61 protein-coding genes, 3 tRNA genes and 1 pseudogene (1 of these 65 only partly in view) are annotated in these 53580 nt (G+C 67.0%); 30 read left to right on the top strand and 35 right to left on the bottom strand.

Features of this window, described 5'->3' with window-relative positions; all coding sequences use genetic code 11:
• Window positions 1-586 carry the 3' portion of an outer membrane protein assembly factor BamD gene (locus GPA22_RS12840; protein ID WP_169256461.1) on the top strand. Its footprint begins 212 nt before the window's first position, so 586 of the gene's 798 nt are visible here — the last part of the coding sequence; its start codon lies beyond the left edge, outside the window; the stop codon is at window positions 584-586.
• Between the two features lie 51 nt (window positions 587-637).
• On the opposite strand, the gene GPA22_RS12835 is transcribed toward GPA22_RS12840, so the two are convergent.
• The gene (locus tag GPA22_RS12835; RefSeq protein ID WP_169256460.1) at window positions 638-2083 is read right to left on the bottom strand and encodes a mannose-1-phosphate guanylyltransferase/mannose-6-phosphate isomerase; all 1446 of its coding nucleotides are present in this window, start codon (window positions 2081-2083) and stop codon (window positions 638-640) included.
• A 209-nt stretch (window positions 2084-2292) separates the two neighbouring features.
• A complete protein-coding gene (locus GPA22_RS12830; protein WP_246264311.1) occupies window positions 2293-3291 on the bottom strand; it encodes an AEC family transporter in 999 nt (332 codons plus the stop codon).
• An 88-nt stretch (window positions 3292-3379) separates the two neighbouring features.
• Between GPA22_RS12830 and GPA22_RS12825 the strand changes: the two genes are divergently transcribed.
• The 5 genes from GPA22_RS12825 to GPA22_RS12805 all read left to right on the top strand — a co-directional run bounded on the left by GPA22_RS12825 (window position 3380) and on the right by GPA22_RS12805 (window position 8503).
• Window positions 3380-4600: a lytic murein transglycosylase gene (locus GPA22_RS12825; protein ID WP_169256459.1), complete on the top strand. Its 1221-nt coding sequence runs from the start codon at window positions 3380-3382 to the stop codon at window positions 4598-4600.
• Window positions 4601-4625: 25 nt separating this feature from the next.
• Complete coding sequence (locus GPA22_RS12820) at window positions 4626-5462, top strand: SIR2 family NAD-dependent protein deacylase (RefSeq protein ID WP_169256458.1); 837 nt, start codon at window positions 4626-4628, stop codon at window positions 5460-5462.
• A gap of 318 nt (window positions 5463-5780) precedes the next feature.
• Window positions 5781-6497 (top strand): carbonic anhydrase, encoded by a 717-nt coding sequence (locus tag GPA22_RS12815; RefSeq protein WP_169256457.1) that lies wholly within the window; start codon window positions 5781-5783, stop codon window positions 6495-6497.
• Between the two features lie 39 nt (window positions 6498-6536).
• Window positions 6537-8105, top strand: coding sequence for a SulP family inorganic anion transporter (locus GPA22_RS12810; RefSeq protein WP_169256456.1), 1569 nt, complete (start codon window positions 6537-6539; stop codon window positions 8103-8105).
• Between the two features lie 191 nt (window positions 8106-8296).
• Window positions 8297-8503, top strand: coding sequence for a hypothetical protein (locus GPA22_RS12805; RefSeq protein ID WP_169256455.1), 207 nt, complete (start codon window positions 8297-8299; stop codon window positions 8501-8503).
• Window positions 8504-8630: 127 nt separating this feature from the next.
• Here GPA22_RS12805 and GPA22_RS12800 read toward each other — a convergent pair whose 3' ends face one another.
• The 8 genes from GPA22_RS12800 to GPA22_RS12765 form a co-directional block, all read right to left on the bottom strand.
• Window positions 8631-9416 (bottom strand): phosphate ABC transporter ATP-binding protein, encoded by a 786-nt coding sequence (locus GPA22_RS12800; RefSeq protein ID WP_169256454.1) that lies wholly within the window; start codon window positions 9414-9416, stop codon window positions 8631-8633.
• Window positions 9413-10267 (bottom strand): phosphate ABC transporter permease PstA, encoded by an 855-nt coding sequence (gene pstA, locus GPA22_RS12795; protein WP_169256453.1) that lies wholly within the window; start codon window positions 10265-10267, stop codon window positions 9413-9415. Before pstA ends, GPA22_RS12800 begins: the two co-directional genes overlap by 4 nt.
• Window positions 10257-11153: a PstC family ABC transporter permease gene (locus GPA22_RS12790; RefSeq protein WP_211169102.1), complete on the bottom strand. Its 897-nt coding sequence runs from the start codon at window positions 11151-11153 to the stop codon at window positions 10257-10259. Before GPA22_RS12790 ends, pstA begins: the two co-directional genes overlap by 11 nt.
• The gene (locus GPA22_RS12785; protein WP_169256452.1) at window positions 11113-11940 is read right to left on the bottom strand and encodes a phosphate ABC transporter substrate-binding protein; all 828 of its coding nucleotides are present in this window, start codon (window positions 11938-11940) and stop codon (window positions 11113-11115) included. The genes GPA22_RS12790 and GPA22_RS12785 overlap by 41 nt, the downstream gene beginning before the upstream one ends.
• Window positions 11941-11949: 9 nt before the next feature.
• On the bottom strand, window positions 11950-12993 hold the full coding sequence (locus tag GPA22_RS12780; RefSeq protein ID WP_169256451.1) for a methyltransferase domain-containing protein: 1044 nt from the start codon (window positions 12991-12993) through the stop codon (window positions 11950-11952).
• A gap of 49 nt (window positions 12994-13042) precedes the next feature.
• Window positions 13043-14041 carry an arsenosugar biosynthesis radical SAM (seleno)protein ArsS gene (gene arsS / locus GPA22_RS12775; protein ID WP_169256450.1) on the bottom strand — a complete coding sequence of 333 codons (999 nt, stop codon included), beginning with the start codon at window positions 14039-14041 and terminating at the stop codon, window positions 13043-13045.
• A gap of 130 nt (window positions 14042-14171) precedes the next feature.
• Window positions 14172-14999 carry a cysteine hydrolase family protein gene (locus GPA22_RS12770; RefSeq protein WP_169256449.1) on the bottom strand — a complete coding sequence of 276 codons (828 nt, stop codon included), beginning with the start codon at window positions 14997-14999 and terminating at the stop codon, window positions 14172-14174.
• A 39-nt stretch (window positions 15000-15038) separates the two neighbouring features.
• Entirely contained in the window at window positions 15039-15575 is a 537-nt protein-coding gene (locus tag GPA22_RS12765; protein ID WP_169256448.1) for a carboxymuconolactone decarboxylase family protein, read from the bottom strand.
• 115 nt (window positions 15576-15690) lie between these two features.
• Between GPA22_RS12765 and GPA22_RS12760 the strand changes: the two genes are divergently transcribed.
• Complete coding sequence (locus GPA22_RS12760) at window positions 15691-16512, top strand: AraC family transcriptional regulator (RefSeq protein WP_169256447.1); 822 nt, start codon at window positions 15691-15693, stop codon at window positions 16510-16512.
• Window positions 16513-16608: 96 nt separating this feature from the next.
• Here the strand turns inward: GPA22_RS12760 and GPA22_RS12755 are convergent, their stop codons facing one another.
• The 7 genes from GPA22_RS12755 to merT all read right to left on the bottom strand — a co-directional run bounded on the left by GPA22_RS12755 (window position 16609) and on the right by merT (window position 21796).
• Window positions 16609-17037 carry a CzcE family metal-binding protein gene (locus tag GPA22_RS12755; protein ID WP_169256446.1) on the bottom strand — a complete coding sequence of 143 codons (429 nt, stop codon included), beginning with the start codon at window positions 17035-17037 and terminating at the stop codon, window positions 16609-16611.
• A 167-nt stretch (window positions 17038-17204) separates the two neighbouring features.
• Complete coding sequence (locus GPA22_RS12750) at window positions 17205-18155, bottom strand: NHL repeat-containing protein (protein WP_343036031.1); 951 nt, start codon at window positions 18153-18155, stop codon at window positions 17205-17207.
• A 53-nt stretch (window positions 18156-18208) separates the two neighbouring features.
• The gene (locus GPA22_RS12745; protein WP_169256444.1) at window positions 18209-19102 is read right to left on the bottom strand and encodes a transporter; all 894 of its coding nucleotides are present in this window, start codon (window positions 19100-19102) and stop codon (window positions 18209-18211) included.
• Window positions 19099-19428, bottom strand: coding sequence for a heavy-metal-associated domain-containing protein (locus GPA22_RS12740; protein ID WP_343036030.1), 330 nt, complete (start codon window positions 19426-19428; stop codon window positions 19099-19101). Before GPA22_RS12740 ends, GPA22_RS12745 begins: the two co-directional genes overlap by 4 nt.
• Window positions 19429-19470: 42 nt before the next feature.
• Window positions 19471-21147: a mercury(II) reductase gene (gene merA / locus GPA22_RS12735; RefSeq protein ID WP_169256443.1), complete on the bottom strand. Its 1677-nt coding sequence runs from the start codon at window positions 21145-21147 to the stop codon at window positions 19471-19473.
• Window positions 21148-21157: 10 nt separating this feature from the next.
• Complete coding sequence (gene merP, locus GPA22_RS12730; RefSeq protein ID WP_169256442.1) at window positions 21158-21433, bottom strand: mercury resistance system periplasmic binding protein MerP; 276 nt, start codon at window positions 21431-21433, stop codon at window positions 21158-21160.
• Window positions 21434-21445: 12 nt separating this feature from the next.
• Window positions 21446-21796: a mercuric ion transporter MerT gene (gene merT / locus GPA22_RS12725; RefSeq protein ID WP_169256441.1), complete on the bottom strand. Its 351-nt coding sequence runs from the start codon at window positions 21794-21796 to the stop codon at window positions 21446-21448.
• A 70-nt stretch (window positions 21797-21866) separates the two neighbouring features.
• Between merT and merR the strand changes: the two genes are divergently transcribed.
• Window positions 21867-22286 (top strand): mercury resistance transcriptional regulator MerR, encoded by a 420-nt coding sequence (gene merR, locus GPA22_RS12720; RefSeq protein WP_169256440.1) that lies wholly within the window; start codon window positions 21867-21869, stop codon window positions 22284-22286.
• A gap of 52 nt (window positions 22287-22338) precedes the next feature.
• Here merR and GPA22_RS12715 read toward each other — a convergent pair whose 3' ends face one another.
• The 4 genes from GPA22_RS12715 to GPA22_RS12700 all read right to left on the bottom strand — a co-directional run bounded on the left by GPA22_RS12715 (window position 22339) and on the right by GPA22_RS12700 (window position 25394).
• Entirely contained in the window at window positions 22339-23202 is an 864-nt protein-coding gene (locus GPA22_RS12715; RefSeq protein WP_169256439.1) for a hypothetical protein, read from the bottom strand.
• A 191-nt stretch (window positions 23203-23393) separates the two neighbouring features.
• Window positions 23394-24026: a carboxymuconolactone decarboxylase family protein gene (locus GPA22_RS12710; RefSeq protein WP_169256438.1), complete on the bottom strand. Its 633-nt coding sequence runs from the start codon at window positions 24024-24026 to the stop codon at window positions 23394-23396.
• Between the two features lie 54 nt (window positions 24027-24080).
• Window positions 24081-24347 carry a mercury resistance system transport protein MerF gene (gene merF / locus GPA22_RS12705; protein ID WP_169256437.1) on the bottom strand — a complete coding sequence of 89 codons (267 nt, stop codon included), beginning with the start codon at window positions 24345-24347 and terminating at the stop codon, window positions 24081-24083.
• A 105-nt stretch (window positions 24348-24452) separates the two neighbouring features.
• Window positions 24453-25394, bottom strand: a complete 942-nt coding sequence (locus GPA22_RS12700) for a DUF3179 domain-containing protein (RefSeq protein ID WP_169256436.1) — start codon at window positions 25392-25394, stop codon at window positions 24453-24455.
• Between the two features lie 222 nt (window positions 25395-25616).
• Between GPA22_RS12700 and GPA22_RS12695 the strand changes: the two genes are divergently transcribed.
• The 14 genes from GPA22_RS12695 to GPA22_RS22950 all read left to right on the top strand — a co-directional run bounded on the left by GPA22_RS12695 (window position 25617) and on the right by GPA22_RS22950 (window position 35449).
• Window positions 25617-26279 carry a cytochrome c peroxidase gene (locus tag GPA22_RS12695; RefSeq protein ID WP_169256435.1) on the top strand — a complete coding sequence of 221 codons (663 nt, stop codon included), beginning with the start codon at window positions 25617-25619 and terminating at the stop codon, window positions 26277-26279.
• A complete protein-coding gene (locus GPA22_RS12690; protein WP_343036029.1) occupies window positions 26228-27070 on the top strand; it encodes a DUF6969 family protein in 843 nt (280 codons plus the stop codon). Before GPA22_RS12695 ends, GPA22_RS12690 begins: the two co-directional genes overlap by 52 nt.
• A 63-nt stretch (window positions 27071-27133) precedes the next feature.
• Window positions 27134-28075 (top strand): HD-GYP domain-containing protein, encoded by a 942-nt coding sequence (locus GPA22_RS12685; protein WP_169256434.1) that lies wholly within the window; start codon window positions 27134-27136, stop codon window positions 28073-28075.
• Window positions 28072-28311 (top strand): nitrate/nitrite transporter NrtS, encoded by a 240-nt coding sequence (gene nrtS / locus GPA22_RS12680; protein WP_169256433.1) that lies wholly within the window; start codon window positions 28072-28074, stop codon window positions 28309-28311. The genes GPA22_RS12685 and nrtS overlap by 4 nt, the downstream gene beginning before the upstream one ends.
• On the top strand, window positions 28308-28922 hold the full coding sequence (locus tag GPA22_RS12675; protein ID WP_169256432.1) for a sigma-70 family RNA polymerase sigma factor: 615 nt from the start codon (window positions 28308-28310) through the stop codon (window positions 28920-28922). The genes nrtS and GPA22_RS12675 overlap by 4 nt, the downstream gene beginning before the upstream one ends.
• Complete coding sequence (locus GPA22_RS12670) at window positions 28919-29110, top strand: anti-sigma factor family protein (RefSeq protein ID WP_169256431.1); 192 nt, start codon at window positions 28919-28921, stop codon at window positions 29108-29110. The genes GPA22_RS12675 and GPA22_RS12670 overlap by 4 nt, the downstream gene beginning before the upstream one ends.
• Before the next feature lie 29 nt (window positions 29111-29139).
• Window positions 29140-29934 (top strand): YiiX/YebB-like N1pC/P60 family cysteine hydrolase, encoded by a 795-nt coding sequence (locus GPA22_RS12665; protein ID WP_169256430.1) that lies wholly within the window; start codon window positions 29140-29142, stop codon window positions 29932-29934.
• 30 nt (window positions 29935-29964) lie between these two features.
• Window positions 29965-30552: a TetR/AcrR family transcriptional regulator gene (locus GPA22_RS12660; RefSeq protein ID WP_169256429.1), complete on the top strand. Its 588-nt coding sequence runs from the start codon at window positions 29965-29967 to the stop codon at window positions 30550-30552.
• A 55-nt stretch (window positions 30553-30607) separates the two neighbouring features.
• Complete coding sequence (locus GPA22_RS12655; RefSeq protein WP_169256428.1) at window positions 30608-31183, top strand: carboxymuconolactone decarboxylase family protein; 576 nt, start codon at window positions 30608-30610, stop codon at window positions 31181-31183.
• A gap of 91 nt (window positions 31184-31274) precedes the next feature.
• A complete protein-coding gene (locus GPA22_RS12650) occupies window positions 31275-31664 on the top strand; it encodes a carboxymuconolactone decarboxylase family protein (RefSeq protein ID WP_169256427.1) in 390 nt (129 codons plus the stop codon).
• A 58-nt stretch (window positions 31665-31722) separates the two neighbouring features.
• Window positions 31723-32442 (top strand): haloacid dehalogenase type II, encoded by a 720-nt coding sequence (locus tag GPA22_RS12645; RefSeq protein ID WP_169256426.1) that lies wholly within the window; start codon window positions 31723-31725, stop codon window positions 32440-32442.
• Window positions 32443-32564: 122 nt separating this feature from the next.
• Window positions 32565-33038, top strand: a complete 474-nt coding sequence (locus GPA22_RS12640; RefSeq protein WP_169256425.1) for a DUF302 domain-containing protein — start codon at window positions 32565-32567, stop codon at window positions 33036-33038.
• Between the two features lie 63 nt (window positions 33039-33101).
• Window positions 33102-35324 (top strand): FAD-dependent oxidoreductase, encoded by a 2223-nt coding sequence (locus GPA22_RS12635; protein WP_246264309.1) that lies wholly within the window; start codon window positions 33102-33104, stop codon window positions 35322-35324.
• Window positions 35321-35449 carry a hypothetical protein gene (locus GPA22_RS22950; RefSeq protein WP_281374127.1) on the top strand — a complete coding sequence of 43 codons (129 nt, stop codon included), beginning with the start codon at window positions 35321-35323 and terminating at the stop codon, window positions 35447-35449. The genes GPA22_RS12635 and GPA22_RS22950 overlap by 4 nt, the downstream gene beginning before the upstream one ends.
• 36 nt (window positions 35450-35485) lie before the next feature.
• Here the strand turns inward: GPA22_RS22950 and grxC are convergent, their stop codons facing one another.
• Window positions 35486-35743 (bottom strand): glutaredoxin 3, encoded by a 258-nt coding sequence (gene grxC / locus GPA22_RS12630; RefSeq protein ID WP_169256424.1) that lies wholly within the window; start codon window positions 35741-35743, stop codon window positions 35486-35488.
• A gap of 223 nt (window positions 35744-35966) precedes the next feature.
• Here grxC and GPA22_RS12625 point away from each other — a divergent pair, with 223 nt between their 5' ends.
• Both GPA22_RS12625 and GPA22_RS12620 read left to right on the top strand, forming a co-directional pair.
• Window positions 35967-36638 (top strand): TIGR04283 family arsenosugar biosynthesis glycosyltransferase, encoded by a 672-nt coding sequence (locus GPA22_RS12625; protein WP_169256423.1) that lies wholly within the window; start codon window positions 35967-35969, stop codon window positions 36636-36638.
• Window positions 36635-37351, top strand: coding sequence for a TIGR04282 family arsenosugar biosynthesis glycosyltransferase (locus tag GPA22_RS12620; protein WP_169256422.1), 717 nt, complete (start codon window positions 36635-36637; stop codon window positions 37349-37351). Before GPA22_RS12625 ends, GPA22_RS12620 begins: the two co-directional genes overlap by 4 nt.
• 40 nt (window positions 37352-37391) lie before the next feature.
• Here GPA22_RS12620 and GPA22_RS12615 read toward each other — a convergent pair.
• The 3 genes from GPA22_RS12615 to GPA22_RS12605 all read right to left on the bottom strand — a co-directional run bounded on the left by GPA22_RS12615 (window position 37392) and on the right by GPA22_RS12605 (window position 37796).
• Window positions 37392-37468: transfer RNA gene (locus tag GPA22_RS12615), tRNA-Arg, on the bottom strand.
• Window positions 37469-37590: 122 nt separating this feature from the next.
• Window positions 37591-37667: transfer RNA gene (locus tag GPA22_RS12610), tRNA-Arg, on the bottom strand.
• A 39-nt stretch (window positions 37668-37706) separates the two neighbouring features.
• A tRNA-Ser gene (locus tag GPA22_RS12605) sits at window positions 37707-37796 on the bottom strand.
• A 272-nt stretch (window positions 37797-38068) separates the two neighbouring features.
• On the opposite strand from GPA22_RS12605, the gene mltF reads away from it, so the two are divergent.
• Window positions 38069-39496 carry a membrane-bound lytic murein transglycosylase MltF gene (gene mltF, locus GPA22_RS12600; RefSeq protein WP_169256421.1) on the top strand — a complete coding sequence of 476 codons (1428 nt, stop codon included), beginning with the start codon at window positions 38069-38071 and terminating at the stop codon, window positions 39494-39496.
• Here the strand turns inward: mltF and serS are convergent.
• Window positions 39493-40776, bottom strand: coding sequence for a serine--tRNA ligase (gene serS / locus GPA22_RS12595; protein WP_169256420.1), 1284 nt, complete (start codon window positions 40774-40776; stop codon window positions 39493-39495). The genes mltF and serS overlap by 4 nt on opposite strands.
• Window positions 40777-41043: 267 nt before the next feature.
• On the opposite strand from serS, the gene GPA22_RS12590 reads away from it, so the two are divergent.
• Window positions 41044-41307, top strand: a complete 264-nt coding sequence (locus GPA22_RS12590; RefSeq protein WP_169256419.1) for a hypothetical protein — start codon at window positions 41044-41046, stop codon at window positions 41305-41307.
• Window positions 41308-41322: 15 nt separating this feature from the next.
• On the opposite strand, the gene GPA22_RS12585 is transcribed toward GPA22_RS12590, so the two are convergent.
• From GPA22_RS12585 to GPA22_RS12570, 4 genes are all read right to left on the bottom strand, one after another.
• On the bottom strand, window positions 41323-42666 hold the full coding sequence (locus GPA22_RS12585) for a replication-associated recombination protein A (RefSeq protein ID WP_169256418.1): 1344 nt from the start codon (window positions 42664-42666) through the stop codon (window positions 41323-41325).
• A 25-nt stretch (window positions 42667-42691) separates the two neighbouring features.
• Entirely contained in the window at window positions 42692-43333 is a 642-nt protein-coding gene (gene lolA, locus GPA22_RS12580; RefSeq protein ID WP_169256417.1) for an outer membrane lipoprotein periplasmic chaperone LolA, read from the bottom strand.
• Window positions 43330-45642 (bottom strand): DNA translocase FtsK, encoded by a 2313-nt coding sequence (locus GPA22_RS12575; RefSeq protein WP_169256416.1) that lies wholly within the window; start codon window positions 45640-45642, stop codon window positions 43330-43332. Before GPA22_RS12575 ends, lolA begins: the two co-directional genes overlap by 4 nt.
• 111 nt (window positions 45643-45753) lie before the next feature.
• Window positions 45754-46425, bottom strand: a complete 672-nt coding sequence (locus GPA22_RS12570) for a Crp/Fnr family transcriptional regulator (protein ID WP_169256415.1) — start codon at window positions 46423-46425, stop codon at window positions 45754-45756.
• Between the two features lie 228 nt (window positions 46426-46653).
• Here GPA22_RS12570 and trxB point away from each other — a divergent pair, with 228 nt between their 5' ends.
• Both trxB and GPA22_RS12560 read left to right on the top strand, forming a co-directional pair.
• Complete coding sequence (gene trxB, locus GPA22_RS12565; RefSeq protein WP_169256414.1) at window positions 46654-47607, top strand: thioredoxin-disulfide reductase; 954 nt, start codon at window positions 46654-46656, stop codon at window positions 47605-47607.
• 5 nt (window positions 47608-47612) lie between these two features.
• On the top strand, window positions 47613-48686 hold the full coding sequence (locus GPA22_RS12560) for a Smr/MutS family protein (RefSeq protein ID WP_246264308.1): 1074 nt from the start codon (window positions 47613-47615) through the stop codon (window positions 48684-48686).
• A gap of 12 nt (window positions 48687-48698) precedes the next feature.
• Here the strand turns inward: GPA22_RS12560 and GPA22_RS12555 are convergent, their stop codons facing one another.
• Window positions 48699-49037 carry a P-II family nitrogen regulator gene (locus GPA22_RS12555; protein WP_121429695.1) on the bottom strand — a complete coding sequence of 113 codons (339 nt, stop codon included), beginning with the start codon at window positions 49035-49037 and terminating at the stop codon, window positions 48699-48701.
• A gap of 47 nt (window positions 49038-49084) precedes the next feature.
• Entirely contained in the window at window positions 49085-50710 is a 1626-nt protein-coding gene (locus GPA22_RS12550) for an NAD+ synthase (RefSeq protein WP_169256413.1), read from the bottom strand.
• A gap of 165 nt (window positions 50711-50875) precedes the next feature.
• On the opposite strand from GPA22_RS12550, the gene GPA22_RS12545 reads away from it, so the two are divergent.
• Window positions 50876-51271 (top strand): MliC family protein, encoded by a 396-nt coding sequence (locus tag GPA22_RS12545; RefSeq protein WP_169256412.1) that lies wholly within the window; start codon window positions 50876-50878, stop codon window positions 51269-51271.
• 81 nt (window positions 51272-51352) lie between these two features.
• Here the strand turns inward: GPA22_RS12545 and ppa are convergent, their stop codons facing one another.
• Complete coding sequence (gene ppa, locus GPA22_RS12540) at window positions 51353-51883, bottom strand: inorganic diphosphatase (protein ID WP_169256411.1); 531 nt, start codon at window positions 51881-51883, stop codon at window positions 51353-51355.
• 165 nt (window positions 51884-52048) lie between these two features.
• Between ppa and GPA22_RS23030 the strand changes: the two genes are divergently transcribed.
• Window positions 52049-52915 (top strand): energy transducer TonB, encoded by an 867-nt coding sequence (locus tag GPA22_RS23030; protein WP_343036027.1) that lies wholly within the window; start codon window positions 52049-52051, stop codon window positions 52913-52915.
• A 16-nt stretch (window positions 52916-52931) separates the two neighbouring features.
• On the opposite strand, the gene GPA22_RS12530 is transcribed toward GPA22_RS23030, so the two are convergent.
• A complete protein-coding gene (locus tag GPA22_RS12530; protein WP_169256409.1) occupies window positions 52932-53141 on the bottom strand; it encodes a heavy-metal-associated domain-containing protein in 210 nt (69 codons plus the stop codon).
• A gap of 24 nt (window positions 53142-53165) precedes the next feature.
• Window positions 53166-53474, bottom strand: a pseudogene (locus GPA22_RS12525) (heavy metal translocating P-type ATPase); the annotation flags it as partial.
• Between the last annotated feature and the right edge of the window lie 106 nt (window positions 53475-53580).

The raw sequence follows: 53580 nt of genomic DNA, 5'->3' as shown, positions 1-53580 counted from the left end.
GCAGCAGGCGCAGATCGAGGTGGCCTACGCCCACTACAAGTCCTATGAGCCGGCGCTGGCGATCGCGGCGGCGGATCGCTTCATCAAGCTGCATCCGAACCATCCGAATACGGACTACATGTACTACCTGAAGGGCCTCGCGACCTTCAACGAGGACCTCGGCCTGCTCGCGGGGCTGTCGAACCAGGATCTCTCGGAGCGCGACCCGAAAGCGGCGCAGGAGTCCTTCGACACCTTCGGCCAGCTCGTGAGCCGCTTCCCGAACAGCAAGTATGCCGACGACTCGCGCCAGCGCATGCAGTACCTCGTGAATTCGCTCGCCCAGCACGAGGTGCATGTCGCACGCTATTACTACAAGCGCGGCGCCTACGTGGCGGCAATCAACCGTGCACAGGCAGTGGTCAAGACCTATCCGAATGCGCCGGCGAACGAAGAGGCGCTGTTCATGCTGGTCAAGAGCTACGACTCGCTGGGAATGAAGGATCTGCGCGACGATGCCGACCGCGTGATGCGCAAGAACTTCCCGAACAGCGTGTATTACGCGGGGGGCCCGAAGGACACCCGTCCGTGGTGGCAGCTCTGGTAATCCGGAACGATTGCGGACGGGTGCAAGGCCCGTCCGCCCGGTAACGCTCTCCTACTTGCGGCCGTAGGTATCCTCGAAGCGCACGATGTCGTCTTCGCCGAGATAGCCGCCTGACTGGACCTCGATCATCTCGAGCATCAGCTTTCCCGGATTCTCGAGACGGTGGGTCACCCCCAGGGGGATGTAGGTCGACTGGTTCTCGGTCAGCAGGAAGGTTTCATCGCCACGCGTGACCTTCGCCGTGCCGCGCACGACGATCCAGTGCTCGGCACGATGGTGATGCATCTGCAGGCTGAGCGCCGCACCCGGCTTGACTTCGATGTGCTTGACCTGGAAACGCTGGCCGTTGTCGATCGAATCGTAGCAGCCCCACGGCCGGTGGATCTTGCGATGGGCGTAGACCTGGCTGCGCTTGTCCGCCTTGAGACGCGAGACGATCTGCTTGACGTCCTGCGTGCGGTCCTTGTGGGCGACCAGCACGGCATCGGGCGTCTCGACGACGATGAGCCCGTCGACCCCGACACACGCAACCATGCGGCTGGTGGCATGGACCAGGCTGTTGGTCGTGCCTTCGAGCACGACATCGCCACGTGCGGCATTCCCGGCTTCGTCCTTGTCGGCGAGCGACCACAGCGCATCCCAGGCGCCGACGTCGGACCAGCCGACGGACATCGGCACGACGCGCGGGGCGATGCCCAGCCCGGGCGTGCCGGCAAGCTTCTCCATCACCGCATAGTCGATCGAGTCGGACGGGCAGGCTTCGAACGCGTCCCGCCCGATGCGGACGAAGTCGATGTCGCGCGCCGCCGCGCCGACGCTCGCGTCGCAGGCGGCCAGCATCGCGGGATTGAAATGGCCGATCGCCTTCAGCCACAGGCTGGCGCGCACCATGAACAGACCGCTGTTCCAGAGATAGGCACCGCTTGCGACATACTCCGCCGCCGTGCGCGCATCCGGTTTTTCGACGAAGGCTTCGACCTCGCGCACCCCCGGACTGCATTCGCTACCCGAGCGGATGTAGCCGTAGCCGGTTTCCGGCCGTTCCGGGACGATGCCGAAGGTGACCATCGCGCCCGCCCTCGCCGCCTCCAGCCCGGTCGCGACGGCACGGTGAAAGGCCTCGCGGTCGCGGACGACGTGGTCTGCGGGCATGACCAGAAGGACGCCGTCGCCATCCTCCCGCACCACCGAAAGGGCCGCCAGCGTCAGCGCGGGCGCGGTGTTGCGGCCGACCGGTTCGAGCAGGATGCGGGAAGTCGGACGGCCGATCGCACGCATCTGCTCGGCGGTGATGAAGCGGTACTCCTCGTTGCACACGACGATCGGCTCGGCGGCGACGGGAAGGCTCCCCGAAAAGCCGTCGAGCCGGGTCGCGGTCTGCTGGAGCATGGTGTCGTCGCCGATCAGCGCCAGCAGCTGCTTGGGATACTGCTCGCGCGAGAGCGGCCACAGCCGGGTGCCGGAACCGCCGGAGAGGATTACGGGGTGCAGGTTCATGCTGATCCATATCGAAGTTCGGGCGCGCAAACCGGGCGAAGACGGAGGACTTCCGCGCCGATTTCCGCAGGGAATGCCCGAAGGATACGTCAAAAGTGCCACTCTGCAGCCGGGGGGGCCGCGCCGGAAATGTGAGCGAATCCTGCAAGGCGCGCGTGAACGCCGGCGTGCCTGAACGGGAATCTGTCCCGCTCCGCGTCTCGTGACCGTCAGGTGCGCAACGCCAGCAGCAGGGCCGACAGGGTCACGGCGGACAGCATCGTGGAAAGAAAGACTGCCGAAGCGGAGGTCGCCAGGCCGGCCTGATAGCGCTGCGCAAACAGATAGGGCGTGACACCCGTCGGCAAGGCAGCGAGCGTCACGGCGACGGTTGCCCACAGATCGGGAACCTCGAACACGCGGGTCGCGAGCAGCCAGACGAGCGCGGGATGGACGATGGTCTTCAGCAGCACGAGCATCAGGGGCTCCCGCAGATTGCCGCCCGCCTGGTAGCGGGTGAGCGAGGCGCCGAGGGCGAACAGCGCGCACGGTGCGGCCGCGCTGCCGAGGCTCTTTGCAACGGCATCCACCGGCCCGGGAAGTGACACGCCCAGCGTGGCCAGCGTCAGGCCGATGCTCAGGCCCCAGATGATCGGCGTTGCGGCGATGCTGCGCACGAGGCCGAGCACGAGCCGGGCGGGCGACTGGTTGCCCCCGCGCGCGGTTTCGATCAGCGCTGTCGTCGGCGGCAGCATCACGAGACTATGGACCGCAATCAGCATGAACAGCGGCAGCGCTGCCGACGGGCCAAAGGCCGTCACGACCAGCGGAATGCCGAGCATCGCGGTATTGGAGAAGCTCGCCCCCAGCCCCAGCACCCCCTGCTCCGCGAGGTTGCGGGCGAACAGCAGCCTGCTGGCAAGCATCGACAGGCCGAACACCGAGAACGCGCCGATGAAATACGACAGCAGGTAACCCCACGGCAAGGCTTCCGGAAGGTCCGTCTGCGCGATCGCGCGGAACAGCATCAGCGGCAGGGCGAAGTTGAACACGAACACGGACAGGCCGCGGTTCGCCGCCTCGTCGAACAGGCCCAGGCGCGCCGCGACATAACCCAGCCCCAGGGTGCCGAACACCGGCAGGATGATTCCAAGCACGACTTCCATCGAACGGCTCACAGGGCGCGCAGCGGGCACGAGCTGCGCGGGATTGGCAAAACCAGTAAGCATGCCACAGGTGCCGACGCTTCCCGCCATTCGGCGAGACGGGCGCAAGGGGAGTACCATCGGCATATTCGCGCACCCAAGCCTGCCAGTGATGACCCTGAAGCCCCCCCTTGTCTGCAGCCTCCTCGCGACCACCCTGCTCTCCCTGCCCGCCGCCGCCGATGCTTCGTTCGACCGCTGCATCGGCGACCTGCGCACGGAGGCACAAACCCGTGGCATCAAGCCGGAAACGTTCGACACGTACGCCAGGAACCTCGAACCCGATAACTCGGTGCTCGGCCAGCTCGACTACCAGCCCGAGTTCCGCACGCCGATCTGGGATTACCTGGCGGGGCTGGTGGACGACGAACGCATCGCCGACGGGCATGCGATGATGCAGCAGTGGGCCACGACCCTGCAGGCCGTGGAAGCCGCCTACGGCATCGACCCGGCGACGATCGTGGCGGTGTGGGGCGTGGAGAGCAACTTCGGCCGCACCGTCGGCAAGCGCCCGCTGCTCACCTCGCTCGCGACGCTGTCCTGCCAGGGGCGGCGGCAGGGTTTCTTTCGCGGCGAATTCTTCGCCACGCTGCGGATCATCGAAAACGGCGACGTCGACGCGGCCCGCCTCACCGGCTCCTGGGCCGGCGCCTTCGGGCACACGCAGTTCATGCCCTCCACCTTCGCCCGCGTGGCGGTGGACTTCGACGGCGACGGACGGCGCGATCTCGTCGACAGCATTCCCGACGCCCTCGCCTCCACCGCGAACTTCCTCGCCAAGGCTGGCTGGATCGGCGGGCAACCCTGGGGTTACGAAGTAGCGCTGCCCGCCGGCTTCGATACTTCGCTTGCAGGCCGGCACAACAAGCGTTCGATCGCCGACTGGATGCGGCTCGGCATCCAGCGCATCGACAGAACCCCGCTCGAACCCTCCACCACCGCGGCGGCCATCCTGCTGCCCGCCGGCGAAGGCGGCCCGGCCTTCCTCGTGCTGCGGAACTTCGACGCGATCTACTCGTACAACACGGCCGAAAGCTACGCGCTCGCCATTGCCCATCTGTCGGATCGGCTCCGCGGCGCCGCGGCGTTTGTCAGACCCTGGCCGACCGATGACCCCGGGCTGTCCCGGGCCGAACGCCGCGAAGTGCAGACCCTGCTCACGCGCCTCGGGTACCCGGTCGGGGAAATCGACGGGGTCATCGGCAAGACCAGCCGCGAAGCGATCGAGGAGGTACAGCGGCAGAACGGGCTGGAACCGAGCGGCCGCGCCGGGCGCTACATGCTCGGCGTGCTGCGGCGCCTGGCCGGCACGAGTGCCGGCACGGGGAGCTGACCCTGCCCTTCGGCCACGTCGGCCCATGACTTCCGAAGTTTCCGCCACACTCGACCGGTGCGCTGCGGTGCTGGCACGCGCCGACGCCCTGCTGATCACTGCCGGCGCCGGCATGGGCGTGGACTCGGGCCTGCCCGACTTCCGCGGCGACGAAGGCTTCTGGACCGCGTACCCCGCGCTTTCGCGCAGCCGGACGTCCTTCACCGCCATCGCCAACCCCGCCGCATTCCGCGCCGACCCGGAGCGCGCCTGGGGGTTCTACGGCCACCGCCTGCGCCTCTACCGCGAAACGGTTCCCCATGAAGGCTTCGGCCTGTTGCGCGAGATCGCCGACGACATGCCCTGGGGCGCATTCGTCCTGACGAGCAATGTCGACGGCCAGTTCCAGAAGGCCGGATTCCCCGCGTCGCGCGTCGCCGAAATCCACGGTTCCATTCACCACCTGCAGTGCCTCGGCCCCTGTCGCGACGACATCTGGGAGGCGGCCGGGTTCGCGCCCCGGGTCGACGATGCCGAATGCCGCCTGACCTCGGAGCTGCCGCGCTGCCGCCACTGCGGAGGCATCGCGCGCCCCAACGTCCTGATGTTCGACGACTGGGACTGGATCGACTCGCGCAGCGCCGCACAGCAATGTGCGCTGGCCGAATGGCTCGGGCGCGTCGGGCGCCTCGCCGTCGTCGAAGTGGGTGCCGGCATCGACATCCCGACGATACGGCGTTTCGGCGAACGCGCCGACGGAACCCTGATCCGCATCAACCCTCGTGCGCCCGGGATTCCCGGCGGTACAGGCCTGTCCGTTCCGCTCGGCGGCCTGTCTGCCTTGCGTGAAATCCACGCGCGCTGGCGCGCACGGCGCGGCTGACTGCTGCCTCGCCCACGGCGCGGGCGTCTCCGCTTCGACGGCACAGGGCCGCTGGGAAATTTCCCCAACGGCATACGAAATCGGGGTGTCGTTTCGCAGCGACAAAATAATGTCTGCAATATCATCGCCTTATCTGCACATCGCCGATTCAGTCGCCAGCAGCCGACAGATTTCCACCGCGTCACGACACGACATTCGGCAGGCCAGACCCGGCGCTGCAGAAAAACCTTGATTTCAATAAGGATAATCCCCTCTGGCACGGAAGCTGCGAAAGGGACCTGCGGCACACGCCGTTCCCGTCTTCACAGGAGGTTCAACATGGTCGATTCCCTCGTAAAAGGCGTCGCACGGTTCCACCGCGGCTACTTCCGCAGAAACCGGGCGAAGTTCGCCGAACTCGTCGACAAGGGTCAGAATCCCGACACGCTGTTCATCACCTGCGCCGACTCCCGCATCATTCCCCACGCGGTCACCCAATCCGATCCCGGCGACCTGTTCGTGATGCGCAACGTCGGCAACATGGTCCCGCCGTATCGCCCGGGGCAGGAGTGCAACTCCACGGGCGCCAGCATCGAGTACGCGGTTTCCGTCCTCGGCGTGTCGGAGATCGTGGTCTGCGGCCACTCGCATTGCGGCGCCTGCGCCGCCCTGTACCAGGCCGGACATCACGACGAACTCGAACTCACCTATCGCTGGCTCGCACAGGGGCGCAGCGTGCGCGACCTCGTCCTCGCCCAGAGCGCTCGCGAACAGCAGCACCGGAAGCCGGCCGGGTTCGTCGGCAGCAACGAGCGTGATCACGTCATGCGCGCAACCGAAAAGGCGATGGTCGTCCAGCACCTTGCCAACCTCATGACCTACCCCGCCGTCGCGCGCCGCGTCGCCGAGGGCAATCTGAACATCCATGGCTGGTACTACGTCATCGAACACGGCGTGATCGAGGCCTATGACCCCGCGCAGCTCGCCTTCGCGCCGCTGGCCGCCCCCCAGCTTCCCCACCGACAACGCCCCATGGCACTGCTTGCCGCGTCCTGAGACGCGTCACGCCGCCCTGCATTGATCCAGGAGGTCAGCTTGAAAACATTGATATCGGGTTTCAGCCCCAACAACATCTTTTCCGGTTTTATCGTCGCGGTCGTCGCGCTTCCGCTGTGCATCGCCTTCGCCATCGCATCGGGCGCCAACCCGATGGCCGGTATCGTCTCCGGTGTCGTCGGCGGCCTCATCGCTGCCGTTTTCGGCAGCTCGCGCTTCCAGGTCTCGGGCCCCGCCGCAGCCTTCATCACCATCCTCTACGGCCTGATGGCGCAACACGGCCTGCCGGTACTGCTCGCCTCGACCTTCCTCGCCGGCCTCGTCGTCATCGCCATCGGCCTGCTGCGTCTGGGCAAGGCGATGGAGCTCATGCCCCACTCGGTCATCGTCGGCTTCACGACCGGCATCGGCGTCCTGATCCTGCTGGGTCAGATTCCCGCCGGACTGGGAATCGAAGCCAAGGGGCATGACATCATCGAAAAACTCGCCTTCACCGCCACGCATCTGCGCGAAGGCAACCTCTGGGAACTGGTCGTGATGATCGCGACGGTCACCGCAGCCGTGACGTGGGGCAAGACGCGCATGGCGCGCTGGCTTCCGGCACCGCTGATCGCCCTCCTCGCCGGCACGATGCTGTCCCTCGCGCTCGCCAGCACAGGCCACCCGGTGCGCACCATCGGCGCCCTGTACGAAATCTCGGTCGACAACGTGGGCATTTCCGCGGATTTCCTCGCGACCCTGACGACCCATCTCGACAAGATCCTGCCCGCAGCCTTCACCCTCGGCATCCTGATCGCCGTCGAGTCCCTGCTCTCCTCCAAGGCCCTGGACGCGATGACGAACACCCGGCACAACCCGGACCGCGAACTGTTCGGCCTCGGACTCGCCAACCTGGTCGTCCCCTTCGTGGGCGGACTGCCGACTTCCGGCGTCATCGTGCGCGGTAGCACCAACGTCATGAGCGGCGGAACGGAAAAGACGGCCGCCATCGTCCACGCCGTGTTCCTCGCCGCCTTCGTCGCACTGCTGTACGGATTCATCAGCATGCTGCCCATGGCCTCGCTCGCTGCCGTCCTCCTGCTCACCGCACGACGCCTCATCGAAGTGCATGAAATCCGCACCATCGCAAGAATCGACCGCCGCGAAGGCATGCTCACCGCCCTCACGGTCCTGCTGACCGTGACCATCGACCTGACCGTCTCGGTGCCCGTCGGCATTGCCCTGATGCTCATTCTCGCGCTGCGCGGCATGCTCGCGGACCACCGCCTCGACGTGCGCGACCTGCACGGTCACCCGGTACTCACCGTCAATAACGGCATCAGTTTCCTCACCAGTTCCGCCCTCAAGAACGAGATCCACGCCCACCTCGAGGACGGAAAGATCCGCACCCTGAACCTCTGCAACGTGTCGTACCTGGACGCGACCGGAGCGTTGATGCTCGCCGAACTGATCGATCAGCACCCGCACGTGCGTGTCTGGGTCGCCGAGCGCGGCAGCTTCGACAGGCTGCATCGTGCCGGCGTCGCCGAGCAGCGCATCGCCCTGGTGGGAAACCGCATCGTCAACCTTCCGGAGGTATTCCATCGCATCCAGGCGGCAGGCGCCTGAGCGAGCGCCCGACCTACCCGAATGCCGCCTGGACGGGGGACGCAAGTTGCGTCCCCCGTTTTTTTCTGCGCGCCGTGCAAAACTTCCTGCGACCGCGCGTGGCGGATGTCTAAGGTAATTGAACTGGGACCGGATCGATAACGAATGCGACCCGAAACCAGCGCGTAGCCGTTCGGGAAGAGGTGTCCATCATGTCAACCGCCAACTACTACTCCGGACGCGGTACCCCACCGGAGCTTTCCACCGAGGACCGTCGCACGCACGCGGCCGCCACACCCGGATCGCCGCATCGGAGAATCGACGACAGCTGGTTCAACAGGGTCCGTTGGCCCGCATTTCTCGCCTTCTGGATCGTAATGGGCTTCGTCGCATTCGCATACCTGTTCAGCAAGATGTGACGAGATGGGGGATGCCGCCCGCACACGCGGGAATCGAAGATCGACTGGCCAAAAGCGGGAAGGCCGGTCTTTCGACCGGCCTTCAGACTGCTGACGAACCCCCGATTTTCGGTGCGGCGAGAGTCGCCTAACCCGCCAGCCCTCGGCAGTAGGCCTGGGTGGCCGGGTGACCGGGGCTCATGAAGATATGCTCGGTTGCCCCGCTCTCGACCACGCAGCCGCAGCCGTTCTCGACCCAGCACACGGCGACCGCGTCGGCGAGCCGTCGCGCCTGCGCGAGGTTGTGCGTGACCATCAGCATCGTGTAGCGGCCCTTCAGGTCGCGGATCAGGCGTTCGACCGACGCCGTCGCGATCGGATCGAGGGCGCTGCACGGCTCGTCGAGCAGCAGCACCTCGGGGGCCAGGACGATAGCCCGCGCGACGCACAGCCGCTGCTGCTGGCCACCCGAAAGCGTCAGCGCCGACTGGTCGAGGCGTCCGGCCACCTCGCCCCACAGGCCGACATCGCGCAGCGCGCGCTCGACCATGCGTTCGCGCACGTCGCGGCGGCCGATGCCGTGCTCGCGCAACGGAAAATGCAGGTTGTCGGCGATCGACAGGGGAAAGGGGTTGGGTTGCTGGAACACCATGCCGACCCGCCGCCGCAAGCGTGGCAGCGACATCCCCTGCCCCATCACGGAGGCGCCGTCGATGCGGATGTCGCCGCTGACGCGGCATCCTGGAACCATGTCGGTCATGCGGTTGATGGCGGCGAGCAGGCTGCTCTTGCCGCAGCCGCTGGGTCCCACCAGCGCCATCAGCTCGCCCGGCGCGACGCTGAGGCTCGCATGCCGGACGGCCGGGCGCTTGCCGTAGGATACCGACACGTCATCGAGTTCGAGTGCGGGCGCGGTCTTGCGGTCATCGATCATGCTGAAGCTCCCCTCGAGATCCGGCCGAGTGCGACGGCGAGTGCCTGGATGCCGATGGCCAGCACCAGCAGGACCAGCGCGCTCGCGGCGGCATTGGTGCTGCCCCCCGATACGTTCATCGCGAGGTCGTAGATGTGTACCGCCAGCGTGCGGCCCGAGTCGAACCAGCTTCCGGGCCAGCGCGTCACGTAGCCGGCGGTGAATAGCAGCACCGCCGTCTCGGCCAGCGCACGGCCGGATGCGAGCACCACGCCCAGTGCGATGCCCGGGGCGGCGGTGGGCAACAGGATGCGGCGCACGAAGCCCCAGCGCGACAAGGCCAGCGCCGCGGCCGCGCTACGGTAGCGGTCGGGGCACAGGCGCAGGGACTGCTCCGCGGCGCGGATGAAGAGCGGCAGCACCATGCAGGCGAGCGTCAGCCCGCCGGACAGGATGGAGAAACCCAGCCCCAGTTCGACCGCGAAGAAGCGGTTGCCGAACAGCCCGAAAACGATGGAGGGCACGCCGCCGAGGATGTCGAGCGTGAGTTGCAGGGCGCGTTCGAGACGGCTCCCGGCCCGCACGTGCTCGACGAGGAACAGCGCACAGCCCAGCCCCAGCGGCAGCACGACACCCTGGCACACCGCAAGCACCCACAGCGTGGATACGAGCACGGAGCCGATGCCGCCGCCCAGCCCGGCGTCCGTCGGCGCACGCAGCAGGAAGTCGGCGCCCAGCGCCGGCAGCCCGTCGACCAGCAGTTCGCCGATCAGGAGCAGCGGCACCAGCAGCGTCAACATCGCGAACAGGCCCATCCAGCGGCCGTGCAGGCGATCGCTGCGCGTCGCGCGATCGAGCGCGTCAATGCGCATCGCCCTTCCCCCCGCCGGCCGGCCCCGCCGCGAAGCGTCCGGCCATCGCGCGCGCGCCGAGCATGATCAGTGTCACCAGCACGAGCAGCAGCCATCCGCTGGCGAACAGCGCGGTCTGATGCGCGCCGCTGGCGTAGGCCATCTCGAGCGCGATGTTCGCGGTGAGCGTACGGATCGGCGTGGTGATGGCCTCGGGCAACTGCACCACGTTGCCCGCCACCATCAGCACCGCCATCGTCTCGCCCAGCGCCCGCCCGAGCTGCAGCAGGACCGCCGGGAGCAGCTGCGGCGCGGCCGTCGGCAGGAGCACGCGGCGCACCGTACCGCTGACCGAAGCGCCCAGCGCCATGGCCGCGGCAAGGTGCCGGCGCCGCGCCTCGTCGAGCGCGAGGTCGGCCTGCAGCACGAGGATGGGCAGGATCATCAGCGCCAGCACCAGTGCCCCGGCGAGCAGGCTCGCCCCCGGAGGCGCCCAGCGATTGAGCCACGGCACCAGCGCCACCAGCCCCCAGAAGCCATACACCACCGACGGAATGCTCGCCAGCAGCCCCATTGCGCCGCGGTACAGCCCGCCCAGCCACGGCGGCGCGAAGAAACGCCCCCACACCGCGAGCACCAGGCCGGGCGGCACGGCGAAAAGCACGGCCAGCACGCTCACCGCCAGCGAACCGACGAGCATTGCGAGCAGGCCGTAGGCGCCGAGCGAAGGATGCCAGTCGAGCCGCCACAGCCCCGCGTCGGCGAAGAGCAGGCCGGCGCTCGCCGCCGTCAGGTAGACGAGGATCAGCGCGAGGATGGCCGCCACGGCACCCGCGGAGATCGCGAGCGCGCGATACAGCAGGCGGTCAGCGGACGGCCGGCGGTACGAAATACTGGCCGGTGACAAGGTCGTTCACCTCGGCCGAGCGCGCGAACGCGATGAAGTCGCGCGCGATGCCGGAAAGCTCGCTGCGATGGACCAGGTTCAGCGGGCGCGACAATGGAAAGCGCCCGGCGGCAACCGCCGCGGTCGAGGCTTCGACGCCGCCGAGCGGCAGCAGGCGGATCGGCGTGCCGCGGCTCGCCTCGTATTCGGCCGTGCCGATCGACACGTAGCCGATCGCCTGCGGGTTGCCCGCCACGGTCTTGATCCCCTGCTGGTTGTCGCCGATCACGACGTCCGCGCGAATGGCCGGGGCCTCGAGCTTGAAGTGGCTCAGGAAGAGCTCGAGCGTCGAGCGCCCTTCGGCCTTGTTCACCACCGTGATCGGCGCATCAGCGCCGCCGACCGCCTTCCAGTCCCGCACCTGGCCGGTGTAGATCGCGATGATCTGCTCGCGCGTGAGCGCGGCCACCGGGTTGTCGCGATGCACGATGATCGCGATGCCGTCCCGGGCAATGGTGTCGGCGAGGAGGTCCCCCTCGTCCGCCTTCAGCGCGCGCGACACCATGCCGATGTTCGCCAAACCCTGGCGCACGTCGGCGACGCCGCGTGCCGAACCACCGGCCTGCACGTCGATCTTGACACCCGGATGGGTGGCCTCGAAGCGTTCGGCGAGCACCGTCGCGAGCGGCGCGATGGTGCTCGATCCGGTCACGACGAGATGTTCGCCCGACTCGCGCGCACATCCCGTGGCGAACAGGGCGGCGACGAGCGTCACCACGAAAAACAGATTCCTCGACAGGAATTGCATCGCGCCTCCTCAGCAGCAGCCGCCCGGGGCGGTCTGCGCGTCGCGGTCGAAGGGCATCGAACTGCCACAGCCTGCGAACAGGCCGTAATGGCGCTCGAAATTGCCGATGAACTCGAAGTGCGGCCGGAAACGCGTCTCGTGCAGCATGCGCCAGGTGTTGCCGCACACGGGGAAGACGCGCCCGGCTTCGATGTCGTGGTGCTTGTCGAGGCGGAAGCGCTGCGCCATCGTCGGCACCGTGCCGCGGTAGATCACCGCCTGCCCGTAGTCCTCGCACTGCGGCTCCAGGCCGTCGAGCTTGAAGAGGCGGTAGGTCGCCGAGTGGAATCCGACCCCCGCGGCACGTTCGGCCAGGGCAGGGTCGGTGATCGCGATCGGTCGGTCTTCGACCAGGCGCGGATCGGCGAAGCCGTGGCGTTTCGCCAGCGCCAGGAAGTCCCCCCAATACAGCGCCCCGCCGAGGCATTCGCCATACAGCAAGGGGTCGTTGCGCACCTGTGCCGGCACGCGGCGGTCGGCATAGATGTCGGAAAAGTAGAACTCGCCGCCCGGCTTCAGCAGGCGGAAGACGTTGCGCAGCACCGCGTCCTTGTCCGGCGAGAGGTTCACGACGCAGTTCGACACGACCACGTCGAAGCTCGCGTCGGGCAGCCCGAGTTCGTCGAGATGTTCGATATAGCCCAGCATGAAGCCCACGTTGTCGCGGGCATGGCCGAAGGCTTCGCGGTGATGATCGCGGTGCCGCAGCGCCACGGCGAGCTGCTCCTCGGTCATGTCCACGCCGACGACCTGCCCGCGTTCGCCGACCAGTTGCGACAGCACGTACACGTCGCGCCCCGAGCCGCAGCCCAGGTCCAGCACGGCGCAGCCGTCGAGCAACGGCGGGCACACGAGCCCGCAGCCGTAGTAGCGCGACAGCACTTCGGGATGAACCCTGGTGAGCAGCGGCTTCAGCCACGCGGGCGTCAGGCTCGCATCGCAGCAGGCGGTGGTGCGCAGGTCCTCGCTGCCCTGCAGCCGGCTGCCGTAATAGTCCTTCACGAGTTCATGCATGGCTTGTGTTCCCTCGGGGTTGAATGTCGGATCCGCGGCGACACGCCGGTCAGGCCGCACACCTCGATTTTTCGGAATGGCCCTCGCCCAGCGCGCCGCCACAGCTCGACCCCTGCCCCGCCGTGCAGCCGTAGCAGTGGTCGGCGACACGGATCACGCCGCCGCCGAGCGTCGCGGCGGTCGCGTCGCGCAGATGCAGGCGCGGACGGCCGCCGCCGGCGATCGGCATGTCGAGCTGCTGGTTGAAGTCGCAATCGTAGAGATAGCCCTGCCAATCGACGCTGACGAGGCTGCGGCACATCACCGCGGTGAGGTTCTCCGAGCGGTGCGCGTCGCGCAGGGTGCGCATGTAGTCGTGGAACTGCCCCTTCGAGACGAGCAGGCTGCCGAAGCGCTTGATGGGCATGTTCGCGAGCGTGAAGAGTTGATTGAAGACGATGCCGAACGCCTCGCCGAGATGCTCGCGGTAGGCGCCCTCCAGCGCCGCCTGCGGAGGCGGCAGCACCGGGCCCTGCGGGTTGTAGACCAGGCTGAGCTGCAGGCTGCGGTCGGAAGCCCCGTAGCCCAGCGCATTGAGCTTCTTCAGTGCGCGGACACTCGCCTCGAACACACCCTTGCCGCGCTGCCGGTCGACGTTGTCTTCCAGGTAGCACGGCAGCGAGGCGACGATCTCCACCCCCTGATCGGCGAGGAATCGCGCCAGGTCCTCGTAGCCCGGCTCCTCCAGGATCGTCAGATTGCAGCGGTCGATCACGCGCAGGCCGCGGGCACGTGCCGCCTCGACCAGGCGCCGGAAGTTCGCGTTCATCTCCGGGGCGCCGCCGGTCAGGTCGAGCGTCGTCACCGAAGGGCTCGCGGCGATGAAATCGAGCACCGCGTTCGCGGTATCGACCGACATCTCCTCGCTGCGGGTCGGCCCGGCATTGACGTGGCAATGCACGCAACTCTGGTTGCAGCGATAGCCGAGATTCACCTGCAGCGTCTCGATCGTCCCCCGCCGGATGCGGGGAAAATCGGTTACGGCGAGCAAGGGAAACGTTGGGTGCATCGTGTGCTCCTGTCGCGGTCGTCGTGTCGTTGATGGGAAATAGTCGGGTCGGCGCGCCAATCCTTACAGTTGCTCCGAACTTCTTCGCGGGACGACCGCGGCGCCCAAGGTGCCGCGGTCGTGCGCCAGCTCAGCCCGCCATCGCCGCGATACGGCGCGTCGCCTCGTCTGCCGACCACACCGCGTTCGCGATCATGCGGAAGTTGGTCAGCGCCGCGAGGTAACCGTCGCCGTCGGGGAGCTTCGCACCGGCGGTCGCATCCTTCACCACCGCGACCTCGAACCCCGTCTCCAGCAGTTCCCGCAGATGGCTCTCGATGCACAGGTTGGCCGACATGCCGGCTAGGATCACCTGATCAACTCGCTGCTTGCGCAGTTGCAGGACGACATCGTTGTTCTGCGGCCCATACACCTTGTGGGGCGACGCGACGATCGTCTTGCCGTCGTTGATGTAGGGCTTGAACCGCTCCAGCCAGTCCGCGCCCGACCCCTCGAAACCGCCGAGATTCAGCGGCCCCGACCGGTCGAACATCTTGATCTTGTGCATCACCTTCTCGAGCGCACCCTCGAATTTCCAGCCCTTGTCGCTCGGATAGTAGTAGTGGGGCGAGATCACGACGGGAATGTCGGCGGCCTTGGCGGCCCGGAACAGACGCTCGATGTTCGCGACCGTCCCCTGCTCGCGGACCGATTCGCCCACGACACCCCACGCGACCCCCTTCTCGCTGAGGAAGTCGTTCTGCGGATCGACCACCAGCAGGGCCGTGCGGCCCCTCGTCAATTCCATGTTGCTCGGCGGCAGCGCGCTTTTCTCCGGGTCGGCGTAGGGCGATCCGGCCTTCGCCTGCGCGTGCGCCGTCGGCGACAACGCCGTGGCGAGGCCCACTGCGGCAGCCCCCATCACACCCTTCAGCACGTCGCGGCGGCCCGCAACGGATTCATGCTCATCGTGCTTCATCTCGAACTCCCTCAGGTTGGCTGGCTTTCACGTCTGCGTTCAGGCGACTTCCACGACCGGGAAATCGATCACCGTCCCTGCCACGTGGTTCGTGTAGTTGGTCAGCACGCTCAGTGCGACGTTGGCGATGATTTCGAGGATCACCGCGTCCGACAGCCCCGCCTCCCGCGCATGCGCCACCGCACCGGAATCGAGGCGCCCCCGCGTTTTCACGAGCTGACGGGCAAAGGACGCGATCGCGGCCTCACGCGGGGTGCTGGCCGTGCCGGCGCGCGCCAGGCGGATCTCGTCCTCGCTCAGCCCGATGGCCTTGCCGAGAAGGCTGTGCGCGCTCAGGCAGTACCCGCAGACGTTTTCCTGGGCGGTCGCCAGCGCAACGATCTCACGCTGGCGCGCGCTGAGCAGTCCGGCACCGAGCGTCTCGGAGAACTGCAGATAGCCTTGCAGCACCGCCGGAGAATTGGCGAGCGTCGCGATGAGGTTCGGCACGCCGCCTAGCTTGGCCTTGACTGCGTTGAGCGTCGCTGCGGTCGGTTCGTCGGCGTCGGAAATATTCAAGGGAAGGATCGTGGGCATCATCATCTCCATTCATGCATTTGCGTGCGGAAGTGCACGGTGCATAGAATGAGCGATCGAACGATACTCAAGGACTCTCTCCGTATCGTTTTAACGACTTTTCGTCTCACATCTCATGGACCGCCTGTCATCCCTGCTCGACCGCTTCGCGCTGAGTGCGCGCGTCTTCTATTCCGGCACGCTGTGCGGCGTGACGACCTTCGAGGCCACTGACGAAGCGGGGCACCTGCACGTCGTGCGCCGCGGGCCGCTCCAGGTGCAGGGCGCCGATCGCCGCCTCATCGACATCGAGGAGCCCAGCCTCCTGTTCTACCCCCGGCCCGCCGGCCACCGCCTGCGCACCCATCGCGATACGGGGGCGGACGTCGTCTGCGCGTCGGTCGAGTTCGGCGGCGGCCTGGGCAATCCCCTGGCGCGCGCCCTTCCTCCTTTACTGGTGATCCGCCTCGCCGACCTGCCTGCGCTCGCGAGCACGCTCGCCCTCCTGCTCGATGAGGCGTTCGAGCAGCGATCCGGTCGGCAGGCCATCGTCGACCGCCTGTGCGAAGTCGTCCTGGTGCACGTGCTGCGTCATACGATCGAGCACCGCCTGATGCCGACCGGTCTGTTCGCGGGCCTGGCCGAGCCCCGGCTCGCCCGCGCAATCCAGGCGATGCACGCGGAGCCGGCGCGCAAGTGGTCGCTGGAGGAACTGGCCGCGCGTGCCGGCATGTCGCGCGCCCGTTTTGCCGTGAACTTCAGGGAAACCGTGGGACAGACCCCGCTCGACTACCTGACCGACTGGCGCATCGGTCTCGCGCAAACCCTCCTGCGCAAGGGCAAGCCGGTCAAGATCGTTGCCGAGGAAGTCGGCTATGGGAGCACCACGGCGCTTTCGCGCGCTTTTTCGACCCGGCTCGGCGCATCGCCGATGGCCTGGGCGAGGCGGGAACGCTGACGCCCGCACGAGCCGGGCTATTGACCGGCGAGCAAATACCGTTCGCCCGGAGCTTGTCGAAGGGCTCAGGGCGAACGGATGAATCGACGGCCGACATCAACGTCCGCTGTACAGCGGGCTCTCGGCGACGTAGACCGTCACGCCGTCGGTCCCGGGAATGATCTTCGAGAGCGGGAAGCTGCGCCGCGGCATGGTATCGAAGGTCCAATTGACGGTCTGGTCACCGCTCCGGATCGCGACCGTTTCGAGCTGCTCGACGTTCAAATAGCGCGTGTCCTTGCCGACCACGATCACCCTGCCCGGTGCGGCGGCGGGGGCGGCATGACCGTAGGGCGCGAGCTGCCGCTCGCTGGCCGGGTTGGGCGATGCCTGAACGTGCTCGAGCCAGTGCGTCGAGCCGTTCTCCGAGTAGTCGGTGTGCGCCGAGGCGCCCGCCGTGGCGGCCAGTATCAGGGTCGCGACTGCTATGCGGGCTGGTCTGCGATAGGTGCGAGCGCGCCGAAGGGTTCCTGTCCTGCTTGTCATGGCTATCTCCTTGAGTCCGATCGAGCGACATGCTTGCCACTCAAGGATTTAGTCGCGTGCGCGAAGCCCGCCCTTACAGCGTCATGTCCGACGTGTATTCGCAAAGCATCGGGGACGCATTCGCCGGTCCTCGATTGACGAAACCCGTGCGATTGCGCTCATGGCCGTCAGCCTCCGAGCACAGGCCGCGCCTGGCGCCACTTCTGGATGCGGTTGTTGCCGAAATCGACGGCGAAGACGGTGCCGTCGTCGGCCACGGCAGCGGCGATGGCGTGATCGAACTGCCCCGGACCGCTTCCTTTGGCGCCCAGGGCCGTCAGAAACGTGCCGTCCGCGGCGAATTTCTGGATACGATGGTTGTAGAAGTCGGCGGCGAACACATGGCCCTGCCCATCCACCGTCACGTTGGTCACCGTGGCGAACCAGCCGTTGAACGGGCCGAAGATGTTGATCGCGAACGGGCCGCCCCACTTGCGCAGCAATGCGCCGGCGAGGGAGAAGGCCTGAATGCGGTCGTTGTAGCCGTCGGCAACGAAAAGCGTGCCGTCGGGGCCGACCGCGACATCGGTGGGATAGTTGAACTCGCCCCCCCATATGCCGATCTTGCCCGTTTCGCCCCACTGGCGCACCGGAGTGCCGTCCGCGCCGAGCCGCTGGACGCGCTGGTTATAGAAGTCGGCCACCAGCAGATCACCGTTCGGCGCCACCGCCACGCCGCCGGGCGCACTGAATTCGCCCGGCCCGTTCCCCGGCCTGCCGATGATTCGCAGCGAGCGGCCGTCGAGGCCGAAAACCTGGACGCGGTCGTTGAAGTACTCGGCGACGTAAAGGCGCCTTTCATGCACCTTGAGGTTCATGGGACGGCCGAGCTGGCCGGGGCCGCTCCCGGGGGTCCCGAATAGCCGCCTGAAACGCCCGTCGAAGTCGAAGACCTGGATCCGGCCGTTGCGCGAATCGGCGACGTACACCTCGTCGCCCACCACCGCGATTCCGGTCGGATCGTCGAACTGGCCCGGTGCGCTGCCCTTTTCGCCCCACGCGGCGACGAACGCGTAGGGCGGCCCCTTGGCGCGGGGCACGAATGCGAGCCAGCCCGCAGCGATCAGCGCGGCCAGCACGAGCGTGATGTTCCGCCCCCACTTTGCGATGGATCGAAGCTGCATTCGGCGCCTCAGAAATTGATGCGAAAGCCGGCGGTGAGGACGTAATCGGTCCCGAGCGCCGCACCATGGAGATGTTGGATGACGGGAAGCTGGACCCCGGCCTCGACGATCCATTTGCGGGTCACGTACTGCAGGCCGGGGGTGAGGAACAGCGTCGTCCCCCCCGAGTTCGGATCGTCGGCGCCCCCCACCCGATCCCTGGCCGCATGCACGAGATTCGCTTCGAGTACGCCATAGAGGAAGGCCGGGACGCCGGCCCCCAGGCTGCGCGGCCACAGGCGGTACTGGAGCGAGGCGTCGAGGGCGGCGACGTTGCCGGCCTCAAAGCCCCTGGCTTCCCGGTTGGCCTTGTAGCTCACCTGGCTGTCGAGCTCGAAATCCAGGGTCTGCCAGGTGAGTACCGCACCGCCGAGCACGTCCCACGAACCGGATCCGGCTTGCACCGGCGGAGGCAGGCGCCCCAGGCGGTCGCGCGCGTCATCCTCGCCGGTCGGCGCCTTCACGCCCAGGAACGGCGCGATGCGCAGCGTGCGACCGGGCGCATCGTACTGGTAGGCGGTGTAGCGCCCCAGCACGGTCAGATCGCCTGCGCCGGATTCGCGCCGGGTGAGATCCTGTCCGCCCATGCGCATGTCCACGCGCTTGTCGAACCAGGGCAGCATGCCGAACAGCGCGAAGTCCCGGGTCACGCCATAGCCGAGCACCGAAATCAGCCCGCTCACCCTCATGTCGCGTCGGGCAGGCGTGGGATCGTCGGCGACCTTCATGAAGACGAACTGCTCGCGCAGCACCCAGCCGCCCTCGTGCACCGGCAGTGCCGTGTTGAAGGTGATCGGCGCACCCCAGGCGGTTGCGGCCGACAGGCCCAAGACGGCCAGACCGCTCTTGAGTGCGGCCTTCATTTCGCCTGTCCCGCCTCCTGCGGGGCGGCGGCGGCCGGTTGGAGGCCGCGCAGGCTGAACCCGGCGTCCTTCACCGCCTTTCTGGCCACGGCCTCGTCCAGCACCGCACCGTCCGCCATCGTGACCGTAACGGTGCCGCTGGCGATGTCGACCGCCACGTGCTCGACGCCGCTGACCGCGCCCAGCTTCTTCTCGATGCCATAGGCGCAGAACGGGCAGGACAGCCCGTCGACGCGCAGCTTGTAGGTCTGCGGCGCGGCCATCGCGGACGCCATCCCCAGCATCAGGCCGACGGCCAGAACCGTGATTCGCGCTATCTGTTTCACCGTGTTCCTCCTCATGAGTTCGGGCGCATGACCATCCTCGCACTACCCCGCGCAGCAGGACAGCTGCGTCACGTCCTTACGGAAAGTCTGCGCGGCGAGCTTCAGTCCTTCGACCATCGTCAGGTACGGGAACAACTGGTCGGCCAGTTCCTCCACCGTCATCCCGGCGCGGATCGCCAGCGCCGCCGTCTGGATCAGCTCGCCCGCTTCCGGCGCCACCGCCTGCACGCCGATCAGCCGGCGCGAACTTTCCTCGATCACGAGCTTGATGAAGCCGCGCGTGTCGAAATTGGCGAGCGCGCGCGGAACGTTGTCGAGCGAGAGCGAGCGACTGCCCGTCTTGACTCCCTTCGCCCGTGCCTCGGCTTCGGAAAGCCCGACCGTGGCGATCTGCGGGTCGGTGAACACCACGGCCGGCATGGCACTCAGATCGAGGCGCGCCTCGCCGCCGGTCATGTTCACCGCCGCGCGGGTGCCGGCAGCGGCGGCGACGTACACGAACTGCGGCTGGTCGGTGCAGTCGCCCGCGGCATAAATGTGCGGCGCGCTCGTGCGCATGCCCGCGTCGATGAGGATCGCGCCCTGTGCGTCCAGCGCCACGCCGGCGGCCTCGCAGTTCAGGCCGCGCGTGTTGGGACTACGCCCGGTGGCGACGAGCAGCTTGTCGGCGACGAGTTGGCCCTGGCCGGTGGCGAGCACGAATTCGTGGTTCCGGTAATCGACGCAGCTTGCCTGCGTATGCTCCAGCACCTCGATGCCCTCGCTGCGGAAGGCGGCGGTCAGCGTCTCGCCGACGGCCGGATCTTCGCTGCGCAACAGCGTGCTGCGGGCGAGGACCGTCACCCTGGACCCCAGCCGGGCGAAAGCCTGGGCCAGCTCGACGGCGACCACCGACGCACCGACGACGACGAGGCGCTCCGGTATCGTGTCGCTTGCCAGCGCTTCGGTCGAGGTCCAGTACGGCGTCTCCTTCAGGCCCGGGATCGGCGGGATCGCCGGACTCGCACCGGTGGCGATGAAACAGCGGTCGAAGGTCACCGCGCATTCCCCGCCCGCGTTCAGGCGCACGGCGAGGCTGTGGCCGTCCCTGAAGCGCGCCGCGCCGTGCAGCACGGTGATCGCCGGATTGCCGTCCAGGATGCGCTCGTACTTGGCATGGCGCAGCTCATCGACGCGCCCCTGCTGCTGCGCCAGCAGCCGCTCGCGCAGGATCACCGGCGACGCGGCGGAGATGCCCGCGTCGAACGGGCTTTCGCGGCGCAGATGGGCGATGTGGGCCGCCCGGATCATGATCTTCGACGGCACGCAGCCGACATTGACGCAGGTGCCGCCGATGGTGCCGCGCTCGATCAGCGTGACGCGCGCACCCCGCTCGACGGCCTTGAGCGCCGCCGCCATCGCGGCGCCGCCGCTGCCGATCACGGCCACGTGCAGCGGATGTTCGCCGCCACGCTGCGCTCCCGCTCCGAACTCGCGGGAGGACTCGCCGACGGCGCCCGCCGGCGCACCGATCCCGCGTGCCCCGTAACCGAGCCCCGCCACGGCGGCGGTCAGAACCTCGACGGTCACGCCGTCTTCCGCCCTGATGTCGGCCCGCCCCCCGGGGTAGGAAACCTCCGCCACCCGCACACCACGTACCTGCTCCAGCACCGTCTTGACGTGCCCGGCGCAGGAAGCGCACGTCATTCCCGAGATGGACAACGCGATTGCCTGAGTCATGATCCCATCCTCACTGCTTGACGGTGGAGGGGTAACCAGCATTGGCGGTGGCGCGGGTCAGGGCCTCGACATTGGTCCTGGCATCGTCGAAGAGGACGATCGCTTCGCGCTTCCCGTAGCTGACCTCGGCCTTCTGTACGCCGTCCACTTTCGAAAGCGCCGTCTTCACCGTGATCGGGCAGGCTGCGCAGCTCATCCCGGGCACGGACAGCGTGACCGTCTTCTGCGCCGCCCAGGCGGGCGTGGCGAGGGCGGCGGCGAGCGCAACGCCAATAAACTTCTTCATGACGATCTCCTGTCAATAGAACATTGGAAGGACATAGGGGAAGGCGAGCGCAATCGCCACCAGCACGGTCACAATCCAGAAGATGAGCCTGTACGTGGTCCTGACCCGAGGCACGGCGCAGACGTCACCCGGTTTGCACGCATCGGCAGGGCGGAAGATGCCGCGCCAGGCAAAAAAAAGCGCAGTCAACGCCGCGCCGATGAATATCGGCCGGTACGGCTCCAGCAGCGTGAGGTTGCCGATCCACGCCCCCGAGAAGCCCAGCGCGACCAGCACGAGCGGACCGAGGCAGCAGGTCGAGGCGAGGATGGCCGCGAAGCCGCCCGCGGCCAAGGCGCCACGGCCGTTTTTCAGATGGTGCACGGGATTCTCCTTCCGGGTCTGCGCTGGGTGCACTAAAGTTACTTCCGTAGTCAACTACGGAGTCAAGCCCATGAACGAGGAGCCGGAAAACCTGACCATCGGCGCTTTCGCCAAGGCCGCCGGGGTCAATGTGGAGACGATCCGCTTCTACCAGCTCAAGGGCCTGTTGCCCAAGCCGGACCGGCCTTACGGCGGAATCCGCCGCTACCCGCGCGCCGCAGTGGGGCGGGTCCGGTTCGTGAAAGCGGCGCAGCGGCTCGGGTTCAGCCTGGACGAAATCGGCCAGTTATTGAAGCTCGAAGACGGCACCCATTGCAGCGAGGCCGCGGAGATCGCGTCGCTGCGGCTCGCCGACGTGCGCGCACGGCTGGCGGATCTGCTGCACATGGAAGCGGCGCTGTCGACGCTGGTGAGCGAATGCAAGGCGCATCGGGGCAAGGTTTCCTGCCCGCTGATCGCGGCCCTGCACGACAGTGAGGCGTCCGCGTGACGACAGGGCACGGGCAAGGCGCAGGGCTTCGACCCGGCCGTTCCGCCCCCCGTCACCACCCGGTGACGAGTCGTCCGATCGCGTTCTCGACGAAGTCGTGCACGTGGACGAGGTCACGGACGTCGAGTCCGCCGGCGACCACGAGCAGCGGCACCGGCGCGGTCGCCACCGCCACCGTGAGCACGAACCAGTGCCACGCGAACTGGCGGCTCGCCCCGCACAGCAGAGCGATGCCCCCGCCGCCGCCGAGCACCGAATTTCCGGGCAGGTTGAACGCAACCGCAAGCGTCAGGTAGCGATAGGCCAGGAGCCGCGCGACCACCCGCCGCCACGCCCCGCCAGTTCTCCCGCCGGCCACCAGGCCGCGCATCGCCGCGTCGAGCGGCTCGTCGGGAATGGCGACGCCGACGCGCTCCAGCAAGTGCATCAAGCTGCGCGCCGGAATCAGACGGCCCGCGGCGAAGGCGAGGCCAAGCCCGGCGATCGTGGCCGCGTAGACGGCGATGGCCCCCGCAGCGCCGAACAGCATGATGATCATCAGGCCGATCTCGACGCCGGGAACGAAAGGCAGCGCCAGCGCCAGCATGTAGGCGAGAACCGCCAGCACGATGTCGCCTGGCCCCATCGCGTCGCGCAGCAAGGCCAGCATCGTATCGAGCGCGCCGTATTCGAGGCGCGACAGGCAATCGCCCAGCACGACGAGGGCGATCCACAGGCCCAGCGCAGTGGTCGCGCGCAGGCCGGGCTTGAGGCCCAGCGGCAGGCTGCGGAGGGCGGCGTATGCGAGCGCGGTGAATGCCGCGGTCTCGACCGCAAAGCGCATCGCCACCGTCGCGGCCAACCCGCCGGCGCCGAAATCGAACGCATTGATCAGGCGCAAGGTAAAGGCGAAGACGGCCGCCCAGCCTGCGATCAAAACACCGACCCATAGCCGGAAGAGGCGCGGGTGCCGGCGGACGAACGGGATCCGGTGCGGCAGAGGCTGTGGCGGCAAGGTACTCAAAGCTGCTTCCTCGTTCGATGCGATGGCCCTGTCAAGCACCGTTTGGGCCGAACCGTCCACGCCCGGCCCTTCGACAAGCTCGGGGCGAAACGGGGGTCATCCGTTCAATTGCCGTGTTGATGGCCGCCTGCGGCAGTCGAATCCGCGTGCGGTATCGAGTCGGTCGCGCCGGCGCGCCCGCCGCCGGTTCGACAGAAGCCTTGCGGCGCCACCGCGAGCGCCGCGTTGAACTTGCTCGACATGTTCTGGAAGGCGACGAGCGCCGTCAGCTCGATGATCGCGTCATCACCGAAATGGGACCTCAGGCGTGCCATGAGTGCGTCGTCCACGCCGGCATCGGTGCGCGTCATGGCCTCCGCGTAGGCAAGCGCCGCCTTCTGGCGCGCATCGAATTGGGCCGACTGCTCGAACCCGGCGAGCTCGGCGAGCTGCGGTTCGCTCACGCCGCGTTTGAGACAGGTGGCCGAATTGATATCCACGCAGAACGCACACCAGTTGATTTGCGACACCCGCACCGTGATGAGCGAGCGCAGCGCGGGCTCGATGGGCGAGCGGCGCCGGTCGAGCGCCCCGTAGAGCAGCGACAGCGCGGCGAAGACCTTCGGCGTGCGCGCCCACAGGCGTGCCGGTTCGAGCTCGCACCCGTAGCGGCGGCGCTGGTTGGCGAACACCAGGCGCGCGTACCAGGGAAAGCGGTGCCGGGGGTCGGTCGGGATGCGGGAGCCGCCGGGTTTCATGGTCGGGCCACCGGTCGAAACGGAATCGCAGGATGGCACACGAGCGCTTCGCACTCATTCATTTGAAATCCCCTTTTTCCAGTCCGGCCCGAGTTCGGTTTCAGGCTCACAACAGGCGTTTTCCATCCGCTGCCGCCGCAGCGCGTAGAGCGTGACGCCGACGAAGGCCATCATCGCCGGCATCAACACGTAATCGAGCCAGCCGACCCATGCGGAGAGCCCCACGGCCCCCAGCAGAATCACGAGAACCGGCGTGGCGCAGCACACGGCCGCGACCGCCGATCCGGCAATGCCCGTTCGCAGCAAGGTACGGGTTTTCATGGTTTCAAACTCCTCTCGCCCTCGACGATCCTTCTCCGTTCGCCAACCGTACCTCCGCAGTCAACTACGGAGTCAAGCGATGTGAAACGCGTCGCGACGCGGCCTTCATTTGCCCTCGTAGAGCGCCGTTTGCGGATGAAAGGCGAGCCACGCGAACCAGAACGCGGTCACGCTGGGCAACTCGCGTCCGTCGGCGTCGAGCACCCGCCCGGTACGCGCCTCGGCATCGAACTCGACGCGGATCGCCTGGCCGCCGACGCGATCGTCGAGGACGCGCCGGCCGGCCCGCGCAAGGGCCGAAAACGGGTAGGCCTTGTGCTCGCCGCCAAGTGTCAGGCCGATCACCTGCTCCTTCGGATGCAGGCGCTTGTCCTGCGTCGCGACGGGGAACATCAGATCGGGGCTCTCGCGGTAGCCGGCATAGGGGTCGCGCGCGTAGTCGCGGCCGTAGCCGGTGTCGGCGGACAGGACATCGGTCGCGGGATGGCGCGCACGCCACTCGGCCCAGGTCGTGTGCGCGGTGGCGAGGAAGACAAGGCGCTGTCCGCGCAGCGGTCCGGTGACGGCCTGCGCCATGATCTGCGACCACAGCGACTCGGTCTGCCGGTCGTAGAGCAACACGTCGCTGTTGTAGAGCAGCCCCGACACGCCGAACGACAGATCCCGCCCCGCAATACGTGCCGCAAACGCCATGCCGGTGCCGCACAGCGGGCAGAAGGTGACGACAACCGCCTCGTCGCCGAAGCGGTCATTGACGACCTCGTGCCAGTTGAGGATCGCGATCGGATAGGCGCGCGAAATCTCTCCGCGCACGACGCCGAGCACGCGATCCCCGGGCTTGACGTGGCGCGCCTGTGCCGCGGGCACGAAGCGCGGGTGGTCGATTGCGGGAATGCCGTCGCGCGCCGGGCCGCCCGGAAGGATCTCGTCGACCGGAACGGCGGCCCCGTCGAGCCGGAAGCCGTTGCGTTCGACCGCCCCTCCCGACGCCGACACCGCAAGGGCGATCAGCGCGACGGCGAAGTGGCGGACATGCGTGTACTTCATCAATACCCCCGTCCGTTCGCCGGAAGTCCTCATCCTCCTGATTGGTCGTTGTGGCGCCCCCGTCCTTACATCGGGTCGGCTTCCGGCCGCAAAGAGAAGCGCAAAAAAAAGTATCCCGGCTGTAAGGACTCACCGCCGGACGCGACTAACTCAAAGGACCATCTGCTTCGGCAGACGGTTTGTCGTGCATAAAAATTCACCTGATGATGGAGGGACGTTTCCATGAACCACGCCAATACGTGTCGTACCGGTCGCACCTTCGCCGCGAGAGTTTCCGCCGGCCTGATCAGTGCCGCCCTCGGCCTGCCGCTAGCGGCTTTCGCAGCCGGCAATCCTTGCGCAGCGGGAAGCCAGGCGCCGCGCGCCGCGAACCCCTGCGCGGCCAATCCATGCGCCGCTAAGAATCCGTGTGCCGCGAAGAATCCCTGCGCGGCGAAGGCCCTGCAGCGTCCGGCGGGCTACAAGCCCTACAAGGGCAACCACGCCGAGCTCGTCGCTGCCGGCCAGAAGCTCTTTTCCGACAAGAGCCTGTCGACCAACAACAGCTCGTGTGCGACCTGCCACACGGATTACGCCGCCTACAAGGCGAGCTTCGCCAAACCCTATCCGCACCGGGTCGAAATGGCGGTGAACACGGCCGGCATGAAGCAGATCCATCTCGACGAGATGGTGCAGTTATGCATCGCGACGCCGATGGCCGGCAAGCCGCTCGACTGGAAGTCCAGGGACCTCGCGGCTCTGGTCGCGTACACGGAAGAACAGCAGAAGGGCTACAAGGAGCACATGAAGAAGAACCCCTGTGCGGCGAAGAATCCGTGTGCCGCGAAGAACCCGTGCGCAGCGAAAAACCCCTGCGCAGCCAGGAATCCCTGCGCGGCAAAATGATCGCCGTCGCCACCGATTACGGGCCGGTGCCGGCTCCGTCGGTGGACGGGGCGGAGCTCGCCGGCCCGTCCGCACCACCGCCGCTGTCGCACTACCTGCCGGCCTTCCACGAGCTCGACCTGCAAACCCGGCGCGAACTGCTCGACGCCGGCCGGGAGGTGCTCGACTGCCGGCGCGTGCTGGCAAAGGGCGGCCTCAACATCGTCGGCGAGGTACTGCGCGATCAGGGCGAATTCGTCGAGATGGCGCACTACCCGCAGGACGACGTGTTCGACACCGACACGCACGCGCAGTACTACTACCACGCCCATCGCGGCGATGCGGAGCATGGCCACTTCCATACTTTCCTGCGTGCGGGCGGCATGCCGGCGGACGTGGCACCATTCGCGTTCCATGCAGCGGCCGAGCCCTGGCCCGCCGGCGACGACGCGATCAGCCACCTCGTCGCGGTCTCGATGGACGCCTGGGGCGAGCCGATCGGCCTGTTCGCGACCAACCGCTGGGTCACGGGCGAAACCTGGTATCCGGCCGAGGACGTCATCCGCATGCTCGGACGATTCGAGATCGACCACGCCTGGCCATCGTGGCCGGCGAACCGCTGGCTGGGCGCGATGCTGCGCCTCTACCGGCCGTGGATCGAAGGCATCCTGCGGCATCGCGACGCGGTCATCGCGGCCCGTCTGCGTGCGCGCCCGGATGAGGATGTCTTCGAGGATCGTGCGCTCGAGATCACCGGCTATCTGCCGGTATCGGTCGAGCAGCTGGTAGCGGCGCTACGCGAAGTGCGATGAGAAGTTCCCGCGCCCCCGTAAGGTGGCCCCATCCTCGCGCGACGAATCGGGGAGGAGAACACGATGAACATCCGTAATGCATTCGGGCGATGGATCGCGCCGCCGTCCCACGCCCCCGGCGCCGACCGCGAGCATGAGCTGCTTGCCAGCCTGCTGGTGATCGCGTGGATCGTCGAGGCGCGCGACCCCTATACCGGCGGGCACCTGTGGCGCGTCTCGCGCTATGCCGAGCTGCTTGCGGAGAAGGCCGGCCTCGGTTATGCGGAGGTCGCGCGCGTGACGATCGGCGGTTTCCTGCACGACCTGGGCAAGATCGGCATTCCCGATGCGATCCTGAGAAAGCCGGCCAGTCTCGACGCCGACGAGCTCGCCACGATCCGCACGCACCCGGAGATCGGCGCACGGCTGCTCGCGGCGCATCCGCTCGCCGCCCTGGTGCTGCCGACCGTCGAATCGCACCACGAGCGTCCCGACGGCCGCGGCTACCCGCGCGGCCTGCCGGGTGACGAGATCCCGCTCGACGCCCGCCTGGTGGCAATCTGCGATGCCTTCGATGCGATGACGAGCACCCGTCCCTACCGTGTCGGCATGCCCATCGATACCGCGCTCGACATCGTCGGCGCACATCTGGGCACGCAGTTCGACACTGGCCTGGGCACCCACTTTCTCGCACTCGCCGACAGCGGCGTGCTCGCGCACATCGTCGGCCACAGCGACGACGGCATTCCCCTGCAAAGCTGCCTGATGTGCGGGCCGACGCTCGTGCTCACGCGCGCCAGCGCGCCCGGCGACGTCGTGCATTGCCGCTCCTGCGGCGGCGAGTACCGCGTCACGGCGAAGCCCGAGGGGACGCTGGGCGTCGCATCGACCGGGCGCAGGGGCGACGCGCGCGCGCTGGTGCCGGCCGCCGACATCGCGCTCATCGCGCGCGTCGTGCAGTCCGCCGCCGGCCGCGTCCCGCTGCAGGATCTCCTCGACAGCCTGCCGCAGAGCTGTCCGGCATGAGTCGTCCGGTCGCGGTGCTATGTGCGGCCTGCCGGCCCGAAATTGTCTGCACGGCACTGAAGGTGTCGCTGACGGTCGGCGTGGTGCTGAACGGGGTCAACCAGGGAGGCGTCCTGCTTGACGGAGGGGCGATCGATTGGGGCCGCGGCCTGCTGAATTTTCTGGTGCCGTATTGCGTGTCCAGCTACAGTGCTGCACTCAATGCGACCCGGGAATGCGGGAGGAATACGCGATGAACCAGAGCGAGGGCCTGACGACGGGAATCCTGTGGGACGATCCGTCCATCATCGCGATCCGCCGCGACATGCTGCGCTTCGCGAAACTGCAGCTGCGTGATGCGGGAGCGGCGGAAGACATGGTGCAGGAAGCGCTCATCGCCGCGATGGCCAATGCCAACGGCTTCGCCGGGCGGGCGGCGCTGAAGACCTGGATGTTCGCAATCCTGCGCAACAAGATCGTCGATCACATCCGCGCTTCGTCGCGCGAGATCTGCGGCTCGGACCTCATCCAGGCCACCGACGACGACGGGGAACTCCAGGACTTCGACGCCCTGTTCGACAAGCGCGGCTTCTGGAACCCCGAGGACCGCCCGGCCACGTGGGCCGATCCGGAAGCCTCGTTCTCGCAGCGGCAATTCTGGGCGGTATTCGAGGCCTGCCTCGACCATCTGCCGGACCGCATCGCCCGCGTCTACATGATGCGGGAATTCCTCGAGCTGGAGACCGGCGAGATCTGCCGCCGGCTCGGCATCACCGATCGCAACTGCTGGGTGATCCTGCACCGCGCCCGTCTCGGACTGCGGGAATGTCTCGAAAACCGCTGGTTCCAGGGGGAGACCGTCACATGATGAACTGCAAGGAGGTAACCCGACTCATTTCCGAAAGCCATGAGCGCGCATTGACGCTGCGCGAGCGCCTCGCGCTGCTGCTGCACACGATGGCATGCAGCGGTTGCACCAATTACGGCAAGCACCTCGAATTCCTGCGCAAGGCCACACGACGCCTGCGCGAAGGCGATTCCGGCAGCGAGCCCTGATCCGCCCTGCCCTGTCCGAGGCACGCGCGATGGGATTCCTGTTCGACCGGATGGGCCGCTGGCTCGGGCGCGCGCTGACCCGCCCCATCCACGTCCACACCCTCTCGCAGCCGACGCCGGCCGAGGAACTGCTCGTCTGTCTTCGGCCAGGCGACGTGTTGCTGGTCGAAGGGCATTCGCGCGTCAGCACCGCGATCAAGTATCTGACGCAGTCGACGTGGTCGCATGCGGCGCTGTACGTCGGCGACGCGCTGAGCGGGCGCGCGCCGCGCGGCCATTGCTTCGTCGAGGCCGACATCGTGGCAGGTGTGCGCAGCGTCGGCGTCGAGGAGTTCGCCGGGCTGCACACCCGCATCTGCCGCCCGAGCGGCTTGATGGAAGAGGATTGTCGCCGGGTCGTCACCTATGCGATCGAACGCATCGGCCATCAGTACGACTTACGCAACGTTTTCGATCTCGCCCGGTATCTGCTGCCGACGCCGCCGGTCCCGCAACGTTTCCGGCGGCGGATGCTCGCGCTGGGCAGCGGCGATCCGACCCGCGCAATCTGCTCCACCCTGATCGCACAGGCATTTCAGTCGGTACGCTACCCGATCCTGCCGATCGTGACGCGCCGCGCGAGCCGCGACCCAGCCTGCCTGGGCTGTGTCGAGGAGCTTCTGCACGTGCGCCATCACAGCCTGTTCGCGCCGCGCGACTTCGACGTGTCACCCTATTTCGCGGTCATCAAACCGGCCCTGGCGCGAGACCTCGACTACCGTTCGCTGCGATGGGACGACGCACCGACCGGCGAAAAAATCACGAACGGGCTCGCGCAAGCTTGACAAATGGACTGCTCGGTACAGAATACACTCATGCAAACCGGCCGCCCCCTCGAATTCGACCCCCAGCTCGCCATCGATGCCGCGATGGGGGTGTTCTGGCTGCGGGGCTTCGAGGCAACCTCCCTGTCCGATCTGCTCGCGGCAATGGGGCTGTCGAAAAGCAGCTTCTACAACGCGTTCGGCAGCAAGCAGCAGTTGTTCGAGGCCTGCCTCGTGCGTTTTCGCCGCCGGCATGTCGAACGCATGGGCGAAATGCTGCATTCGGCGGCGTCTCCGCTGGCCTTCGTGCGCGAGATGCTCCTTACGAATGCGCGCGAAGCCCGCGAGCCGGGGCCGCGGCGCGGCTGCCTCATCATGAACACGGCGACCGAGTTCGCGGGACGCGACGCGGCCGTCGCCGCGTGCGTCGAGGATGCCGCACGGGACTTCGCCGCCATGTTCCGGACGGCTATCGAGATGGCCCAGGAACACGGCGAGATCCCGCGCAACGCCGATGCCGCGGTGCTCGCGCGCTACCTGCTGACGACGATGGCGGGGCTGCGCACGATGGTCAAGGCGGGACTTCCCGCCGACGAGCTCGAAAAAGTCGTCGAGGTCGCGATGAGCGCCCTGCGTTGATTTTTTTGCGCCATTTTTGGACCGCTTGGTCCATTTAACCCGGAAGGAGAGCGTAATGCTGGCCGAATACAAACTGACCCTGCCCCCCCAATCACCCGAAACCGCCGAAGGCAGCGCGAAGGCAGTGCTGGACAAGGCGCTCAAGCAGGTGGGCTTCATCCCCAACATGTACGCCAACATGGTGCATTCGCCGGGCGTGCTCAACACCTATCTCGACGGCTATGCCGCCTTCCGCCAGGATTCCGGCTTCACGCCGGCCGAACAGGAGGTCGTCTTCCTCGCCATCTCGCGCGAGAACGGGTGCGAATACTGCGTCGGTGCGCACAGCCTCATCGCCGACAAATTCTCCGGCGTGCCGGTCGAGGTGACCGACGCGATCCGCGACGGCCGCCCGATTCCGGACGCAAGGCTTCGAGCGCTCGCCGAATTCACGCGCACGATGGTCGCAAGCCGCGGCCTGCCCCGGCGCAAGGACGTGGATGCCTTCCTGGCCGCGGGCTACACGGAGCGCCAGATCCTGGAGATCGTCCTCGCGATCGCCGTCAAGACGCTCAGCAACTACTCGAACCACCTGTTCCACACCCAACTCGACGCGAAGTTCGCCGAACGCCGCTGGACCGATCCGCGCTGACCGGAAATTCGCGCAAGACATCCGCCGGCAGCCGCCATCGTCGCCGCTCCGGCGGCTCCGCCCTCGAACATCGACACCAAGGAAAAAAGAAATGGCAACCGTGGCTTACGTCAGCGAGAACGACGCCGTCGGCGTCGTGCGGGAAGTTTACGAGGACATTCGCAAGACTTTCGGCATGCCCGCCGTGCCCAACCTCTTCAAGGTCATGGCGCACAACCCGGCCTACCTGCAGGCCAGCTGGCAGCGAGTGAAGGCGATCATGGGCCCCGGCCTGCTCGACCGCAAGACCAAGGAGATGATCGCCGTCGCCGTATCGGCGACCAATGGATGCGACTACTGCGTACAGGCCCACACCGGAGCGCTGCGTGCGATGGGGAGCACGGACGGAGAACTCGTGGAGCTGATGGCCGTGGTCGACCTCTTCAGCGGCTTCAACAAGATGCTCGAAGGGCTGCAGGTCGATAACGACTTCGCTCGCTGACTCCCCGTTCGCGATAACCAGAACCCGAACCGACGGGCACGTTTCCAGGAGGTGACCCATGCAACCCACACGACTGACCGGCATCGAGGCGTGCGTCTTCGACGCCTACGGCACCCTGTTCGACTTCAACAGCGCGGCGCAAGGCGCACGCGACGAGCTCGGCGACGACTGGCAGCGCCTGTCCGAGCTCTGGCGCCACAAGCAACTGCAGTACACGTGGCTGCGCGGACTCGGCCAGCATTACGCCGATTTCTGGCAGGTGACCGGCGACGCGCTCGATTTCGCGCTCGCCACCCTGCGCCTGAACCGGCCCGGCCTGCACGAGCGGCTGATGGACTTGTACCTGCGCCTTCAATGCTACCCGGAAGTGCCGCAGGCGCTGCAGGAGCTGAAAGCGGCGGGAATGAAACTGGCGATCCTCTCCAATGGATCGCTGCCGATGCTGTGGGCGGTGGTGCGCAACAACGGCCTCGAGGCGCTCTTCGACGCCGTGTTGTCGGTCGAGGAGGTTCGCGTGTTCAAGCCGCATCCATCGGTGTATCGCCTCGCCTCCACGCGGCTCGACACCGCGCCAGGAGAAATCTGCTTCCTGTCGTCGAACGGCTGGGACGCGTTCTCGGCGAAGGCTTTCGGCTTCCGTGTGCTGTGGTGCAACCGCTTCGGCCAGGAACCGGAGCGCATCCCGGCGACGCCGGACGGCGAGATCGACGACCTATCCGTCCTGCCCGAGTGTCTCGGCCTCGCGCGGCTGGCCGCGACGAACCGATCGGATCTGTAAGGACCGGCGGTCCCCGCGCGACTAAGTCTCATGCGCGCCCGCCCAGCCCCGACAACCTGCCCCCAACGGGCGGAACCGGACGCACCGGGCGCGGTTCCGCCTTTCCGTTTTCGGGAGATCCCATGCAGAAGATCAGCCTGCGCCACGCGATCGCGCCGATGCTCGCCACCCTGGCCGTCCTGTCCGCCGTCGCCCACGCCGCCCCGCCCGACGGCTTGCGCACGATTGCAAGCGCATATCCCTTTCCGGAACTGCTCGATCGACTTCAGAGCGCGGTCGACAGGCACGGCCTCGCAGTCGTCGCCGTCGCGAGCGCGAGCCGCGGCGCCGCCGCGCGCGGCGTGAAGATCCCGGGCAACGCGGTGGTGATGGTGTTCCGCAACGACTACGCGGTACGCATGCTCCAGGCGAGCGTGCCGGCCGGCGTCGAGGCGCCGCTGCGCTACTACGTGACCGAGAACGCCGACGGCACGGCGACGCTGTCGTGGCGTACGCCGGGCAGCGTGTTCGGCCCTTATGGCAGCCCCAGGCTCGACGAACTGGCGCGTGAGCTCGACCCGATTTTTGAAGCCATCGGCCGTGACGCCAGTCGGTGAACTCGCCTCGCCGAGACCCGGCCGCGACGCCGCGATTCGGTCTGTAATGACAGGAGCTTCGCAATGAAAGCCGGCCGACTCGTGCTCGCCACCACCCTCGTCCTCGCGATCGCGCTGTTCTTCCTGTTCGATCTCGACCGCTACCTCGACCTCGATTTCTTCAGGCGCCAGCAGGCCGCGATCGAAGCCTGGCGCGACGCGCGGCCAGTGGCGGCAGCCCTCGGTTTCTTTACCCTTTACGTCGCCGTCACCGGCCTGTCGCTGCCCGGCGCCGCGGCCATGACGCTCGTCGCCGGCGCCATCTTCGGGCTGTGGTGGGGCACGCTGATCGTCTCGTTCGCCTCGACGATCGGCGCCACCCTCGCCTTCCTCGCCTCACGCTTCGTGCTGCGCGAGTTCGTGCAGTCGCGCTTCGGCGACCGGCTTGCGCCGATCAACGCCGGGGTAAAGAAGGACGGTGGCTTCTATCTCTTCACGCTGCGCCTCGTGCCCGCCTTCCCCTTCTTCGTCATCAATCTGGTGATGGGCCTGACGCAGATCCGCACCCGGACCTTCTACTGGGTGAGCCAGCTCGGCATGCTCGCCGGCACCCTTGTCTACGTGAACGCCGGCACCCGCCTCGCTCAGATCGACTCGCTTGCCGGCATCCTGTCGCCGGGCCTGCTCGCCTCCTTCGCGCTGCTGGGCGTGTTCCCGCTGATCGCCCGGAAACTCGTCGACGCGGCCAGGGCGCGCAAGGTCTACGCCGGCTGGAAGCGTCCCAAGCACTACGACCGCAATCTCGTCGTGATCGGCGCCGGCGCGGCGGGGCTCGTCAGCAGCTACATCGCCGCAGCGGTGAAGGCGAAAGTCACCTTGATCGAGAAGCACAAGATGGGCGGCGACTGCCTCAATACCGGCTGCGTGCCGTCGAAGGCGCTGATCCGCTCGGCGAAGCTCCTTTCGCACATCCGGCGCGCGAAGGAGTTCGGCATTCGCGAAGCGCGAGCGGATTTCGACTTCGCGGACGTGATGGAACGCGTGCAGGCGATCATCAGGACCGTCGAGCCGCACGATTCGGTCGAGCGCTACCGCGGGCTCGGCGTCGACGTCATCGAAGGCCGCGCGAAGATCGTCTCGCCGTGGGAAATCGAGATCGCGCGCAATGACGGCGGGCACCAGCGGCTCACCACCCGCAGCATCATCATCGCGACCGGCGCGCGCCCCGCGGTGCCGCCGATCCCCGGCATCGAGGACGTCGGCTACTACACCTCGGACACGATCTGGAGCCTGCGCGAGCTGCCGCGGCGGCTCCTCGTGCTCGGCGGCGGGCCGATCGGTGCCGAACTGACGCAGACCTTCGCCCGCCTCGGTGCGCACGTGACGATGGTCCTGCGCGGCGAGCGCGTGATGCCGCGCGAAGACGCCGAGGTGTCCGAACTCGTCATGCAGCGCTTCCGCGCGGAAGGAATAGACCTGCGCACCCGGCACAAGATGGCGCGTTTCGTCGTCGAAGACGGCGCGAAGCTGCTCATCACCGAACACGACGGCCAGGAAGTCCGCATCCCCTTCGACGTGCTGCTCGTCGCGGTCGGCCGCACCGCAAACCTGAAGGGCTACGGGCTCGAGGCGCTCGGCATCCCGACCGGGGATACCGTCACGGTCAACGAGTTCCTGCAGACCAGCTACCCGAACATCTACGCCGCGGGCGACGTTGCCGGCCCGTATCAATTCACGCATACGGCCGCCCACCAGGCCTGGTACGCGTCGGTGAACGCCTTGTTCGCGCCGTTCGGGAAATTCCGCGCCGACTACTCCGTGGTGCCGTGGTCGACCTTCGTCGATCCCGAGGTCGCCCGCGTCGGCCTCAACGAGCAGGAGGCGCGCGAGCGCAAGATTCCCTTCGAGGTCACGCGCTTCGCCCTCGAAGAGCTCGACCGCGCGATCGCCGACGGCGAAGCCCACGGTTTCGTCAAGGTGCTCACGGCGCCGGGCAAGGACAGGATCCTCGGTGTCACGATCGTCGGCGAGCACGCCGGCGACCTGATCGCCGAATACGTCGTCGCGATGCGCCACGGCCTGGGGCTCAACAAGATCCTCGGCACAATCCACATCTACCCGACGCTCGCCGAGGCCAACAAGTACGCAGCCGGAGAGTGGAAACGTGCCCATGCGCCACAGACCCTGCTAGCATGGGTCGGGCGCTTTCACGACTGGCGGCGTGGCCGCCCGCCGCTTGCGCCGCCCGAGCGGCTTCCGGCGGCACCTATCCGCGCAGGCCACCTCGACGGAGGACCAAGGACATGATGAACGGCATGGGAAACATGATGATCGGCATGGGCCTGTTGGGCTGGCTGGTGATCCTGGTGCTGGTGCTCGTGGCGATTGCGGCCATCAAGTATGTCTTCTTCGACCGGAATCGCCCCAAGTAGACCGGCTGGCACGACGAATCGTCGCGCTTTTCGCCTTCAGCCTCGCAGCAAGGGCTCGAGCTGCCCGGCCCGGTCGAGACGTGCCAGATCGTCGAAACCGCCGACGTGAAGCGATCCGATGAAGATCTGCGGAACCGTGCGGCGCCCGCTTCGCGCGATCATCTCTTCGAGGCGTCCCTCCTCGACATCCACCCTGATCTTGTTCAACTGTGCGACACCCTTGCCACGGAGCAGCCGTTCGGCCGCCTGGCAATACCCGCACCCTTGTGCGCTGTACATCGTGATCTCTGTCATGGCTACTCCCGGTTAGCAAAGGTCCGAACCGGCGCCCGAGACCCACGGTCGCGGCGTTGGTGGACACGGCACCACTCTAGGGCCGGACTCGGGCACGAGCGACACCGGGCGTCTCGTTTACATGACCGAAAGTATTTTTCGCGGGGGAAACCGCGCTGTAAGGAATCAGCTCACCGCACCGACCAATAACGTATGGTGTGGCCCGATAGTGGAACAGGAAGACATGCGTCCCTCGATCATCATCCCCGTTTTCGACGAAGCACCGAACCTGCCCGATCTGACCCGTCGGTTGGCGCCGCTCGTGCGCGCAGGGGTGGAGGTGCTCTTCGTCGATGGCGGTAGCGAAGACGCCACCGCGAGCCTTGCCGAAGCGGCGGGATTCCGCGTAATACGCGGCCGGCGGGGTCGAGCGCGCCAGATGGAGGCCGGCGCGAAGGCATCGCACGGCGACACCTTGATCTTCCTGCACGCCGACACCGCGCTCCCGGCCGGCGCCCTGCAGGCCATCGACGCCTGTTTTCGCGCGGGGCACGAGTGGGGGCGTTTCGATGTGCACATCGCCGGCCGTCCCCGGATGCTCCGCGTCGTCGCCCGTATGATGAACTGGCGCTCGCGCATCACCGGTATCGCCACCGGCGACCAGGCGATGTTCATGACGCGCGAAGCCTTCGAGTCGGTCGGCGGCTTCCCGGATCAGCCGCTGATGGAGGACCTCGAACTATCGCGCCGCCTGCGCACCCGCTCCTGGCCCGCCTGCCTGCGCATCAAGGTGACGACCTCGGGACGCCGCTGGGAATCGCGGGGCGTCTGGCGCACCATTTTTCTCATGTGGCGCCTGCGCTGGAACTACTGGCGCGGCGTCCCCGCGAGCCGGCTCGCCGAGGCCTACCGATGACCGCCACGCGGATCGTGATCATCGCCAAGGCGCCGATCCCGGGATTTGCCAAGACCCGCCTGATCCCGGCACTCGGCGCGGAGGGCGCCGCGCGGCTCGCGCGGCAGATGCTCCATCACACCGTGAATACGGCACTCGCCGCGGAACTCGGACCGGTCGAGTTGTGCGTCACACCGGGTCCGGACGATCCCGCCTGGGCCCACATGAGCCTTCCGCCCCGATTGGCATGGAGCGAACAAGGCGACGGCGACCTCGGGATGCGAATGGCGCGCGCCGCGCAGCGCACGCTCGCGCGCGGGGAGCGGGTCGTACTGATCGGCACCGACTGCCCCGCCCTCGGTGCGGTCGAACTGCAGTCGGCATCCCGCGCCCTCGACACGCACGACACCTTCATGCAACCCACGGTAGACGGCGGCTACGCCCTGCTGGCTCTGCGGGCCTTCCATCCGTTGATCTTTCACGGCATCCACTGGAGTACCGACAGCGTTGCCTTCGAGACGCTGTGCCGCGCGGGGTGCCTGGGGTGGCGCGTGCAGTCTTGCCCACCGGTGCGGGATATCGACGAGGCGAAGGATCTGCGCTGGCTGCCTGCGGATTTTTGGGGAACCGCCGGCTTCGGTCCGGACGCGCAAGGCTTGTCTCAAGCCGCCGGGAGGGCGCATTCGGAACTCGATCGAGTGCCTCACGGGCCATCGAATAACACACCCCAATAACACAAACGCCACCTCGAGGGTGGCGTTTGTGCTTGAAACTTGGCGCGCCCGGCAGGATTCGAACCCACGACCCCCTGGTTCGTAGCCAGGTACTCTATCCAACTGAGCTACGGGCGCTAAAGAAGCGAAATTATAGCCTACTTTGTAATCCGGTCAAGCCCGGTCGCCAGAATCGCGCGCCGCTGAAGCCACAACCCGGAAACGAAAAGGGCATCCGAAGATGCCCTTTTCAAGAAAACTGGCGCGCCCGGCAGGATTCGAACCCACGACCCCCTGGTTCGTAGCCAGGTACTCTATCCAACTGAGCTACGGGCGCTTTTGCTGACCCAGCCCGTTACCGGGCAGTTTCAGCGACTGGCGGAGAGGGTGGGATTCGAACCCACGGTAGGCTCGCACCTACGCCTGATTTCGAGTCAGGTACATTCGACCACTCTGCCACCTCTCCGACTCCCGCATGGGCTAGCCTTGCGGGAGGCCGAATTATACGCAGAAAATTCCGCGGGGCAACAACAATGCGGGAATTTTTTTATGCACGCTCCGGCGGCATTCAGGCGGACACCTTCGCAAGCACGGTCGCCCCCTCCTCCCGAACGCACACAGCTTCAGCCTGTCGTCATCGCCGGATCTCCCGCGCACGGGGCACCTGAATTCCTTCGACATTGCCCATTACGGCGGACTCACGCAGAATCATCCGGTTACGTTGAATGGACCGGCCTTTTGCGCGCCTCCCTGGTCATCATTGCTGCACTCCTCGTCACCGGCTGCGACCCCGCTGGAACACCCCGACTCGCCGACCTGCAGGCGGCTTCCGGCTACCGGACCGCAGGCGAGTTGCGTGTCGCGACCCGCGTGGATCCCATCACCTACCGCAACGGCAGCGACGGAAGAGCATCCGGCTTCGAATACGATCTGCTGCAGAAACTCGGCGAACGCCTGGGCGTACCGGTGCGCATGGTGATCTTCCCCGACGCCGCCCGGGCGCTCGAGGCCGTCATCCGGGGCCAGGTGCATCTGGCGGCGGCCGGCGTGGGGCGCAACGACCGCTTGCCGCTCGCCTGGACCAGTCCGCTGCGCGAGGTCGACTACGTCCTCGTCGGGCGCGCCGAGAACGGTGAAATCACCGAAGAAAGTGCGTTGGCGGGACGCACCGTTTCGGCGCGACACGGTTCGCTCGCCGCGGACTTCCTGAATCAGATCCGCAAGCGGGTTCCGGAAATGAACGTCCATTTCCCGGCGAACGCCGCCGACGATCGCCTGCTCGAGTCGCTGGCAAAGGGGGAACTGGATGTCGTCGCCACCGACCGTGTCCATTTTGCCGTGGCCGCGCAAACCTCACCGAACCTGGCCGTCATCTACGACCTGCCCGTCAGTTCGAGCGTCGCGTGGGCACTGCCTCCGGATGCGAAAGACGGCCTGACCGCGGAAATCGAGGCATTCCTCGCCGACGCGCGGGCGAACGACACGCTGGCCCGGCTCTCGGATCGCTACTTCGGCCACATCCGCCGCCTCGACGACGGCGCGATCACGACCTTTCTTTCCCGCATCCAGGCCCGGCTTCCGCATTACCGCCAGCATTTCCACGAGGCGCAGGCGCGGACCGGCATAGACTGGCGTTTCCTCGCCGCGCTGGCGTATCAGGAGTCGCACTGGGATCCGCTGGCGACATCGTGGTCGGGAGTGAGGGGCATGATGATGCTGACCTCGGAGACAGCCGATCGCCTCGGCGTACGCGACCGCCTCGACCCGCGCGAGAGCATTCTCGGCGGTGCGCGCTACTTCTCGATGCTCAGGGAGCAGTTGCCCGACGACGTACCCGAACCGGACCGCCTGTGGATGGCCGCGGCGGCGTATAACCTCGGGATGGGGCACATGAACGGGGCGCGCACGATCGCGCAACGCATGGGCAAGGACAACACCAGCTGGCTCGACATGAAAGCGGTGCTGCCCCTCATGTCGAAACCCGAGTATGCCAACCGCCTGAAGGCCGGGGCGGCACGGGGCGGCGAGGCCGTGATCATGGCGGAGAACATCCGCAACTACCACGACATCCTGCTGCGCCTCGAGCGCCCCTACGTTCCGCCGCTTCAGCCCGCGGGACTGAAGCTCGGCACAACCTCGCAGAGGCTAGCCGCGCGCGGCGGTTAGCCGCGCGGTGCGAGCACTTCCAGCCCGCCCATGTAGGGCACGAGTGCCTTCGGCACGACCACCGACCCGTCTGCCTGCTGATAGTTCTCCAGCACGGCCACCAGCGTCCGCCCGACCGCGAGACCCGAGCCATTCAGCGTGTGCACGAGCTCGTTCTTGCCCTGCGCATTCTTGAACCGGGCCTGCATGCGGCGCGCCTGGAACGACTCGAAGCACGAGCAGGACGAGATCTCGCGATAGGTATTCTGTGCCGGCAGCCATACCTCGAGGTCGTAGGTCTTGGCCGACGAGAAGCCCATGTCGCCGGTGCACAGGACGATCTTGCGGTACGGCAGCTCCAGCCGGCGCAGGATCGCCTCCGCGTGGCCGGTCATCTCCTCCAGCGCGGCCCAGGAGTTGTCGGGATGCTCGATGCGGACGAGCTCGACCTTGTCGAACTGGTGCTGGCGGATCATCCCGCGCGTGTCGCGACCGTAGCTGCCGGCCTCGGAGCGGAAGCAGGGGGTGTGGCTGACGAACTTGAGCGGCAGCACGTCATTCTGCAGCAGCTCGCCGCGCACGATGTTGGTCACCGGCACCTCGGCCGTCGGGATCAGGTAGAAGCGCCCTTCGTCCCGCGGAACCGCGAACAGGTCGGCCTCGAACTTCGGCAACTGGCCGGTGCCGAACATGCTGTCCGGGTTGACCAGGTAAGGCACGTACACTTCCGTGTAGCCGTGCTCGCGCGTATGCACGTCCAGCATGAACTGCGCGAGCGCGCGATGCAGGCGGGCGACGCCGCCGCGCATGACTGCGAAGCGCGACCCGGCGATCTTCACCGCGGTCTCGAGGTCCAGCCCGCCCAGTCCGCCGCCGACGTCAACGTGGTCGCTGACCTTGAAGTCGAACTCGCGCGGCGTGCCCCAGCGGCTCACCTCGACGTTCGCCGTCTCGTCCTTGCCCACCGGCACGCTCGCATGCGGCAGGTTCGGCAGACCCGCCACCAGCGCCTCGATGCGGGTGAGCAGCGCGGACAGCGCCTGCTCGTTGGCCTTCAACTCGTCGCCGATCCCCGCGACCTGCGCCATCACCGCGGACGCATCCTCGCCCTTCCCTTTCAGGATGCCGATCTGCTTGGACAGCGCGTTGCGTTGCGCCTGAAGCTCCTGCGTGCGGGTCTGCAGGTTCTTGCGCTCGTTCTCGAGCGCCTGGAATTCCGCCGGGTCGAAACTCGTGCCGCGCGCGGCCAGTGCATTGGTAACGACGTCGATCTGGTTGCGCAGCAGTTGGATATCAAGCATGGCTGTTCCGAAAGTCTTTCAATTCAATGAATAGGCGATGAATACTGCGACGGAACCTTCGGATCCGCCGCCAACTCGTTCTGTTTCCATGACATTCTAGGGCAAAACCGCCCGCATGCCGCAATGCACAATTATATTAATCAAATCAATCGTTTACTCAAAACAATCGGCACAAACTTTCCTTGAATTCGACCGCCCCTGGCTTATAGTTAAGGTTCTCAGGGAAGCGCCGCACAGACGACGAACGCCACATATGAGGAGATATCCATGCTGTCGATCCGAGACTGCCTTGATTACTGCGATTTGACCGACGACGAAGTTGCACTCATTGCCGAGCATGAGGGAATCCCCGACGGGGCCGCTGCTCAGATCGTCTGCGGGATGGTCCAGACAGCCGAAGGCGTTCTCGTGCTCACCGGCTATATGCAGGACCTCATCGACCGCGCCACGGAGCGTGGCGATTTCGAACAAGCCGAACGGGCCAGGAACGTCCAGGCGCGCTTCATCGCCGACCATCCCCTGCCCCACTGAGGGCTGGGCAGCGACCTAACCCGGCTTCCCACCCTCGTCGTCGGGGCGCCGCCCCGACGTTGCGGCGGCGTCAAGCTCGCGCAGATGTTCGAGCTTGGCGGCGATCCGCGCCTCCATGCCGTAGGGCGTCGGGCGATACCATCCGGGCGGCGCCATGCCGTCGGGGAGGTAGGTTTCGCCCGCGGCGTAGGCCTCGGGTTCGTCGTGGGCATAGCGGTAGGCCTTGCCGTAGCCCAGTTCCTTCATGAGCCGCGTCGGCGCGTTGCGCAGGTGCAGGGGCACCGGACGCGACACGTCGTTCGCCACATGCTGGCGCGCGGCGTTGTAGGCCTTGTACACCGCATTCGACTTTGCCGCGCAGGCGAGGAAGATCGTCGCCTGCGCGAGGGCGAGTTCGCCCTCCGGCGAGCCCAGCCGCTCATAGGTCGTGCAGGCATTCAGCGCGATTTCGAGTGCGCGCGGGTCGGCGAGGCCGATATCCTCGACCGCCATGCGCACCAGCCGGCGCCCGAGGTAGAGCGCATCCGCCCCGCCATCGAGCATCCGGCACAGCCAGTACAGCGCGGCGTCGGGATTCGAGCCGCGTATCGACTTGTGCAGGGCGGAAATCTGGTCATAGAAGGCCTCCCCGCCCTTGTCGAAGCGCCTGAGCCTGGTCGACAGGGCCTCGTCGACAAACTCCGGCGTGACGGGATCGACCCCGGCCGTCTCCGCGGCGACCTGCACCTGTTCGATCAGGTTCATCAGCCGCCGCGCATCGCCATCGGCGAAGCCGATCAGGCGCTCGCACGCCGTCTCGTCGAAGGCCAGTTGCGGACAGGCGAGCGCCCGCGCCCGCTCGAAGAGTCCGCCCATCGCGTCGTTGTCGAGCGGTTCGAGCACATACACGGACGCACGCGAGAGCAGCGCCGAATTCACCTCGAAGGACGGATTCTCGGTCGTCGCGCCGATGAAGGTCACGAGGCCCTGTTCGACGTAGGGCAGGAAGGCGTCCTGCTGGGCCTTGTTGAAGCGATGCACCTCGTCGACGAAGAGGATCGTGTGGCGGCCGCGCGCCTTCGCGGCCTGCGCCTGGCTGACGGCCTCGCGGATGTCCTTGACACCGGAAAACACGGCCGACAGGGCGATGAAATCGGCGTCGAATGCCTGCGCCATCAGGCGCGCCAGCGTCGTCTTGCCGACACCGGGCGGCCCCCACAGGATCATCGAGTGGAGCTTGCCGGACTCGAACGCGAGTCGCAGCGGCTTGCCCGGCCCGACGAGGTGGCGCTGCCCGGCAATCTCGTCGAGCCGCTTCGGCCGCATGCGCTCGGCGAGCGGTACGCGCGGCGGTTCCAGTGAATCGAAGAGATCAGCCATCGGCTGCGTCGGCCTCGGTTGCCGCTCAGTTGCCGATCACGTCGGCGCCCGGCGGCGGCACGAAGCGGAACTGCGCGGGATCCGGGCGCGCCCCCGCCGTCAGGGAACGGAACTCGATCAGCGTCGTCTGCCCGAAGTTGTCCTTCAACTCCATGCGCTTCAGGGTGCCGCCGGCGAAGCCCATGCGCATCGATTCGAAGCTGCTCTCGGCCAGCTTCGGTTTCGCGTGCACCCATTCGAGCCCGTCGCCGGAACCCGCTTCGGAGAGTTCGAAATTGCGTTCGATGGCCCCGTCGCCGGCCAGGATCGCCGCCGGCGTACTGCCCAGGGCATCGCCCAGACGCTTGACGGTCACCTGATTGAGGTCACGATCCCAGGACCACAGCTTCTCCCCGTCACTGACGAGAACCTGCGGATACGGCTTCTCGTAAGTCCAGCGGAACTTGCCCGGTCGTGCGAACACGAAGCTGCCGCTCGCGCGCTGCGGCTTGCGGCCCGACGCGGCAAAGACCGTCTGGTCGAACTCGCCCTGCGCCGTGCGTGCGCCGTCGATGAACTGGCGCAACTGCGCGATCCCGCCCGCGGATGCGAAACCCGCCCCGCACACCAGCGCAAGCGCCACCCCCAGCCGCAAGCCGGCTCGCCGGAACCTTGCCGAAACCCTCATTCGCCCTCCTTCGCAGGCACGATCACTTCACGGTTGCCGTTCGTGCCCATCGCCGAGACCAGGCCGGCACGCTCCATCTGCTCGATCAGGCGGGCCGCACGGTTGTAACCGATGCGCAGGTGGCGCTGCACCAGCGAGATCGACGGGCGCCGGGTCTTGATGACGACTTCGACCGCCTGGTCGTAGAGCGGATCCGCTTCGCCATCGCCATCGCCTCCACCGCCCCCGCCGAGCGCCGCATCGAGCTCGTCTTCGGGCGCCGACAGGATGCCCTCGACGTAATCGGGCGGGCCGCTGCGCTTGAGATGATCGACGACCTTGTGCACCTCCTCGTCGGCCACGAAGGCGCCGTGCACGCGCACGGGCAGCCCCGTGCCGGGCGCCAGATACAGCATGTCGCCCATGCCCAGCAGCGTCTCCGCGCCCATCTGGTCGAGGATCGTGCGCGAATCGATCTTGCTCGACACCTGGAACGCGATGCGGGTCGGGACGTTGGCCTTGATGAGGCCGGTGATGACGTCGACCGACGGGCGCTGCGTCGCCAGGATCAGGTGGATGCCGGCCGCACGCGCTTTCTGCGCGAGCCGCGCGATGAGCTCCTCGACCTTCTTGCCGACCACCATCATCATGTCTGCCAGCTCGTCGACGATCACGACGATGTGCGGCAACTGCTCGAGCGGTTCGGGATTGTCCGGGTTGATCGCGAACGGGTTGGTCAGCGGCTTCTCGGCCTTCTCCGCCTCGACAACGGCCTTGTTGAAGCCCGCGAGGTTGCGCACGCCGACGGCGGCCATCAGCTTGTAGCGCTTGTCCATCTCCACCACGCACCAGTTGAGCGCGTTGGCGGCATGCTTCATGTCGGTGACGACCGGCGCGAGCAGATGCGGGATGCCCTCGTAGATCGACAGCTCCAGCATCTTCGGGTCGACCATGATCAGCCGCACCTTCTCCGGCCCCGCCTTGTACAGCAGCGACAGGATCATCGCGTTGATGCCGACCGACTTGCCGGAACCGGTGGTGCCCGCGACGAGCACGTGCGGCATCTTGCCGAGGTCCGCGACGACCGGCTGGCCGGCAATGTCCTTGCCGAGCGCCACCGTCAGCGTCGAATGCATGTCGTGGTAGGCCTTGGAGCCGAGGATCTCGGACAGGCGCACCGTCTGGCGCTTCACGTTCGGCAGTTCGAGCGCCATGCAGGACTTGCCCGGCACGGTCTCGACGACGCGGATCGACACCAGCGACAGCGCGCGTGCCAGGTCCTTCGCGAGGTTCACGACCTGGCTGCCCTTCACGCCGGTCGCCGGCTCGATCTCGTAGCGCGTCACGACCGGGCCCGGATAGGCCGCCAGCACCTTCACCTCGACGCCGAAGTCCCCCAGCTTGGTTTCGATCACGCGCGACGTGAATTCGAGCGATTCGGCCGAGGGCGGCTCGACGTCGCCCGACGGCAGATCCAGGAGGCTCAGCGGCGGGATCGCGCCGACCGGCGTCGGCAGGTCGGCGAACAGCGTCTGCTGGCGCTCCCGCTGCTGCTCCTTCTCGGCCCGTTCGGATTTCGGCACCTCGGCCACGGCAGGTTCGATGCGCAGCTGGGGCGTCGGCGCCGCCACCGTCTTGCGCCGTTTCGTCTCGACCACGGCCTCGCGCTTCTGCGCCACCTGCTGGCCGGCCTTGCGGTCCTGCCACCCGTGCCAGGCGCGCAGTGCGCCCTGCCACCCCTGCTCCAGGGACAGCCCGACGCGTTCGATCACGGACAGCCACGAAATGCCCGAGAACAGGCTCAGCCCCGAGGCGAACAGCGCCAGAAGCAGCAAGGTGCCGCCGGTGAAACCGAGATAGCGCTGCACGATCTGGCCCAGCTCGACTCCGACGAGACCGCCCGGCGCCAACGGCACGCTCGCGCCATGCGAGTAGAAGCGCAAGGACTCGAGGGCACTGCTCGACAGCAGCACCACGAAAAAGCCCGTCAGGACGAAGAAGAACGAGCGGCGATCGAGCCGGACATCATGGCGCAGGCGCCTGAAACCCCATACCAGCGCGTAGCCGAGAAACACGACCCACCACCAGGCGGATACGCCGAACAGGTAGTAGAGGAGATCGGCGAGCCACGCCCCGAAGCGCCCGCCCGGGTTGCTGACCCGCGCGACTTCGGCGGCATGCGACCAGCCGGGATCGGACTTGCTGTAGCCGAGCAGCACCAGGCCGACATACAGGGACATCACGCCGAGAATCAGCCAGCGCGCTTCCTGCAGCAAGAGGGAGATCCGTTCCGGCAGCGGCTGGAAACGGGAGGACTGACGGGACGACATCGGCTCGGGAACGAATGCCCAGGTAAATCGACAGTCGGCAATTATATGCGATCAGCCACCGCGACCGATGCCGCTGTTGCGAAGCGATACAGCCGCCCCGCGCGGTTTTCCTCACAGATCGTTCAGGCGATCCCGCAGCACGATGCCGTGATCGGTCTCCTCGATGAGGCCCTGCGACCCGAGATCCTTCATCACGCGGCTGACCATTTCGCGCGAGGCGCCGATCATCTTCGCGATGTCCTGCTTGGTGATCTTGCGCACCACCACCGCTTCGCCGTTCACGTCCTCCGACATCTCCAGCAGCAGTCGCGCGACCCGCCCATACACATCCATCAGCGCCAGCGACTCGATCTTGCGGTCCGCATTGCGCAGGCGGTCGGCGAGGTTGCACATGATGCGCCAGGCCACCTCGAAGTTATCCTGCAAGATGCGGCGGAAATCGTGCTTCGCGATCAGCACGAGATCGGCCGGCGTCACGGCGACGACGGAAGCGGAGCGCGGCTGCTCGCCGAACATCCCCATTTCCCCGAAAAGCTCGCCTTGCCCGAGGATGCTGAGGATCACTTCGCGCCCGTCCTCGTCGCTGACGATCACCTTGAGGCTGCCCGTCAGCACGAAATACACGAAATCGCTGCGATCCCCCGCATGCAGCACTCCCTGGCCGCGGGGAATGCGCCGCATCACCGCAGAGTGCGCCACCGCCTGCAGGGTATCGTCGGACAAGCCCTGGAACAGGGGGAAGGTCCTGAGCGCCGCGGTGGAAACTGCAGTAGCCTGTGTCATGAAACCTCCGGGAACAGCAGTGCAATGGGGCCGGTTCGAACAATACGCCGACGGCGTGGATGGTTTGTTCCAGTATAAACCGTTTCATGCGTTTCGAATCCATCGCTCAAACAGGATTTCGATCACGATCCGACAAGCGATTAGTCGTGACTATGGCAACCATTGGAACGGCCATCCAGGCCGCTCGGCTATAATTTGCGGATTGCCAACCAGAAAGAAGACTTCGCCATGACGACCAAGCACGCACGTCTGCTCATCCTCGGTTCCGGCCCGGCCGGCTACACGGCTGCCGTCTATGCTGCACGCGCGAACCTGAACCCGGTGCTCATCACCGGACTCGCGCAGGGCGGTCAGCTGATGACCACCACCGAGGTTGACAACTGGCCCGCCGATGCCGACGGCGTCATGGGACCGGAACTGATGTCGCGCTTCCAGAAGCACGCCGAGCGCTTCAACACCGAGATGATCTTCGACCACATCCACACGGTGAAGCTCGCCGAAAAGCCGTTCCGCCTGATCGGCGACGCCGGCGAATACACCTGCGACGCGCTGATCATCGCCACCGGCGCGACGGCGAAGTACCTCGGCCTGCCCTCCGAAGAGAAGTTCTCCGGCCGCGGCGTCTCCGCGTGTGCGACCTGCGACGGCTTCTTCTACAAGAACCAGGACGTCGCGGTGATCGGCGGCGGCAATACCGCGGTCGAGGAAGCGCTGTACCTCGCGAACATCGCGAAGAAGGTCACCGTCGTGCACCGCCGCGAGAAATTCCGCGCCGAGAAGATCCTCATCGACAAGATGATGGAGAAGGTCGCCGCGGGCAAGATCGAGCTGGTGCTCAACTCGACGCTCGACGAGGTGCTCGGCGACAACACCGGTGTGACCGGCATGCGCGTGAAGGACATCAACACCGGTGCGGCGAAGGATGTCGCGCTGCAGGGCGTGTTCATCGCGATCGGCCACAAGCCGAACACGGACATCTTCGAGGGCCAGCTGGAGATGGAAGGCGGCTACATCATCACGAAGGGCGGCCGCGAAGGCGACGCCACGTCGACCAGCGTCCGCGGCGTGTTCGCGGCCGGCGACGTGCAGGACCACATCTACCGCCAGGCGGTGACCTCGGCCGGCACGGGCTGCATGGCGGCGCTCGACGCCGAACGTTACCTCGACGCCCTCGGCAGCTGATCCCCATGCCGCGACCGCCCCGCTCGGCCCCATCCAGACCGGCTGACCGGAGCGGGCCGTCGCGCAGTCCCTTCGACGAGCTTGCCACCCTGCGCGGCAAGCTGCGCGAGGAGCGGGTACTCGGCCGGCGCATCGAGCCTGCGGCGCCGATCCGAAAGAGCGGGGAAGATGCCCGCACGACGGACGACGCCGATGCTGATCCCGGCGATGCCGGTCTGTTCCAGGCTGCCCTCCAGGGGGTGAAGCCGCTTGCGCACTCGGCCCGCAGGGCCGAAGTCGAAGCCCCGAAGCCGCCTCCCATCCCTCGACCGCGCGCCCCCGAGCCCGCGGACGAAGCGCCGGCGGCGTCGCCGCGTCGCGGCCCGCCGCGCACCGACGACGAGTTCTTCCGCTTTGCGATGGAGGACGTGATCCCGATCGACCACGGCAACCGCGCCGAAGTCGGCGTCGATCACCGACACGCGCGACGTCGCGAAGCAGCCGGTCCGGCATCGCCCCCCATCGACCCGGTCCTGCTGCTGCCGCCGGACGCCGAAGGGACGGATCCGGCGGAGCTGTTCCGCTATGCCGCCCGCGGCGCGCAGCCCGTCGACACGCGCAATCGCGCGGAGGTCGACAGTCCGCGGCCACTGCCTCATCCGCTGAAGCACTTCGAGGACGAGCGCGAAGCCCTGCGCGAGTCGATGGAAGCGCCGATGACGCTGGAGGACAGGCTGGAGACGGGCGAGGAAGCGGCGTTCCTGCGCCCCGGACTGCCGCGCCGCGTGCTCACGGACCTGCGCCGCGGCCGCTGGGTACTGCAGGCCCAACTCGACCTGCACGGCTGCAACCGCGACGAGGCCCGCGCCGCGCTGGCGGACTTCCTCGCCGCAAGCCTGCAGCAGGGCCGGCGCTGCGTGCGCGTGATCCACGGCAAGGGTCACGGCTCGCCGGGCAAACAATCCATCCTGAAACACCTGTCGCGCGGCTGGCTGGCGCAGCGCGAGGAGATCCTGGCCTTCTGCCAGGCGGGCCCGCACGACGGTGGATCGGGGGCCCTGCTGGTGCTGCTCAGGGCGGGGAACCCCGCCCGCAGCTGAACGCGGCCGCGATCAGATCGCGGCTTCGTTGGTCTCGCCGGTGCGGATACGCACGACCTGCTCGACCGGCAGCACGAAGATCTTGCCGTCGCCGATCTTGCCCGTGTGAGCGGCCTTGATGATGGCCTCGACCGCCTGATCGACGAGGTCGTCGCCGACGACGATCTCGACCTTGATCTTCGGCAGGAAGTCCACGACGTACTCGGCGCCGCGATACAGCTCGGTGTGGCCCTTCTGCCGGCCAAAGCCCTTCACTTCCGACACGGTCAGACCGGCGATGCCGACCTCCGACAGCGCCTCGCGCACTTCGTCGAGCTTGAACGGCTTGATGATGGCTTCAATCTTCTTCATTGCAATCTCCTCGTCGGGGGCGCCGCGGGGCTTCGCCCCTCGCACCGTCAATATTCATCCTGGTAACGCGATGTTATCGGATAACGCCAGTCCCTGCCGAACCCCCGCTTGGTGACACGGATTCCGACCGGTGCCTGACGACGCTTGTATTCATTGCGCTTGAGCATGGCGACGGTGCGCCGCACGTCGGCCTCGGGGTAACCGGCAGCGATGATGTCGCGCGGCGCCTCGTCGCGCTCCATGTAGGCCTCGATGATCGCATCGAGGACCTCGTACGGCGGCAGCGAATCCTGGTCCTTCTGGTCCGGCTTGAGCTCGGCCGACGGCGGGCGCGTGATGATGTTCTCGGGAATCACCGGGCTGACGGTGTTGCGCCAGCGCGTGAGCCGGAACACGAAGGTCTTGTAGAGATCCTTGAGCACCGCGAAGCCCCCCGCCATGTCGCCATACAGGGTCGCGTAGCCGGTCGCCATCTCGCTCTTGTTGCCGGTCGTGAGCACGATCGCCCCCGTCTTGTTCGACAGCGCCATCAGGATCATGCCGCGGATGCGGCTCTGCAGGTTTTCCTCGGTGGCATCGGCAGGCAGGCCCTTGAACTGGTCTGCGAGCATGTCGGCGAAAGTCGTCATCGCCGGCTCGATCGGGATCTCGTCGTAGCGGACACCCAGGTTGGCAACGAGCGCGCGCGAGTCGTCGAGGCTCATCTGCGCCGTGTAGGGCGACTGCATCATCACGGCCCGCACCTTGTCGGCACCGAGGGCATCCACCGCGATGCACAGGGTCAACGCGGAGTCGATGCCGCCGGAAAGCCCGATCAGGACCCCCGGGAAGCCGTTCTTGCCGAGGTAGTCGCGCACGCCCACCTTGAGCGCTTCGTAAACTTCAGCCTCGATCGGACGCGGCTCGATCCGCTCGCCGTCCGCCCAGCGCCCGTCGCGCAGTTGCACGACGTCGACACGCTCGTCGAACGCGGACGCCTGCCACGCCAGCGTGCCGTCACCGTTCAGCGCAAACGACGCCCCGTCGAACACGAGTTCGTCCTGCCCGCCGACCATGTTGCAATACACCACCGGCAAACCGGTCGCCGCAACCCGCTCGCGCAGCACTTCATAACGGCGTTGCAGCTTGTTCATGTGATACGGCGACGCGTTGAGCCCCAGCAGCACCTGCGCGCCCTCGGCACGCGCCAGTTCGGCCGGACCGGATTCCCAGAGGTCCGCGCAGATGTTCACCCCGAGCTTGACGCCCTTGAGCTCGAACACGCACGCGGCGCGCCCGTGCTCGAAATAGCGCTCCTCGTCGAACACTTCGTAGTTCGGCAGGAGATGCTTGTGATAGGTGGTCAGGATCCGGCCGTCGCGAATCACCGACGCCGCATTGAAGCGCTTTGCATGGCGCAACTCGGGATGACCGAGGACGAGGGTGATGCCCTGCGTCTGCTCGGCGATCCGTGCAACTTCACGCGCGCACGCACGGTAAAAATCCGGACGCAGAAGCAGGTCTTCGGGCGGATAGCCCGACAGGGCGAGCTCCGGCGTCAGGAGCAGGTCCGCCCCAAGCGTTCTGGCCTGCGCCAGGGCTTGGATGATCCGGTCGGCGTTGGCCTTCAGGTCACCCACGGTGCAATTGATCTGGGCGACGGCTATGGAGAGCGAATGATCGTGCGATTTCATGGCCGCAACTATACCGCGTCGGCCCGCAGCACGGCACCCGGCCCCGCGGACGCACGTGTCGCGGCGGGGAGAAACCTTCTGTTACCCTTGGTTGTGCAAGCCCCACGGAATAGCGGCCCGGCGGGATCTAGAATGAAATTGTCAAGTTCCGCTACAGGTCCCGCGATGTCCCCCCGCCTCACGCTCCTCGCCTCCGCACTGGCGCTTTCTGCCTGCGCGACGCCGCCCTCCGCACCTCCGTCCGCGACTGCTCCCTCGAGCGTTGTCGAGCCACCCGAGAGCGTCGGGAATCAGCAACTGGACTTCAAGCTCGCGAGCGGGACCTACCACTGCGAAATGGGTCGCCGCGTCGACGTGCAGCGCCCGTCCAACAACTCGAACCAGATCCTGATCGGCTGGACCGGCAAACGCTACCAGCTCGCACGCAACCCATCCCACTCGGGCCTGCCCCGCTTCGAGGACGAGCGCAACGGCCTGGTGTGGATCGACTTGCCGTGGAAGAGCATCCTCCTCGACCGGGATAGCAACAAGCCGCTCGCCAGCGACTGCAAGCTCGGCTAGCGCCTCATTCACGCCCCCCGAAAATGCAAATGGCCCGCTCTCGGGCGGGCCATTTGCCATTCTGCGGACGAACTGTCCGGCTTACTTGCCAGCCGCCTTGTTCAGGCCGTCGAGGATTTCCTTCTTGGCATCTTCGACCGTGCCCCAGCCCAGCACCTTGACCCACTTGCCCGGCTCGAGGTCCTTGTAGTGCTCGAAGAAATGCACGGTCTGCTTCATCAGCAGCTCGGGCAGGTCATCGGTAGTCTGCACCTTGTCGTACAGCGGGGTGAGCTTGGAGACGGGAACCGCGATGACTTTCGCATCCTGGCCCGACTCGTCCTCCATCTTCAGCACGCCAACCGGACGGCAGCGGATCACCACGCCCGGCAGCAGCGGGAAGGGCGTCACGACCAGCACGTCCACCGGGTCGCCATCGCCGGCGATGGTGTGCGGCACATAGCCGTAGTTGATCGGATAACGCATCGAGGTGCCCATGAAGCGGTCGACGAACACGGCGCCGCTGTCCTTGTCCACCTCGAACTTGATCGGATCGGCCTGCGCCGGAATCTCGATGATGACATTGATGTCGTTCGGCACGTCCTTGCCGGCCTTGACCTGATCGAAACCCATACAACCCTCCCGTGAAAATTGTGGAGCGGATTATATGTGGAAATGCCGCCCGCCGTCGGCCACTTGAAACATTCCGGGATCAATCCGGACACCGGCCCCGCCCCGGCCGGCCGGCACGCCGCGATATAATCGCGCCCCCTGACTGCACAAGCGCCCCGACCCCGGATGCACGCATCGGCACCCCGGATTTTCCCCCCATCGCGCCGCCCGCATCATCGGCTGCCCGCGATCCATTGGGGTTGGCTCGTGGCGGTCGCGAGCGCCCATGCGGCGGGGCTGGCGGCGCTTTCGGGTCTGGGCGAAGAACGGGACGCAAAACCGCAACCGGCGGAAGTGCAGACGATCAGTGTCCAGTTGCTTGCTCCGCATAGGCCTCCCCGGGCTGACGCTGCCGTCGCCCTGCCGGATGCGCACACACCCGATCCGCACACGCCTGATCCGCACACACCTGATCCGCATACTCCCCGGGCCAGGCACGTCGAGCCTGCAGGCGTCCAGAAGTCCCCCCCACGCATGCCGGGCAACGGAGCCAGGAACAGGGCGTCGGAACCACAATCATCAGCGGTCGCGCCACCCGCCGTAGCAGCCCCCGATGCCGCCCCCCAGTCGCCGCAAGTCCGCGAACGGGAGGCACCGCCCCAGGGCCACTCCACCGCCCCCGCGGCGCCAGAGGCCGCAGCGCCCGCCCCGGCTGCCGCCGGTGAATCGATATCGGCGCGACTGCCGTCGGGAGGAACGGGCGCGCCCTCCCAGCCGGCGCGATACGACGCCGCCTATCTCGAAAACCCATCCCCGCAATACCCCAAACTGTCTCGCCGGCGTGGCGAGGAAGGCAAAGTCACGCTGCGAGTCCGGGTACGCGCGGACGGGCGCGCGGAAAACGTGGAAATCGCCCAGACCAGCGGTCACCCGCGACTGGACGCCGCTGCCCGGGAGACCGTACTGTCGTGGCGATTCGTACCGGCACGACAAGGTGGGACGCCCATCGACAGCTCACTGCTGGTTCCCGTCGTCTTCCGGCTCGACGACTGAGCGCCAAGGCGTGCCGTCAGGCGGGGCAGCCGAACCCCGCATCCTCCACCGCCCCGCGCATCGCCTCGACGGTTACCTTCGCCGGGTCGTACTGGACCACCGCCTGCGCCGCTTCGAGGGACACCTGCGCATCGGTCACGCCGGGCAGGGCCTTCAGCACCGTCGTCACGTTGCGCACGCACCCGCCGCAGCTCATGTCTTCGACCTTGATCGTCACTTCTGCCATGTCAGCCTCTCCTGAGAAATTCGCTCACCGGTCCGGCGCCCAACGCCGCAGCAGCAGCGAATTGGTCACCACCGAAACCGAACTCATCGCCATCGCCGCCGCCGCGATCACCGGATTGAGCAAGCCGAACGCCGCGAGCGGGATGCCCAATACGTTGTAAATGAAGGCGAAGAACAGATTCTGCCGGATCTTCGACAGCGTCGCCCGCGACAGCTCGATCGCGTCGGCAACGCCATGGAGGCTGTTCCTGACCAGGGTGATGTCCGCGGCCTCCACCGCGACGTCGGCGCCGACGCCGATCGCAAACGACACATCCGCGGCCGCGAGCGCCGGCATGCTCGTGAAGAACGCGGAAGCGCTGGAACTGGCCGAGAAGATCTCCGTACTCGCGGTCGACAAGACCGGTACCCTGACCGAAGGTGCGCCGGCCGTGCGCGAG

It is taken from the genome of Aromatoleum toluvorans (assembly GCF_012910905.1).
In the GTDB taxonomy this organism is placed as follows: Bacteria; Pseudomonadota; Gammaproteobacteria; order Burkholderiales; family Rhodocyclaceae; genus Aromatoleum; species Aromatoleum toluvorans.
This window is presented reverse-complemented; position numbering and strand designations above follow the sequence as displayed.

Excerpts from the sequence above, each read along its gene's own strand:
- GPA22_RS12625 (WP_169256423.1), top strand. The coding sequence starts at position 35,967 with ATGCGTCCCTCGATCATCATCCCCGTTTTCGACGAAGCACCGAACCTG.
- GPA22_RS12835 (WP_169256460.1), bottom strand. The coding sequence starts at position 2,083 with ATGAACCTGCACCCCGTAATCCTCTCCGGCGGTTCCGGCACCCGGCTG.
- GPA22_RS12780 (WP_169256451.1), bottom strand. The coding sequence starts at position 12,993 with ATGCATGAACTCGTGAAGGACTATTACGGCAGCCGGCTGCAGGGCAGC.
- GPA22_RS12590 (WP_169256419.1), top strand. The coding sequence starts at position 41,044 with ATGCTGTCGATCCGAGACTGCCTTGATTACTGCGATTTGACCGACGAC.
- GPA22_RS12530 (WP_169256409.1), bottom strand. The coding sequence starts at position 53,141 with ATGGCAGAAGTGACGATCAAGGTCGAAGACATGAGCTGCGGCGGGTGC.
- GPA22_RS12800 (WP_169256454.1), bottom strand. The coding sequence starts at position 9,416 with ATGATCGATGACCGCAAGACCGCGCCCGCACTCGAACTCGATGACGTG.
- serS (WP_169256420.1), bottom strand. The coding sequence starts at position 40,776 with ATGCTTGATATCCAACTGCTGCGCAACCAGATCGACGTCGTTACCAAT.
- GPA22_RS12825 (WP_169256459.1), top strand. The coding sequence starts at position 3,380 with ATGACCCTGAAGCCCCCCCTTGTCTGCAGCCTCCTCGCGACCACCCTG.
- merF (WP_169256437.1), bottom strand. The coding sequence starts at position 24,347 with ATGAAAACCCGTACCTTGCTGCGAACGGGCATTGCCGGATCGGCGGTC.
- trxB (WP_169256414.1), top strand. The coding sequence starts at position 46,654 with ATGACGACCAAGCACGCACGTCTGCTCATCCTCGGTTCCGGCCCGGCC.
- nrtS (WP_169256433.1), top strand. The coding sequence starts at position 28,072 with ATGAGTCGTCCGGTCGCGGTGCTATGTGCGGCCTGCCGGCCCGAAATT.
- GPA22_RS12670 (WP_169256431.1), top strand. The coding sequence starts at position 28,919 with ATGATGAACTGCAAGGAGGTAACCCGACTCATTTCCGAAAGCCATGAG.
- GPA22_RS12665 (WP_169256430.1), top strand. The coding sequence starts at position 29,140 with ATGGGATTCCTGTTCGACCGGATGGGCCGCTGGCTCGGGCGCGCGCTG.
- GPA22_RS12685 (WP_169256434.1), top strand. The coding sequence starts at position 27,134 with ATGAACATCCGTAATGCATTCGGGCGATGGATCGCGCCGCCGTCCCAC.
- GPA22_RS12545 (WP_169256412.1), top strand. The coding sequence starts at position 50,876 with ATGTCCCCCCGCCTCACGCTCCTCGCCTCCGCACTGGCGCTTTCTGCC.
- arsS (WP_169256450.1), bottom strand. The coding sequence starts at position 14,041 with ATGCACCCAACGTTTCCCTTGCTCGCCGTAACCGATTTTCCCCGCATC.
- GPA22_RS12660 (WP_169256429.1), top strand. The coding sequence starts at position 29,965 with ATGCAAACCGGCCGCCCCCTCGAATTCGACCCCCAGCTCGCCATCGAT.
- GPA22_RS12760 (WP_169256447.1), top strand. The coding sequence starts at position 15,691 with ATGGACCGCCTGTCATCCCTGCTCGACCGCTTCGCGCTGAGTGCGCGC.
- GPA22_RS12560 (WP_246264308.1), top strand. The coding sequence starts at position 47,613 with ATGCCGCGACCGCCCCGCTCGGCCCCATCCAGACCGGCTGACCGGAGC.
- GPA22_RS12765 (WP_169256448.1), bottom strand. The coding sequence starts at position 15,575 with ATGCCCACGATCCTTCCCTTGAATATTTCCGACGCCGACGAACCGACC.
- GPA22_RS12785 (WP_169256452.1), bottom strand. The coding sequence starts at position 11,940 with ATGCAATTCCTGTCGAGGAATCTGTTTTTCGTGGTGACGCTCGTCGCC.
- GPA22_RS12830 (WP_246264311.1), bottom strand. The coding sequence starts at position 3,291 with ATGCTTACTGGTTTTGCCAATCCCGCGCAGCTCGTGCCCGCTGCGCGC.
- GPA22_RS22950 (WP_281374127.1), top strand. The coding sequence starts at position 35,321 with ATGATGAACGGCATGGGAAACATGATGATCGGCATGGGCCTGTTGGGC.
- grxC (WP_169256424.1), bottom strand. The coding sequence starts at position 35,743 with ATGACAGAGATCACGATGTACAGCGCACAAGGGTGCGGGTATTGCCAG.
- GPA22_RS12675 (WP_169256432.1), top strand. The coding sequence starts at position 28,308 with ATGAACCAGAGCGAGGGCCTGACGACGGGAATCCTGTGGGACGATCCG.
- GPA22_RS12820 (WP_169256458.1), top strand. The coding sequence starts at position 4,626 with ATGACTTCCGAAGTTTCCGCCACACTCGACCGGTGCGCTGCGGTGCTG.
- GPA22_RS23030 (WP_343036027.1), top strand. The coding sequence starts at position 52,049 with ATGCACGCATCGGCACCCCGGATTTTCCCCCCATCGCGCCGCCCGCAT.
- pstA (WP_169256453.1), bottom strand. The coding sequence starts at position 10,267 with ATGCGCATTGACGCGCTCGATCGCGCGACGCGCAGCGATCGCCTGCAC.
- GPA22_RS12745 (WP_169256444.1), bottom strand. The coding sequence starts at position 19,102 with ATGAAGGCCGCACTCAAGAGCGGTCTGGCCGTCTTGGGCCTGTCGGCC.
- GPA22_RS12655 (WP_169256428.1), top strand. The coding sequence starts at position 30,608 with ATGCTGGCCGAATACAAACTGACCCTGCCCCCCCAATCACCCGAAACC.
- merR (WP_169256440.1), top strand. The coding sequence starts at position 21,867 with ATGAACGAGGAGCCGGAAAACCTGACCATCGGCGCTTTCGCCAAGGCC.
- GPA22_RS12640 (WP_169256425.1), top strand. The coding sequence starts at position 32,565 with ATGCAGAAGATCAGCCTGCGCCACGCGATCGCGCCGATGCTCGCCACC.
- GPA22_RS12645 (WP_169256426.1), top strand. The coding sequence starts at position 31,723 with ATGCAACCCACACGACTGACCGGCATCGAGGCGTGCGTCTTCGACGCC.
- GPA22_RS12710 (WP_169256438.1), bottom strand. The coding sequence starts at position 24,026 with ATGAAACCCGGCGGCTCCCGCATCCCGACCGACCCCCGGCACCGCTTT.
- GPA22_RS12805 (WP_169256455.1), top strand. The coding sequence starts at position 8,297 with ATGTCAACCGCCAACTACTACTCCGGACGCGGTACCCCACCGGAGCTT.
- GPA22_RS12755 (WP_169256446.1), bottom strand. The coding sequence starts at position 17,037 with ATGACAAGCAGGACAGGAACCCTTCGGCGCGCTCGCACCTATCGCAGA.
- GPA22_RS12650 (WP_169256427.1), top strand. The coding sequence starts at position 31,275 with ATGGCAACCGTGGCTTACGTCAGCGAGAACGACGCCGTCGGCGTCGTG.
- merA (WP_169256443.1), bottom strand. The coding sequence starts at position 21,147 with ATGACTCAGGCAATCGCGTTGTCCATCTCGGGAATGACGTGCGCTTCC.
- GPA22_RS12695 (WP_169256435.1), top strand. The coding sequence starts at position 25,617 with ATGAACCACGCCAATACGTGTCGTACCGGTCGCACCTTCGCCGCGAGA.
- GPA22_RS12575 (WP_169256416.1), bottom strand. The coding sequence starts at position 45,642 with ATGTCGTCCCGTCAGTCCTCCCGTTTCCAGCCGCTGCCGGAACGGATC.
- ppa (WP_169256411.1), bottom strand. The coding sequence starts at position 51,883 with ATGGGTTTCGATCAGGTCAAGGCCGGCAAGGACGTGCCGAACGACATC.
- GPA22_RS12555 (WP_121429695.1), bottom strand. The coding sequence starts at position 49,037 with ATGAAGAAGATTGAAGCCATCATCAAGCCGTTCAAGCTCGACGAAGTG.
- GPA22_RS12570 (WP_169256415.1), bottom strand. The coding sequence starts at position 46,425 with ATGACACAGGCTACTGCAGTTTCCACCGCGGCGCTCAGGACCTTCCCC.
- lolA (WP_169256417.1), bottom strand. The coding sequence starts at position 43,333 with ATGAGGGTTTCGGCAAGGTTCCGGCGAGCCGGCTTGCGGCTGGGGGTG.
- merP (WP_169256442.1), bottom strand. The coding sequence starts at position 21,433 with ATGAAGAAGTTTATTGGCGTTGCGCTCGCCGCCGCCCTCGCCACGCCC.
- GPA22_RS12700 (WP_169256436.1), bottom strand. The coding sequence starts at position 25,394 with ATGAAGTACACGCATGTCCGCCACTTCGCCGTCGCGCTGATCGCCCTT.
- GPA22_RS12550 (WP_169256413.1), bottom strand. The coding sequence starts at position 50,710 with ATGAAATCGCACGATCATTCGCTCTCCATAGCCGTCGCCCAGATCAAT.
- GPA22_RS12635 (WP_246264309.1), top strand. The coding sequence starts at position 33,102 with ATGAAAGCCGGCCGACTCGTGCTCGCCACCACCCTCGTCCTCGCGATC.
- GPA22_RS12770 (WP_169256449.1), bottom strand. The coding sequence starts at position 14,999 with ATGAAGCACGATGAGCATGAATCCGTTGCGGGCCGCCGCGACGTGCTG.
- GPA22_RS12815 (WP_169256457.1), top strand. The coding sequence starts at position 5,781 with ATGGTCGATTCCCTCGTAAAAGGCGTCGCACGGTTCCACCGCGGCTAC.
- GPA22_RS12620 (WP_169256422.1), top strand. The coding sequence starts at position 36,635 with ATGACCGCCACGCGGATCGTGATCATCGCCAAGGCGCCGATCCCGGGA.
- GPA22_RS12585 (WP_169256418.1), bottom strand. The coding sequence starts at position 42,666 with ATGGCTGATCTCTTCGATTCACTGGAACCGCCGCGCGTACCGCTCGCC.